The organism is Brevundimonas sp. KH_060 (genome assembly GCF_057838275.1).
This window is the reverse complement of record NZ_CM174463.1, coordinates 2,590,344-2,644,819: the sequence shown is the minus strand read 5'-3', so window position 1 is coordinate 2,644,819 and position 54,476 is coordinate 2,590,344. Positions and strand designations below refer to the sequence as shown.

General features: G+C 67.7%; 54 protein-coding genes (2 of these 54 cut by a window edge). 30 read left to right on the top strand and 24 right to left on the bottom strand.

The features are described from left to right. The 3 genes from AC3IPP_RS13095 to AC3IPP_RS13085 all read left to right on the top strand — a co-directional run. On the top strand, window positions 1–75 hold the 3' end of the coding sequence (locus AC3IPP_RS13095; protein ID WP_087140980.1) for a hypothetical protein. The gene continues 333 nt to the left of window position 1, outside the view; 75 of the gene's 408 nt are visible here — the last part of the coding sequence; its start codon lies beyond the left edge, outside the window; it ends in the stop codon at window positions 73–75. Continuing rightward, the gene (locus AC3IPP_RS13090; RefSeq protein WP_003163619.1) at window positions 75–272 is read left to right on the top strand and encodes a helix-turn-helix transcriptional regulator; all 198 of its coding nucleotides are present in this window, start codon (window positions 75–77) and stop codon (window positions 270–272) included. The genes AC3IPP_RS13095 and AC3IPP_RS13090 overlap by 1 nt, the downstream gene beginning before the upstream one ends. A gap of 126 nt (window positions 273–398) precedes the next feature. Then, window positions 399–1,328: an alpha/beta fold hydrolase gene (locus AC3IPP_RS13085; RefSeq protein ID WP_489149275.1), complete on the top strand. Its 930-nt coding sequence runs from the start codon at window positions 399–401 to the stop codon at window positions 1,326–1,328. Window positions 1,329–1,335: 7 nt separating this feature from the next. On the opposite strand, the gene AC3IPP_RS13080 is transcribed toward AC3IPP_RS13085, so the two are convergent. After that, window positions 1,336–2,178, bottom strand: coding sequence for a polysaccharide deacetylase family protein (locus AC3IPP_RS13080; RefSeq protein ID WP_489149274.1), 843 nt, complete (start codon window positions 2,176–2,178; stop codon window positions 1,336–1,338). 25 nt (window positions 2,179–2,203) lie between these two features. Then, window positions 2,204–3,223 (bottom strand): UbiA family prenyltransferase, encoded by a 1,020-nt coding sequence (locus AC3IPP_RS13075; RefSeq protein ID WP_489149273.1) that lies wholly within the window; start codon window positions 3,221–3,223, stop codon window positions 2,204–2,206. 126 nt (window positions 3,224–3,349) lie between these two features. On the opposite strand from AC3IPP_RS13075, the gene AC3IPP_RS13070 reads away from it, so the two are divergent. Continuing rightward, window positions 3,350–3,565 (top strand): DUF4287 domain-containing protein, encoded by a 216-nt coding sequence (locus AC3IPP_RS13070; RefSeq protein ID WP_087140976.1) that lies wholly within the window; start codon window positions 3,350–3,352, stop codon window positions 3,563–3,565. A gap of 95 nt (window positions 3,566–3,660) precedes the next feature. After that, a complete protein-coding gene (locus AC3IPP_RS13065; protein ID WP_489149272.1) occupies window positions 3,661–4,857 on the top strand; it encodes an MFS transporter in 1,197 nt (398 codons plus the stop codon). Here the strand turns inward: AC3IPP_RS13065 and AC3IPP_RS13060 are convergent. Then, complete coding sequence (locus AC3IPP_RS13060; protein ID WP_489149271.1) at window positions 4,821–5,747, bottom strand: LytTR family DNA-binding domain-containing protein; 927 nt, start codon at window positions 5,745–5,747, stop codon at window positions 4,821–4,823. The two genes, AC3IPP_RS13065 and AC3IPP_RS13060, sit on opposite strands and share 37 nt — an antisense overlap. Window positions 5,748–5,759: 12 nt before the next feature. Between AC3IPP_RS13060 and AC3IPP_RS13055 the strand changes: the two genes are divergently transcribed. Further along, window positions 5,760–6,995 carry an acyltransferase family protein gene (locus tag AC3IPP_RS13055; protein WP_489149270.1) on the top strand — a complete coding sequence of 412 codons (1,236 nt, stop codon included), beginning with the start codon at window positions 5,760–5,762 and terminating at the stop codon, window positions 6,993–6,995. Window positions 6,996–7,029: 34 nt separating this feature from the next. Continuing rightward, entirely contained in the window at window positions 7,030–7,674 is a 645-nt protein-coding gene (locus AC3IPP_RS13050) for a DUF2238 domain-containing protein (protein ID WP_256968216.1), read from the top strand. Window positions 7,675–7,680: 6 nt separating this feature from the next. Here the strand turns inward: AC3IPP_RS13050 and ppk2 are convergent, their stop codons facing one another. Continuing rightward, window positions 7,681–8,424, bottom strand: coding sequence for a polyphosphate kinase 2 (gene ppk2 / locus AC3IPP_RS13045; RefSeq protein WP_087140972.1), 744 nt, complete (start codon window positions 8,422–8,424; stop codon window positions 7,681–7,683). Between the two features lie 95 nt (window positions 8,425–8,519). On the opposite strand from ppk2, the gene AC3IPP_RS13040 reads away from it, so the two are divergent. Both AC3IPP_RS13040 and AC3IPP_RS13035 read left to right on the top strand, forming a co-directional pair. Continuing rightward, window positions 8,520–9,617, top strand: coding sequence for a serine hydrolase domain-containing protein (locus AC3IPP_RS13040; RefSeq protein ID WP_489149269.1), 1,098 nt, complete (start codon window positions 8,520–8,522; stop codon window positions 9,615–9,617). Window positions 9,618–9,986: 369 nt separating this feature from the next. Next, window positions 9,987–10,190, top strand: a complete 204-nt coding sequence (locus AC3IPP_RS13035) for a cold-shock protein (RefSeq protein ID WP_087140970.1) — start codon at window positions 9,987–9,989, stop codon at window positions 10,188–10,190. A 93-nt stretch (window positions 10,191–10,283) separates the two neighbouring features. On the opposite strand, the gene AC3IPP_RS13030 is transcribed toward AC3IPP_RS13035, so the two are convergent. Then, window positions 10,284–11,255, bottom strand: a complete 972-nt coding sequence (locus AC3IPP_RS13030) for a DUF2268 domain-containing putative Zn-dependent protease (RefSeq protein WP_489149268.1) — start codon at window positions 11,253–11,255, stop codon at window positions 10,284–10,286. 145 nt (window positions 11,256–11,400) lie between these two features. Here AC3IPP_RS13030 and AC3IPP_RS13025 point away from each other — a divergent pair, with 145 nt between their 5' ends. Continuing rightward, on the top strand, window positions 11,401–11,784 hold the full coding sequence (locus AC3IPP_RS13025) for a VOC family protein (RefSeq protein WP_087140968.1): 384 nt from the start codon (window positions 11,401–11,403) through the stop codon (window positions 11,782–11,784). Here AC3IPP_RS13025 and AC3IPP_RS13020 read toward each other — a convergent pair. Continuing rightward, window positions 11,781–12,926, bottom strand: coding sequence for an acyltransferase family protein (locus AC3IPP_RS13020; RefSeq protein WP_489149267.1), 1,146 nt, complete (start codon window positions 12,924–12,926; stop codon window positions 11,781–11,783). The two genes, AC3IPP_RS13025 and AC3IPP_RS13020, sit on opposite strands and share 4 nt — an antisense overlap. A 135-nt stretch (window positions 12,927–13,061) precedes the next feature. Between AC3IPP_RS13020 and AC3IPP_RS13015 the strand changes: the two genes are divergently transcribed. Next, on the top strand, window positions 13,062–13,952 hold the full coding sequence (locus tag AC3IPP_RS13015; protein ID WP_489149266.1) for a tetratricopeptide repeat protein: 891 nt from the start codon (window positions 13,062–13,064) through the stop codon (window positions 13,950–13,952). 24 nt (window positions 13,953–13,976) lie between these two features. Here AC3IPP_RS13015 and folE read toward each other — a convergent pair whose 3' ends face one another. Beyond that, window positions 13,977–14,567, bottom strand: a complete 591-nt coding sequence (gene folE / locus AC3IPP_RS13010; RefSeq protein ID WP_087141053.1) for a GTP cyclohydrolase I FolE — start codon at window positions 14,565–14,567, stop codon at window positions 13,977–13,979. A gap of 87 nt (window positions 14,568–14,654) precedes the next feature. Then, window positions 14,655–15,644: an OmpA family protein gene (locus tag AC3IPP_RS13005; protein WP_489149265.1), complete on the bottom strand. Its 990-nt coding sequence runs from the start codon at window positions 15,642–15,644 to the stop codon at window positions 14,655–14,657. Between the two features lie 191 nt (window positions 15,645–15,835). Here AC3IPP_RS13005 and fliQ point away from each other — a divergent pair, with 191 nt between their 5' ends. From fliQ to cckA, 4 genes are read left to right on the top strand one after another with little or no spacing between them, the layout of a single operon-like run. Continuing rightward, window positions 15,836–16,099, top strand: coding sequence for a flagellar biosynthesis protein FliQ (fliQ, locus tag AC3IPP_RS13000; protein ID WP_003163604.1), 264 nt, complete (start codon window positions 15,836–15,838; stop codon window positions 16,097–16,099). A 22-nt stretch (window positions 16,100–16,121) separates the two neighbouring features. Then, entirely contained in the window at window positions 16,122–16,892 is a 771-nt protein-coding gene (gene fliR / locus AC3IPP_RS12995) for a flagellar biosynthetic protein FliR (RefSeq protein WP_489149264.1), read from the top strand. Continuing rightward, window positions 16,885–17,961 carry a flagellar biosynthesis protein FlhB gene (gene flhB, locus AC3IPP_RS12990; RefSeq protein WP_489149263.1) on the top strand — a complete coding sequence of 359 codons (1,077 nt, stop codon included), beginning with the start codon at window positions 16,885–16,887 and terminating at the stop codon, window positions 17,959–17,961. The genes fliR and flhB overlap by 8 nt, the downstream gene beginning before the upstream one ends. A 59-nt stretch (window positions 17,962–18,020) precedes the next feature. Then, window positions 18,021–20,105, top strand: coding sequence for a cell cycle histidine kinase CckA (cckA, locus tag AC3IPP_RS12985; protein ID WP_489149262.1), 2,085 nt, complete (start codon window positions 18,021–18,023; stop codon window positions 20,103–20,105). Window positions 20,106–20,473: 368 nt separating this feature from the next. Here the strand turns inward: cckA and AC3IPP_RS12980 are convergent, their stop codons facing one another. Further along, window positions 20,474–20,662: a hypothetical protein gene (locus AC3IPP_RS12980; RefSeq protein ID WP_087140963.1), complete on the bottom strand. Its 189-nt coding sequence runs from the start codon at window positions 20,660–20,662 to the stop codon at window positions 20,474–20,476. Window positions 20,663–20,854: 192 nt separating this feature from the next. Between AC3IPP_RS12980 and AC3IPP_RS12975 the strand changes: the two genes are divergently transcribed. Further along, complete coding sequence (locus AC3IPP_RS12975) at window positions 20,855–21,469, top strand: superoxide dismutase (RefSeq protein ID WP_087140962.1); 615 nt, start codon at window positions 20,855–20,857, stop codon at window positions 21,467–21,469. Between the two features lie 76 nt (window positions 21,470–21,545). On the opposite strand, the gene AC3IPP_RS12970 is transcribed toward AC3IPP_RS12975, so the two are convergent. Further along, window positions 21,546–22,367 carry a hypothetical protein gene (locus tag AC3IPP_RS12970; RefSeq protein WP_489149261.1) on the bottom strand — a complete coding sequence of 274 codons (822 nt, stop codon included), beginning with the start codon at window positions 22,365–22,367 and terminating at the stop codon, window positions 21,546–21,548. A 62-nt stretch (window positions 22,368–22,429) separates the two neighbouring features. After that, window positions 22,430–25,036: a TonB-dependent receptor gene (locus AC3IPP_RS12965; protein ID WP_489149260.1), complete on the bottom strand. Its 2,607-nt coding sequence runs from the start codon at window positions 25,034–25,036 to the stop codon at window positions 22,430–22,432. A 313-nt stretch (window positions 25,037–25,349) separates the two neighbouring features. On the opposite strand from AC3IPP_RS12965, the gene rpsD reads away from it, so the two are divergent. The 5 genes from rpsD to AC3IPP_RS12940 all read left to right on the top strand — a co-directional run bounded on the left by rpsD (window position 25,350) and on the right by AC3IPP_RS12940 (window position 29,592). Beyond that, window positions 25,350–25,967 (top strand): 30S ribosomal protein S4, encoded by a 618-nt coding sequence (gene rpsD, locus AC3IPP_RS12960; protein WP_003169687.1) that lies wholly within the window; start codon window positions 25,350–25,352, stop codon window positions 25,965–25,967. Between the two features lie 162 nt (window positions 25,968–26,129). After that, window positions 26,130–26,525, top strand: coding sequence for a hypothetical protein (locus AC3IPP_RS12955; protein WP_489149259.1), 396 nt, complete (start codon window positions 26,130–26,132; stop codon window positions 26,523–26,525). A gap of 115 nt (window positions 26,526–26,640) precedes the next feature. After that, a complete protein-coding gene (locus AC3IPP_RS12950) occupies window positions 26,641–28,995 on the top strand; it encodes a bifunctional diguanylate cyclase/phosphodiesterase (protein ID WP_489149258.1) in 2,355 nt (784 codons plus the stop codon). 88 nt (window positions 28,996–29,083) lie between these two features. Continuing rightward, window positions 29,084–29,212 carry a hypothetical protein gene (locus AC3IPP_RS12945; RefSeq protein WP_003163590.1) on the top strand — a complete coding sequence of 43 codons (129 nt, stop codon included), beginning with the start codon at window positions 29,084–29,086 and terminating at the stop codon, window positions 29,210–29,212. Next, a complete protein-coding gene (locus AC3IPP_RS12940; protein WP_087140957.1) occupies window positions 29,212–29,592 on the top strand; it encodes a hypothetical protein in 381 nt (126 codons plus the stop codon). Before AC3IPP_RS12945 ends, AC3IPP_RS12940 begins: the two co-directional genes overlap by 1 nt. A 101-nt stretch (window positions 29,593–29,693) precedes the next feature. Here AC3IPP_RS12940 and AC3IPP_RS12935 read toward each other — a convergent pair whose 3' ends face one another. The 3 genes from AC3IPP_RS12935 to fliI are packed head-to-tail and all read right to left on the bottom strand — an operon-like array spanning window position 29,694 to window position 32,577. After that, window positions 29,694–30,764 (bottom strand): endo-1,4-beta-xylanase, encoded by a 1,071-nt coding sequence (locus AC3IPP_RS12935; protein ID WP_489151064.1) that lies wholly within the window; start codon window positions 30,762–30,764, stop codon window positions 29,694–29,696. Between the two features lie 45 nt (window positions 30,765–30,809). Then, window positions 30,810–31,217, bottom strand: coding sequence for a flagellar export protein FliJ (locus AC3IPP_RS12930; RefSeq protein WP_489149257.1), 408 nt, complete (start codon window positions 31,215–31,217; stop codon window positions 30,810–30,812). 16 nt (window positions 31,218–31,233) lie between these two features. After that, window positions 31,234–32,577, bottom strand: a complete 1,344-nt coding sequence (gene fliI, locus AC3IPP_RS12925; RefSeq protein WP_489149256.1) for a flagellar protein export ATPase FliI — start codon at window positions 32,575–32,577, stop codon at window positions 31,234–31,236. Window positions 32,578–32,768: 191 nt separating this feature from the next. On the opposite strand from fliI, the gene AC3IPP_RS12920 reads away from it, so the two are divergent. After that, window positions 32,769–34,268 (top strand): methyl-accepting chemotaxis protein, encoded by a 1,500-nt coding sequence (locus AC3IPP_RS12920; protein WP_489149255.1) that lies wholly within the window; start codon window positions 32,769–32,771, stop codon window positions 34,266–34,268. A 134-nt stretch (window positions 34,269–34,402) separates the two neighbouring features. On the opposite strand, the gene AC3IPP_RS12915 is transcribed toward AC3IPP_RS12920, so the two are convergent. Then, entirely contained in the window at window positions 34,403–35,314 is a 912-nt protein-coding gene (locus tag AC3IPP_RS12915) for an EamA family transporter (RefSeq protein WP_489149254.1), read from the bottom strand. Between the two features lie 85 nt (window positions 35,315–35,399). Between AC3IPP_RS12915 and AC3IPP_RS12910 the strand changes: the two genes are divergently transcribed. The 4 genes from AC3IPP_RS12910 to AC3IPP_RS12895 all read left to right on the top strand — a co-directional run bounded on the left by AC3IPP_RS12910 (window position 35,400) and on the right by AC3IPP_RS12895 (window position 38,836). Beyond that, on the top strand, window positions 35,400–35,882 hold the full coding sequence (locus AC3IPP_RS12910; RefSeq protein ID WP_489149253.1) for an Lrp/AsnC family transcriptional regulator: 483 nt from the start codon (window positions 35,400–35,402) through the stop codon (window positions 35,880–35,882). Between the two features lie 101 nt (window positions 35,883–35,983). Beyond that, window positions 35,984–36,973, top strand: a complete 990-nt coding sequence (cysK, locus tag AC3IPP_RS12905) for a cysteine synthase A (protein WP_489149252.1) — start codon at window positions 35,984–35,986, stop codon at window positions 36,971–36,973. Between the two features lie 58 nt (window positions 36,974–37,031). Further along, the gene (locus tag AC3IPP_RS12900; RefSeq protein ID WP_489149251.1) at window positions 37,032–38,249 is read left to right on the top strand and encodes a DUF2336 domain-containing protein; all 1,218 of its coding nucleotides are present in this window, start codon (window positions 37,032–37,034) and stop codon (window positions 38,247–38,249) included. A 164-nt stretch (window positions 38,250–38,413) separates the two neighbouring features. Next, window positions 38,414–38,836: a Ros/MucR family transcriptional regulator gene (locus AC3IPP_RS12895; RefSeq protein ID WP_087141050.1), complete on the top strand. Its 423-nt coding sequence runs from the start codon at window positions 38,414–38,416 to the stop codon at window positions 38,834–38,836. A 96-nt stretch (window positions 38,837–38,932) separates the two neighbouring features. Here AC3IPP_RS12895 and AC3IPP_RS12890 read toward each other — a convergent pair whose 3' ends face one another. Then, a complete protein-coding gene (locus AC3IPP_RS12890; RefSeq protein WP_489149250.1) occupies window positions 38,933–39,385 on the bottom strand; it encodes a surface-adhesin E family protein in 453 nt (150 codons plus the stop codon). A gap of 89 nt (window positions 39,386–39,474) precedes the next feature. On the opposite strand from AC3IPP_RS12890, the gene AC3IPP_RS12885 reads away from it, so the two are divergent. Then, on the top strand, window positions 39,475–40,335 hold the full coding sequence (locus tag AC3IPP_RS12885) for a WecB/TagA/CpsF family glycosyltransferase (RefSeq protein ID WP_489149249.1): 861 nt from the start codon (window positions 39,475–39,477) through the stop codon (window positions 40,333–40,335). 138 nt (window positions 40,336–40,473) lie between these two features. On the opposite strand, the gene smc is transcribed toward AC3IPP_RS12885, so the two are convergent. From smc to AC3IPP_RS12865, 4 genes are all read right to left on the bottom strand, one after another. Continuing rightward, window positions 40,474–43,914 carry a chromosome segregation protein SMC gene (gene smc / locus AC3IPP_RS12880; protein ID WP_489149248.1) on the bottom strand — a complete coding sequence of 1,147 codons (3,441 nt, stop codon included), beginning with the start codon at window positions 43,912–43,914 and terminating at the stop codon, window positions 40,474–40,476. 10 nt (window positions 43,915–43,924) lie between these two features. Further along, entirely contained in the window at window positions 43,925–44,581 is a 657-nt protein-coding gene (locus tag AC3IPP_RS12875; RefSeq protein ID WP_489149247.1) for a DsbA family protein, read from the bottom strand. 4 nt (window positions 44,582–44,585) lie between these two features. Beyond that, the gene (locus AC3IPP_RS12870; RefSeq protein ID WP_087140944.1) at window positions 44,586–45,224 is read right to left on the bottom strand and encodes a thioredoxin domain-containing protein; all 639 of its coding nucleotides are present in this window, start codon (window positions 45,222–45,224) and stop codon (window positions 44,586–44,588) included. Between the two features lie 99 nt (window positions 45,225–45,323). Next, complete coding sequence (locus AC3IPP_RS12865; protein ID WP_087140943.1) at window positions 45,324–45,887, bottom strand: DUF721 domain-containing protein; 564 nt, start codon at window positions 45,885–45,887, stop codon at window positions 45,324–45,326. 21 nt (window positions 45,888–45,908) lie between these two features. On the opposite strand from AC3IPP_RS12865, the gene mutY reads away from it, so the two are divergent. Continuing rightward, complete coding sequence (gene mutY / locus AC3IPP_RS12860; RefSeq protein WP_489149246.1) at window positions 45,909–46,937, top strand: A/G-specific adenine glycosylase; 1,029 nt, start codon at window positions 45,909–45,911, stop codon at window positions 46,935–46,937. Here the strand turns inward: mutY and AC3IPP_RS12855 are convergent. The 3 genes from AC3IPP_RS12855 to AC3IPP_RS12845 form a co-directional block, all read right to left on the bottom strand. Beyond that, complete coding sequence (locus AC3IPP_RS12855; protein ID WP_489149245.1) at window positions 46,934–49,081, bottom strand: amylo-alpha-1,6-glucosidase; 2,148 nt, start codon at window positions 49,079–49,081, stop codon at window positions 46,934–46,936. The two genes, mutY and AC3IPP_RS12855, sit on opposite strands and share 4 nt — an antisense overlap. A 105-nt stretch (window positions 49,082–49,186) precedes the next feature. Continuing rightward, window positions 49,187–50,278, bottom strand: coding sequence for a glycosyltransferase family 4 protein (locus AC3IPP_RS12850; protein ID WP_489149244.1), 1,092 nt, complete (start codon window positions 50,276–50,278; stop codon window positions 49,187–49,189). Window positions 50,279–50,410: 132 nt separating this feature from the next. Next, the gene (locus AC3IPP_RS12845; RefSeq protein ID WP_125901514.1) at window positions 50,411–51,490 is read right to left on the bottom strand and encodes a site-specific DNA-methyltransferase; all 1,080 of its coding nucleotides are present in this window, start codon (window positions 51,488–51,490) and stop codon (window positions 50,411–50,413) included. 306 nt (window positions 51,491–51,796) lie between these two features. Between AC3IPP_RS12845 and catB the strand changes: the two genes are divergently transcribed. Together catB and murC are read left to right on the top strand one after the other, a co-directional pair. Next, window positions 51,797–52,438 carry a type B chloramphenicol O-acetyltransferase gene (gene catB / locus AC3IPP_RS12840; RefSeq protein ID WP_489149243.1) on the top strand — a complete coding sequence of 214 codons (642 nt, stop codon included), beginning with the start codon at window positions 51,797–51,799 and terminating at the stop codon, window positions 52,436–52,438. Window positions 52,439–52,499: 61 nt separating this feature from the next. Further along, window positions 52,500–53,945: a UDP-N-acetylmuramate--L-alanine ligase gene (gene murC, locus AC3IPP_RS12835; protein WP_087138796.1), complete on the top strand. Its 1,446-nt coding sequence runs from the start codon at window positions 52,500–52,502 to the stop codon at window positions 53,943–53,945. Between the two features lie 3 nt (window positions 53,946–53,948). On the opposite strand, the gene AC3IPP_RS12830 is transcribed toward murC, so the two are convergent. Then, a protein-coding gene (locus tag AC3IPP_RS12830) for a hypothetical protein (protein WP_489149242.1) crosses the window boundary here: on the bottom strand, window positions 53,949–54,476 show its 3' portion. It continues 204 nt past the right edge of the window; the window shows 528 of its 732 coding nt (coding positions 205–732); the start codon falls outside the window, past its right edge — the gene reads right to left on this strand; it ends in the stop codon at window positions 53,949–53,951.

Genomic DNA, 54,476 nt, shown 5'->3' with positions numbered 1-54,476 from the left:
CCGGCCTGGCTGATCTACCCCTTGTTCTGGGCCGCCTTCGGTCTGGTTTCGCCCTTCATCCGGTCGTCGAACTGATGAAGAACCGGCTGAAATTGCTGCGGGTCGAGCGCAACTGGACCCAGGAGCAGCTGGGCCAGGCGCTGGGGGTGTCGCGTCAGGCGGTCAACGCCCTGGAGACTGAGAAGCACGACCCTTCGCTCGACCTGGCCTATCGCATCGCCGCCCTGTTCGAGCGGCCGGTCGAGGATATCTTCGAGAACCCGCACGCCTGACGCGTAAAGTCAGGAAAACCTTACTCGCCTGTTTCGCTTCATCGTCGTCATCCTCGGGCCTGATCCGAGGGGCGAACCCTGCTGCGCGCTGAACCGCGGGCAGGTCCAACACGCAAAGGAAACGCCATGACCAAGATCTCCGCACCCGCCAAGACCCTGCGCGCCTTCATCCTGGCCGCCGCCGTCGGTTTCAGCGCCGCCAGCATCGTCTCCCCCGCTCTGGCCGAACCGGCCCGCGCCGAGGCGCCCGCCTTCGTCTCCGACCGCCTGTCGGTCGAGGTAATGGGGCAGGGGCCGGACGTGATCCTAATCCCCGGCTTCGCCTCCTCGCGCGAGGTGTGGCGGCCGCTGGCGCAGCGTCTGTCGACGACGCATCGCGTCCACTTGGTGCAATTGGCGGGCTTTGCGGGCGAAGCGTGGACGCACGGCGATGGCGCCTTCGTTCAGCCTGCCGTCGATGAACTGGCGCGTTATGCCGCGACGTTGAATCGACCCGCCGTCATCGGCCATTCGATGGGCGGGCTCAGCGGTCTTCTGTTGGCGCAGCAGCATCCCGAGGCGGTCAGCCGCGTGATGAGCGTCGACAGCTTACCCTTCTTCAGCGCCATGTTCGGCCCGCAGGTCACGCCGCAGACGGCGCGGCCCTTCGCCGATCAGGCCGCCGCCTCCATCCTGAACGCGGACGAGGCGGCCTTCCGCGTTCAGCAGGAACGCACCGCTGTCGGCATGATGCGCGACGAGGCCGGGCGCGCCGCCATGGTCGACTGGTCGATGGCCTCTGACCGGCAGGCGATGGCCTCGGCCATCCGCGAGGTGATGACCACCGACGCGCGGCCCGGCCTGGCGGCCATGACCACGCCGGTCTGGGCGATCTACGCCTCAGACGCGGACGGCGGCGCGCCTGCCGCCATGGCCGACGCCCTGTGGAGCCGCGAATACGCTGGCTTGCCGGGCGTGACGCTGAAACGCGTCGACGACGCCCGGCACTTCATCATGATCGATCAGCCTGAACGGCTGAACGCCCTGGTCGACGCCTTCCTGACGGGCGCGGACTGATCGCAGATCAGGCGGCCGGCGCCTTCAACCTCAAGTCGTCGGTGACGTCGCCCGCCTTGGTCGGCGCGCCCGCGAACTCGCCCGCATATTCCGGCGCCAGGGCGCTCTGGAAGGCTGTCAGAGGCAGGGTCAGATAATAGGCGCCCTCGACGTAGGGACCGACCGCATAGGCGTCGAGCAGGAAGGTCAGGCCGCCCGCCTTGCCCGGAACCGAACCGGGCGCCAGGGCCACGGCTACGTCCTTCAGTTTGGGGCAGGCCCACATTTCGCCGCTGGTCGAGACCGGCTCGGCGCCGGGGCGCTTGGTCTTGGCGGTGTTCACTGCCTGACACAGGGCGCGCTCCAGATTGGTCGTGTCGGCCTTGTCGGCGAACAGGTCGGCGGCGGCGATGCGGCGGGCCTCGGCCTTGTCCCACAACAGGCCGGTGGCGACCGTATTCGGGTGGGCGCCGCCCGAATAGTCGAAGTCGGTCCGCATCAGGCTGAACAGGCGGCCGGTCTCGATCGGGGCGCCGTAGACGATGGTCTTCTCATAGGGCGGCATCCCCTCGGTCGAACCGGCTTCGGTGCGATCGGCTTGCGCGCCCTCGGCGTATTCCTTCAGCTTGGCCACCTCGTCGCGGTACAGCGGGGTGTAGAGCGCCGGATAGGACAGCACGGCCTCGGGCAGGCTCAGGCTGACCTTGGCGTAGGGCGTGGCGCTGTCGTACTTCAGCGGCCCCTCGACGGCGTGGGCGGAGGCGGCTGGTGCGGCGGGCGTCTCCTTCTTCTCATTGCGCTGGCACGCTGCGAGCGAGGCCGCGACGGCGGCGGTGACGAGAAGGGCGCGAAGGGGGCGCGAAGGGATCATGCCGGGCTCCTTTGGAACGGTTCGATCAGAAAGCTAGGCCGTTGAACGCGATGGCGGCCAGAAGGATCAACCCCGCATCGCGATTTGACTTGAAAAGACGCAGGGACAGTTTCGGGTCGTCCGGCTGCAACCGCCGCACCTGCCAGACGAAATGCAGGGCGTAGAGCGCCAGACCGACATAGAAGAGCGGCCCCAGGCCCGCGACGTAGCCCGCCGCGCCCGCCAGGGCCACGGCCAGGATGTAAAAGACGGCCACGCCTTCCTTGACCTTGCCGCCCAGCGCGCGGGCCGAGGACTTCACCCCGGCCATGACATCGTCCTCGATGTCCTGAAGCGCGTAGATGGTGTCGTAGCCCAGCGTCCAGAAGATCCCGCCCGCATAGAGCAGCCCCGCCGACAGGGCGAGGTTCCCCATGCGGTTCAGACCCTCGGCCATCCAGTAGCTGTCGCCGCTGAGCTTGACCTGCAGCACATAAAGCCAGCCCAGCGCGAACAGCCCGCCCGTCGCGGCGGCAAAGCCCAGCAGGGCGCCCCAGTTGAAGGTCAGGCCTAGCCACGCCTGCGGCCACCAGGTGATGCGCTTCATGAAGGGATAGGCCGCCACCAGCCCCAGCGACAGGGCGCCCAGCAGCACTGACATCAGGTTCATCGTCAGCAGGATGCACAGGCTGATGAGGCTAAGACCGCCGACGAAGGCCCAGGCCTGCTTCACGCTGATCTGGCCGGCCGGAATGGGGCGCATGGCGGTGCGGGCCACCTGGGCGTCGAAGTCGCGGTCGACGATGTCGTTCACCGCACAGCCTGCCCCGCGCATCAGGGCGGCGCCGACGGCGAAGCCGACGATCAGCCACAACTCATAGCCGCCGAACGGCCGATCATACTGGTTCAGCGCCAGCATGATCCCTTGCCAGCCGGGCAGCAGCAGCAGCCACGTCCCGATCGGCCGGTCGAAGCGGCCCAGCTTCAGCCAGGGCTTCAGGCGCTCGGGCGCATGGCGGTCGACCCAGTTCTGGCCGGCGGCGTCGGGAAGCGGGGCTGTGTTCATGCGATGGGTCTTAGACCTTGATGGCGGCGCGGGTGAAGAGGGGGCGTTGAAACGGCGATCTGCAAGGCGTTGCATCGGCGCGTCAGGCCGCCTTTACTGATGCCGAAACAGAGAAGCGAGCCGCCGATGACCGAAGCGCCGATCAAGGGACCCGCGTCCTATTTCCCGTCCATCGAGAAAAAGTATGGCCGCCCCGTCGCCGAGTGGAAGGCGGAGATCCGCGCCCAGTACCCGGCCAAGCACATGGAACTGGTGTCCATGCTGAAGGATGAGCACGACATGGGGCACGGCCATGCCAACGCCCTTGTGGCGCACACCCTGGCGGAAGACGGACTGAAATAGCGCCTCCTCGCCGTTTGACGGGGAGCAAAGTCGCAGATTTATGAAGTTTACGGCCAAGGCTGGACAGCGGGCGCCGTATCCGTCACTGGGCGCGAATGGCTCGCAGCTCCATCCCCCGCAGCGTCTGGATTCTGGGCGTGGTCAGCCTGTTGATGGATGTCTCGTCAGAGATGATCCAGACGCTTCTGCCCATCTATCTGGTGGTCGGACTTGGCGCTTCGGCAGTGATGATCGGTATGGTGGAAGGCTTCTCCGTGGCGGTGGCGACGGCGGTGAAGTTCCTGTCGGGCTTCTGGTCGGATCGTATTTCGCGGCCCAAGTGGCTGGCGGTCGCGGGCTATGGGTTGGCGGCCCTGTCCAAGCCGATCTTCCCTCTGGCGGCCTCGGTCGAGGGAGTTTTGCTGGCCAAGGGCGTGGACCGGATCGGCAAGGGCATCCGCACCGCGCCGCGCGACGCCCTGGTCGCGGCGGTGACGCCGCCGGACATTCGCGGGCGCGCCTTCGGCCTGAGAAAGTCGCTGGATACGGTCGGCGGTTTCGTCGGCCCCCTGCTGGCCATCGGGCTGATGGTGGTGCTGGCGAACGACATCAAGGCGGTGTTCTGGCTGGCCTCTATTCCGGCCTTTCTGGCCGTGGCCCTGCTGGTCGGCGGCGTGTCCGACCCGCCGCGCCCGGACGAGGCCGCCAAGAAGCCGCCCAGCCTGAAGGGGGCCTTACGTCTGGACGCCGCCACCTGGACCATGATCGCCCTGACGGCGGTGATCGGCCTGGCGCGGTTCAGCGAGTCCTTCCTGTTGATGAAGGGGCTGGATGTCGGCGTCCCCGCCGCCTTCGCGCCGGCGGCCATCGTCCTGCTGCACCTGGTGTTCGGCCTGGCCGCCTTCCCGGTGGGGGCGCTGTCGGACCGCATCGGCCGCACCTCCCTGCTGCTGCTCAGCCTGGTCTTCCTGGCCGCCGCCGACGTGGCGCTGGCGCTGGCCGGGAACCAGGTCGTCTTCTACCTGGGCGTAGCCTTGTGGGGCCTGCATATGGGCTTCTCGCAAGGCCTGCTGATGACCTTGATCGCCGATGCGGCGCCCGCCCATCTGCGCGGCTCAGCCTTCGGCCTGTTCGCCCTGATCTCGGGTTTGATCGCCTTGCTGGGCAATGTGGCGGCGGGTCTGCTGTGGGACGGCTTCGGACCACAGGCGACCTTTGCGGTCGGCGCGGTGTTGAGCCTCGTCTGCGCCCTGGGCATCGCGGGCTGGATGCGGCTTCAGGCGGCGCGCAGCCGCTCCAGCGCTTCGGAATAACGGCGCGACAGCGGGGCTTCCAGAACGCCCAGCTCCACCGTCCAGTCGCCTGAGCCTTCGGGCCGCAGTCCGGTCATCCGCGCGGCGTTGACCAGCCAGCCTCGGTGCGTCCGCACGAAGCCGAAGCGCGCCAGCTCGCCCTCGACCGCCGCCAGGGTGACGCGCATCAACGGCCTGCGTCCATCGGCCAGAACGAACTCGACGTAGTTGCCCGCCGAGGTCGCGGCCAGAATGTCGTCCAGCGGCGCCCGGATCAGCCGCGCCCCGTCGCGGATGTCGAAGCTGACGGGCCTCAGCGGCGTTTCGCGGGCCTGCCGCAGGCTGCGCACGCCCCAGAAGACTCCGATGAACAGGGTGTAGCTGAGCAGGTCCTTGCGCAGCTCATAGATGAACTTCTCGACCGGCGGGCCATAGTCATAAACCTCGCCCAACAGGGCGTAGACGCCATGCCGCATCGCCACCATCAGCACGACGTGCAGCAGGCTGTAGAGGCAGGCGGCGCCCAGATGCAGGGCCAGGAAACGTCCCCGCGCGCGCCAGCCCTCCTGCAACAGCGACGCCGGCGCGGCGCCCGCCGCCAGCCACGGCAGCCAGATCACCAGCGCCAGCGCTAGGGCGCTGGACCCCTCCCACACCCACGGCGCCCATGACCGCAGGCTGGGCCAGTCGGCCTGCACCGTGAGGGCGTTGACCACCAGAAATCCCAGGGTGAGGGCGATGATGATCGGCCCGCCGGTCAGCAGGTCGCGCCGGTCCGCTCCGTTCGTCCCGACAGGCGCGCCGTTCGTCACTGACGCTTGCGGTCCGGCCTCTGAGCCTGACCGAACGGCCCCTGCGCCTTGCCGAGCGCGCGGCGTCGGGGGCACGGCGGATGGCGTCGTTTCCGTCATTTCAGGTTGTCCATGTCCTCAGAACCCCTCGCCGTCGCCCGCCGCCATGACCTGGACTGGATCCGGGTCGGGGCCTTCCTGCTGCTGATCCTCTATCACGTCGGCATGTTCTACGTGCCCTGGGACTGGCATGTGAACAGCCCGCAGCCGGTCGAATGGCTGGAGCCGGTGATGCAGTTGACCAACCCCTGGCGGTTGACCCTGCTGTTTCTGGTCTCGGGCGCCGCGACCCGTTTCCTGTTCGACAGCTTCCAGCGAGAAGGGAAGGGCGCCGCGCGGCGTTTCGCCGGATCGCGGACCTGGCGCCTGTTGCCGCCGCTGCTGTTCGCCATGTTCGTGATCGTGCCGCCGCAATCCTACTACGAAGTGGTCGAGGCGGCGCAGGGGCTGGGCGTGGTCGATCCGGCGAACTCGCCCTGGCTGGCCGACTTCTGGGTGAAATACGCCACGGGGACCGGCGGCTGGTGCGACGCCGACGGCTGCCTGACCACGCCGACGTGGAACCACATGTGGTTCGTGGCCTATCTGTTCGTCTACAGCCTTGTGCTGGCGGGGCTGCTGGCGTTCGGACGCGTCTGGCTGCCTGTGATCCAGTCCGGGCTGGAGCGCGCCTTGAAGGGCTGGGGCCTGCTGATCTGGCCGGTGCTGTGGCTGTTCCTGCTGCGCTGGACCCTGGCGCGGATCTTTCCGACGACCCACGCCCTGACCGACGACTGGTACAACCACGCGGTGTCGTTCAGCGCCTTCCTGTTCGGCTTTGTCAGCGTGCGCTCGGCGGTGCTGAAGCAAGTCTATGAGCGGCTGCGGCGACCGGCGTTGATCCTGGCCCTGTGCGCTTGGGCGGGATGGGCGGCCTATGCCTGGACCTATCGCGACAGCGGAACGCCGCCCGAAGGGCTGAGAGCCGCCATGCGCCTCGTCTATGCGCTGGATCAGTGGGCCTTCATCGCCACGGTGCTGGGCTATGGCGCGCGCTATCTGAACCGGGGCGGGCCGTGGCTGCGCTATCTGACCGGCGGCGTCTTCTGCTTCTATATCGTGCACCAGACCGTCACCGTGGTCGCGGCCTATCACCTGTCGAAGCTGGGCCTGCCGCAGGGGCTGGAGGCGGGGCTGCTGATCGCCGTCACCTTCGGCGGCTGCTGGGGCGCCTATGAAGTCGCACGTCGCCTGGGGCCCTTGGGCCTGTTGCTGGGCGTCCGGCCGCGTCGCCCGTCCGCCTTGCTGACAAAGCCGGTCAGGCCGTAGTCTGAGCCGACGCAAGGCGCAGGAGCGACGCGGCATGGACTACAAGCCTCAGGACCGGCGCCCGCCGATCATCCTCTATCTGACCTGGATCATCCTGATCGGGGCGGCGGTCATCGGCTTCATGACCGACGCCTTCAGCGTGACCTTCGTGGCCGTGGGGACCTTGTTGCTGTCGCTGGTTCCCATGTGGCTGGGCGAGAAGATCGGCGTTGCCCTGCCGACCGCCTTCGTCAGCGCCATCGCCGCCTTCCTGTGCGCGACCCTGTTTCTGGGCGAGGTCGGCGATTTCTACGAGCGGTACTGGTGGTGGGACGTGGTCCTGCACGGCGGCTCGGCGATCGGGTTCGGTCTGGTGGGCTCTCTGCTGATGCTCATGCTGGTGCGCGGCGAGCGCCTGACCGCCGCGCCGATCACCGTGGCCTTCTTCGCCTTCTGCTTCGCCGTGACGGTCGGCGCCCTGTGGGAGATCTGGGAGTTCACCCTCGACCAGCTGTTCGGCCTGAACACCCAGAAGTCCGGCCTGGTCGACACCATGTGGGACCTGATCGTCGACGCTGTCGGCGCCCTGATCGGGGCGAGCGCGGGCTGGGCCTACCTGAAGGGACGCGAAGGCGGACCGCTAGTCGGGGCGATCCGCGCCTTCATCGCCAAGAACCGCCGCCTGTTCGGCGACGGTTGAGGACGGCTATTCCGCCAGCCGCCCCTGCGTCTCATCGCCGGGGAAGACCACGTCCGGGTCCTGCTCCCTGCACTCCAGGCCGGGTCGGTTCAGGCGACGCAGGACGTGGCGCAGGATGTTCAGGCGCGCCGTCTTCTTCTTGTCGGTCGCCACCACGGTCCAGGGCGCATAGTCGACATGGGTGCGCTTCAGCATCTCGTCGCGAGCGGCGGAATAGGCGCTCCAGCGGGCCTGGGCCTCGGCGTCCAGGGGCGAGACCTTGAACCGCTTCAGCGGGTGGTCGACGCGCTCCTCCAGGCGGCGGGCCTGTTCGTCGCGGCTGATGTCCAGCCACAGCTTGATCAGGATGACGCCCGACTGGGTCAGCATCCGCTCGAAGTGCGGGGCGTCGTGCAGGAAGCGCTCATGCTGTTCGGGCGTGCAGAAGCCCATGACCGGCTCGACCCCGGCCCGGTTGTACCAAGAGCGGTTGAAGATCACGATTTCGCCCGCCGCCGGCAGATGGGCGGCGTAGCGCTGGAAATACCACTGGCTCGTCTCGCGGTCGGTCGGCTTGGGCAGGGCGACGACCCGCGTCTGGCGCGGCGCCATGTATTCGGTCATGCGCTTGATCGCCCCGTCCTTGCCGGCGGCGTCGCGCCCCTCGAAGACGATGACGACCTTCAGGCCCTGTTCGATGGCCCAGGCTTGGGTCTCGACCATCTGGATCTGCAGGGCTTCCAGGATGTCGGCGTAGTCGTCCTTGGCCATGGGCGTGTCCTTGTGTCGCAATCGGCGAACCTTGCGGCGAATTCACTGGCGTCGCCAGCCTCGCCGTTCAGGGTGCAACGCAAAAGGAGCCGAAAATGATCAATCGTCGTCATGTCCTGGCCGTCGGCGCGGCGGTCGCGGTTGCGCCTTCGGCGGCGCGTGCGCAAGACGAGGCGGCGTTCGACGCCGCCCTGACGACAGCCTTCGAGACGGTCAAGCCGGTCGCCCTGGCGGGCGGGGTGGCGACGGCTCAAGGTCTCGCCTGGTCCGGCGTGCGCGGCGCCCGGCGCGCGGGGCGGGACGATCCGGCGACGACGGACGACCGCTGGCACCTGGGCTCCAACACCAAGGCGATGACGGCGGCGCTTTTCGCCCGTCTGGTCGAGCAGGGACGGGCGCGCTGGGCTATGCCGCTGACCGAGGCCTTTTCCGGCATGACGATCGACGCGGGGTGGGACGGCGCGACCCTGGACGACTTCATGACCCACACGGCGGGGCTGAAGGACGAGGCGGTCATGGGCATGGCCTGGCTGATGACGGCCCGCGCCGATCCTCAATCCCTGGTGGAGCAGCGTCGCGCGATCGTCGAGAAGGCGCTGGCGGCGCCGCCGACGGGTCCGCGCGGGACGTTCGCCTATGGCAACGCCAACTATGTGCTGGTCGGGGCGGCGATCGAGGCCATCACCGGCGGCTCGTGGGAAGAGGCCATGCAGGCCGAGGTGTTTGGGCCGCTGGGCCTGGCCTCGGCGGGGTTCGGCGCTCCGGCCGGAAGCGATAACGCCTGGGGCCACCGCCGCATGGGCGAGACGGCGGCGCCGATGGATCCGGCTGATCCGGGTTCGGATAATCCTCTGGCGCTCGGTCCGGCGGGGACGGTTCATATGACGGCGGCCGACTACGCCCGCTTCCTTCAGGTCTTCCTGACCGAGGGCGGCGGCTGGCTGAAGCCCGAGACGGTGCGGCGTCTGGTCACGGCGGGCCAGGGCCGGAGCTACGCTCATGGCTGGGTCGTCCTGCCGTCTCAGCCCTGGGCCAAGGGGCCGGCCGTCGCGCACGAAGGCTCGAATACCCTGTGGCACGCCATCGTCCTGGTGGATCCGGCGGGCGGACGGGCGGTCTTCGGCCTGGCGAACGACGGCGGGCGCGGCGGCCCGGCCTGTCAGGCCCTGGCTATGGAAATGCTGCGTATCTAAGCGCCGCCCCGGCGCCTTCTGCGTATCAGGAGCGGCGTTTCTTCGGCGTTTGCGCGAGATGGAGCGTCGCCTGTTCGGTCATGTGCAGTCGTCGGACTATAACACTGCGCGCCGGTGCGCAGTCGGCCGGGCGCTGCGGGACGCAAGCTGCGCGTGCTGCGGCGAAATTAACTGTAAAGCTTGTAAGCTCGATTTCGCTTTACAGTTGACCGCTGTGGATAGTCGGGTGACAACATCGCCGCAGCCCGGATTTCACGTGGGGTCCAAACCCGCGTCTTGCTCCTTCGCCTGAACGAGCTTGTCCAGATGGGCTGACGGGCGCTCCTGCTAGGACGTCCGCCTGGAAAAGCGCGTTTACGGAGACGCAATATGGCGACCGGCACGGTCAAGTGGTTCAACCCCACGAAGGGCTTCGGCTTCATTCAACCCGACACGGGCGGCGCGGACGTTTTCGTCCACATCACCGCAGTGCAAAAGGCGGGTCTGGTGGGTCTCGATGACAACGCCAAGGTCGAGTACGAGCTGGAATCCCAGCGCGGCAAGACCTCGGCTGTGGATCTCAAGCTCCTCTAAGGCCTTACGGACCTTCTGGTTCGTGAAAAAGAAGAAGACGCGGAGGGCGACCTCCGCGTCTTTTTTATTGGGCCTCGCCTTTCTGCTGGACGGCTAGTCGGCGAAATAGCCCGAGGCGTCGACGAAGGCCTGGACGGCCGCCGGGTCCGAGTAATCCAGTTCGAGCATGGCCTTCAGCGCCGCCGCCTTGTCCGGCGCGCGATCATGGTAGCCGCGCGTGATCGCATAGCCGACGTAGTAGCCGAGATCGCGAACGCCGAAGGCGTTGTCTGCGCTGTTGTAGAGCCAGCCGCTGAAGTCCTCGCCCGCCATGTCGCGACGGAAGGCCGTCTTGATCGCCTCGTCGTGCGCCGGGCCATAGGCTACATAGGCCAGGTCGGGCGTCCGGCCCGTCACCTGTTCGGCGACGAAGTCGGCCACGCCCTCATAGACGGCCTGGGCCAGCAGGTTCGGCCGCTCGCCCCTTTGCTGGGTGTGGACCACCTCGTGCACCGCCAGCAGGTCCAGGTTCTCCAGCGGCTTGCTGGCGAAGTAGGAGGCGAAGAAGCGCTGAAGCCCGGCCGGCATCTCGGACGTGTCGACGCTCTCGTCGCCGGTGGCCATTTCGACGCCCAGCAGAACCTTGTCGCCCTGCGTCGTCCCGGCGGATCGCAAGGCGCCGACCTCGAAATAGATGCCGGCGGGACGCAGGTCGGGATAGAGGGCGCGGAACCGTTCCAGATGCCCCTCGAGCCGCGTCAGGGCCCCGGCGGCCAGCGCTGTGCGGGGCCGCACCGAGTCCCAATAGGACGGATAGGCGCGGATGGCCTGAAGATAGGTGTCCGCCGTATAGCCCTTGGCCTCCATGAAGGCGGTCAGGCCTGGCGTTCCGGCGTCGATATAGAGCCTTTGGAACGCTGTCTTCTGGGCCTCCGGCGACGTTTCCGCGCGGACGGCGTCGTAGGCCGTCCAGAAACGGGCGACGTCGCTGTCTTCCAACTGGATCGGCGATGATCCCGATTGGGCCGCTGCGCCGGTCGCCAGCAGGCTGAGGCCCAAGGTGATCGTCAAAGCCAGTCGGCGCATGGATTTTCCTTCTCTCACGGGGCCGGAAAAAGAGAACCGACACGACTTCTGTGTCAAATGAAACGCCGGTAATGTTAAGCGCGGGCGACACGGCAGGGATCGACCTCGCCTGCGGTTGGTTGTCTCCCCACAAGGGAGACGCACCATGCTCAAGAACAAGAACTCCTCGGCCATCGTGGCGGTGAAGGATCTGGAGCGGGCCAGGGCCTTCTACTCCGATGTACTGGGTCTGAACCTGGCGGACACCGGCATGGACGGGGTGCTGGGTTATCGCACCGGCGGCACATGGCTGACGGTCTATCGCTCGGACTTTGCCGGGACGAACCAGGCCAACGCTGTGACGTGGGACGTGGGCGTCGAGGTGGACGACATCGTCGCCGACCTGAAAGCCAAGGGCGTCGTCTTTGAACGCTATGACGGCATGGCGCATGACGGCGACGTCCATGTCGCAGGGCCGCTGCGACTGGCCTGGTTCAAGGACCCGGACGGCAACATCCTGCACCTGGTCGGCGGGGCGGGCGGCGCCTAGCCTTCCAGCGACACGACCGGCTGGCTGACGGCGGCGCCCTTGCCGCGCGCCTTCAGCCAGGCTCGGATGCGGTTCTGGATCGGCTGATCGATCAGATAATGCAAGCCGAAGGCGAAGACGAAGGCCGCCAGCACGCCCAGAACCCACAAGCCCCAGCGCCAGGCCTCGCCCAGCGCCAGCTTGTTTGCGAAGGCCTCGGCCAGGCCGAACCAGGCGATGCGCACCACTTCGTTCGAGATGAACATGGAGAAGGAGACCATGGCCGCCGCCTCGACCAGCTTCGACGGCCGCTTGGTCGGCACGGCGCCCGCCGCCAGGATGATGACGGAGATGAAGAACAGCGACAGCAGGGCGTTCTTGTCGAAATACTGGGCCACGGCCAGACCAACGGCGGCCAGCACCCCGGCCCAGCCGGCGATGCGGGCGTTGATCCACACGCCTTGCGCGAACCAGGCCAGTCCCATGCCCAGGATGAACAGGGGCAGGGCGCGCCAGATGCCCAGGTTCAGCGGCATCTGATAGACTGGATACTTCAGGATCGCCCAGCTCAGCTCATTGGCGGCCAGATAGCCGACGACGACCAGGGTCAGCGCCGTCCACGGCCCGATCCGGCTGAGGCCCCGCAGCACGAAGGGGAAGGCGACGTAGCAGCCCAGAAGCGCCGAGATCGACCATGTCGGGGCGTTCCAGCCCAGGCCGCCGTGAACGCCGAACGACTGCACCAGGGCCGCCTGGGCGGGAAGCTGATCCCAGGCGAACCACTCGGGATGGCTGGGCGGCATGCCCGCAGCGGTCGCCGCCAGCACCAGCGCCACCAGCAGACCCAGCACGATCAGGTGCGCCGGATAGACCCTCAAGGCCCGCTTGAGGAAGAAGTCGCTCTTCGACATCCGGCCTGAGCCGACGGCGCGGCCATAGACCCGCATCAGCACATAGCCGCTGTCGATCAGGAAGAAGTTGGTCAGCAGGAAGCCGCCCCGCTCGAACACGGGATGCAGCCCCTCGGCCAGGGGGACGGGCGCCGACATCTGGAAGTGATGCAGGATGATCAGGGCGGCCACGATGAAGCGCAGCGCGTCCAGCCAGCCGCCGCGCATGATCGGCGGCGGCTCATTCCGGGACGAAAACACAGCTTGCAGCATCACGACCCCCTTGTTCGAATGTTGTTACGCAAGAATGGGGCCGGGCCCCCGGCCTCCTGGGTGAATCTGTCGCTGGCGCGGCGCTTTGCATCTGGTATAACGACGAAATCTCGATGGTGGAGCGAGAGGGCGACCGTGAAAAAGGCTTTTGCAATGATCGGCGGCGCGACCGCCCTGGCCTTGATGCTGGCGGCGCCGGGCGGCGTCAGCGCCCAGCAGGCTTCATCGCCCCCGGCAGGGGCGATCAAGGCGGGGACGCTCCAGGAGGCGCGGCCCACGGTGACCGTCAATATCGTGAGCGGGGATCTCGCGGGCCAGGAGAAGCGGGACTTCGATCTGCTGGAGCGGGCGATGCGCGACATGCAGGCGCGCGGCTACGCCGGTATGGATCGCCATTTGCCTGCGCTCCGACGTGCGATGGAGCGCGCGCCCGCGGCCTATCCGCATACGGAGAAGCGAGCGGCGAACGACTGGATCGTGCGCACGCTGGACATCGGCGAAACCATGGTGATGGCGACGGTGCTCCAGGCCTCAGCGGTGGAAGCCGGCGCCTCCAACGTAACCGTGCGGCAGCAGCCCAATGTCTATCCTCTGATCGCCCTGATGCTGGGCAGCGAGGCGGGCGAGCGCGGGCGTCTGGACGAGGCGGTCGCCGTGCTGGATCAGGGCCTGGCCCGCCAACCGGACGACTGGGTGCTGATCAAGGAAAAGGCATCGGCCCTGCAGGCGGCGGGGCGCAATGAAGAGGCCTTAAGCCTGGCGACCGAGGCGCTGGCGTCCGATTCCATCCGTATCACGTTGAACGCCGGAGCTCTGCATCGCAGTCGGGGCTTCAGCTTGATTGAATTGAAGCGACTGCCCGAGGCGCGCGCCGCCTATGACGAGGCGTTGAAGCTGGACCCCGAGGATCGATCCGCCAAGGCGCAACTCGCCTATATCGACGGGCTGGAGGCGGGACAGCCGCCGGTGGCCCCGGTGATCGTGAGGCCGTTGCCCGGCGAGGCGGTGAAGCCGGCGAACCCGTAAGGCTCGCCGGTTTGCGGGTCTGGCCTAGCCCCGCACCAGCCGCAGGAACTCTTCGCGCGTACGCGGGTCTTCGCGGACGACGCCCAGCAGGCAGCTGGTGATCAGGCTGGCGCCGGGGACATCGACGCCGCGCATGGTCATGCAGCTATGTTCGGCCTCGATAACCACGCCGACGCCGTGGGGGCGCAGCACGTCCTGGATGGCGTTGGCGATTTCGGACGTCATCTTCTCCTGGATCTGCAGGCGGCGGGCGTAGCCGCGCACCACGCGGGCCAGCTTGGAGATGCCGACGACCCGGTCGGTCGGCAGATAGGCGACATGCGCCTTGCCCACCACCGGCAGCATGTGGTGCTCGCAGAAGCTGACGAAACGGATGTCCTTCAGGACCACCAGCTCGTCGTAGCCGCCGACTTCCTCGAACGTCTTCTCCAGATAGTCGCGCGGTTCGACCTCATAGCCCTGGAACAGTTCGCGATAGGACTTGGCCACGCGCTTGGGCGTTTCGATCAGGCCTTCGCGCGCAGGATTGTCGCCGGCCCAGCGGATCAGGGTGCGGACGGCGGCTTCGGCTTCTTCCTGGGAAACGGCGGGGGAGGAGGGGGTCTGGTCGCTCATGACAGGCTGCATACCTCCCCCGCGCAGGTTTTGGAAACGGCGCCGCTGTTTAAAACTGCTTCCGTCCCGATCAGGGCAGTCTGCTGATCAGGACAGGCGGACCAGTTCGACGCGGCGGTTGCGGGCGCGGCCCTCGTCGCTGGCGTTGTCGGCCACCGGCTTGTCGGCGCCGAAGCCCTTGGCCTCCAGCCGCTTGGCGTCGATCCCCTGCTGCGTCAGGGCGGCGACCACGGCGCGGGCGCGTTCCTCGGACAGGGGACGGTTGCGGGCCGGGGCACCGGTGTTGTCGGTGTGCCCCTCGACGGACAGGCGCAGACCTGTCTCCTGCTTCAGCAGTTGGGCCACGGCGTCGACCTGAGGGCGCGAGACATCCAGGATGTCGGCCTTGTCCAGTGCGAACTCGACCGGCACGGCGACGCGGCCGTCGGCGGCGATCTTGCGCGCCAGTTCGCTGGCAGGCAGCAGGCCGGCGGTCGGCGCCAGGGCCTTGACCTCGGCCACCGCCATCGCGCCTTGCGCGCTGCCGACATAGAGGTGAACCCAGACGGTGCGGTCAGCCTGTCGGATGATCCAGGTCTGCGACGGGTTGTTGTAGATGTCGCCGATGCCGTTGAGGGCCGCCATCTGCACCGCCTCGGGCAAGGCGTGGGCGGCTTCATTGGGAATCTGGCCGTCGAAGATGCGAACGGCGCCCGCCTCCTTCAGCGCGTGCTCCATGTTCCGCAGCAGCTCCAGCCGCGAGAAGCTCTTGCCGCTGTCGTTGGTGATCTGGGTCTGGTGGACGCGGCCTTCGACCATCTGGAAGCCGGCGCCGGTCCAGAAGGGGAAGTCGGCGAAGTCGTGCGTTTCGCTGTTCTGCGGCTTGTAGCCGTCGGGCAGGCGCAGATAGGGGAAGTCGCCCAGGCTAGCAGTCGACAGCGCCACGCTGTTCACGTCGAAGGCGCCCGCCGCTTCGTTCGCCGCCGCGGGGGCCGCCGCCGTCTCAGCCGGTTCCGGCGCCTTGTTGTCGCACGCGGCGACCAGTGAGGCCGAGGCCGCGACCATCAGGACGGAGGCGAGACGCAGGAACGGTTTCATGAGGCATCCTTCAGGCGTTGATCGGGGGAGGGCGAAAACGTTCGTCTAGTCGCCGCTGTTGTCAATCACGCGAAACCGCATCGACCGGAACATCGGTCTCATTCCATCGTCCTAACGTCGCGTTAACCATCCTGTCGGCATTTTCTGCCCACTGTCCCGCGCGTGTGTTCGGGGCGTCTCGGGGATCGGCGATGAGCGGCGCGGAAGTTCTGGATGTGGGTCGCGACGCCCTGTGGCTGACGATCCAGCTGTGCCTGCCGGCCCTGATCGTGGCCCTGGTCGTCGGCGTGGCGATCGGCCTGTTCCAGGCCCTGACGCAGATCCAGGAGCAGACCCTGGTCTATGCGCCCAAGATCATCGCCATCTTCGTGTCATTGCTGCTGTTCCTGCCGCTGATGGGCGCCCTGCTGGGCGGCTTCATGCGCGAGATCGCCGCTCGCATCGCGGGCATGTAGGGCGGGGTTGTAGGGCAGGAACATGGAGCCTTACGCCACGGCGGAACAGGTCTGGGCCGGTGGGCTGATCTTCGCGCGCGTCGGCGCGATCCTGATGATGCTGCCCGGCTTCGGCGAATCCTATGTGCCGCCGAGGGTCCGCCTGTCGCTGGCCCTGGTGCTGTCGCTGGCGTTGTGGCCCATCGTGGGCGGCGCCCTGCCGGCCCTGCCTGCGACCCTGGGCGCCACCGTCGGCTGGGTGATCCGCGAGGTGCTGACCGGCCTGGCCATCGGCACCATCCTGCGCAGCTTCATGACCGCCCTGACCACGGCGGGCGAGATCGTCTCCCTGCAGACGACGCTGGGCTTCTCCCAGACCGCTAATCCCATGCAGGCCCAGCCGGGCACGACCCTGTCGGCCTTCCTCATGCTGCTGGGGGTGACGCTGGTGTTCGCCACCAACACCCACCACCTGTTCATCGGCGGCATGGTCGGGTCGTATGAGGCCATCGCCCCGGCCAAGCCGTTGATCGTCTCGGACTTCACGACGATGGCGGTGAAGACTCTGAGCCAGAGCTTCATGCTGGGGGTGCAACTGGCGGCGCCTGTGCTGGTGTTCGCCCTGATCTTCAACCTGGCCTCGGGGCTGGTGGCGCGGGTCATGCCCAGCTTCCAGGTCTATTTCGCCGCCGCGCCCTTGAGCGTCATCCTGGGCCTGTCGGTGTTCGCGCTCAGCCTGGGCGTGGTGGGGACCGTCTTCATCGACCGCTACCGTTCGGTGGCGGCCTTCTTCACGGGAGGCGCCGTTGGCTGACGGTCCCGATCCCGAGTCGAAAACAGAAGACGCCACCCCGCGAAAACTCGAAGAGGCGCGGAAAAAGGGCGACGTCGCCAAGTCGCCGGACGTGGCGGCGGCGCTGTCGCTGGCGGGCGCGGCAGGGGTGCTGCTGGCGGGCGGCGGCTGGTTCTCGACCCAGATCGCCGAGGGACTGACCCCCTTTCTGGCCCAACCGCACGCCATGATCGGAGGCCTGGAGGCCGGCGCCGGCGTCGAGATCGGGATGCAGGCTGTCTGGGCCGCCGCGCCCTTTCTGGCGGCCCTGATGTTCGCCGTCATCCTGGGCGGGGTCGGCGGCAATCTGGCTCAGTCGGGCCTCATCTTCACCGCCGATAAGATCAAGCCCAAGTGGTCGAAGGTGAGCCCGCTGGAAGGGATCAAGCGCATCTTCGGCCCGGACGGCCTGGTGCAGTTCCTCAAGACCTTCATCAAACTGGTCGCCATCGGCGCCGTCTGCTGGATGGTGCTGAAGCCGCATACGCGCGAGCTTGAGAATCTGGCGGCCATGAGCCCGGCGATGATCCTACCGTTCGCGCGGGACCTGGCGCTGGCGCTGATGGTGTCGGCCCTGGTCTTCCTGGCGCTGACGGCGGGGGCCGACTACTTGTGGCAGCGGGTACGCTTCGCCAAGCGGATGCGGATGACCAAGGAAGAGCTGAAGGAAGACTTCAAGCAGTCCGACGGCGACCCGCACGTCAAGGCCAGGCTGCGTCAGATCCGTATGCAGCGCGGTCGCCAACGGATGATGCAGGCCGTGCCCGACGCCACCGTCATCATCACCAACCCGACCCACTATTCGGTCGCCCTGCGCTATGAGCCAGACCAGGGCGACGGCGCGCCGGTCTGCGTGGCCAAGGGCGTCGACGCCCTGGCCCTGCGCATCCGCGAGGTGGCCAGGGAGCACAATGTGCCCATTGTCGAGAACGTGCCCCTGGCCCGCGCCCTCTATGCGGCGGTCGAGGTGGACGACATCATCCCGCGCGACCACTTCGAGGCGGCGGCCAAGGTCATCGGCTTCGTCATGCAGCAGAGGAAGCGGCGATGAAGGCGACGGCGGAGGAACGGCGTATGCTGACGAACCCTGATTCGCGCGGGCGAGACGCCATGACCATTTCCCGACCGCAAGACCGCCAGAAGGCCCGCGCCGCGCGCCGTCCGCGCTTCGACCCATGGCTGGTCGTGATGGCGGTCGGCTTCGCCCTGGCGATCGCCGCCATCGCCTATCCGGCGTTCCGCGCCAGCGCCTTCACCGCGCCGGGGCTGATCCTGATCTTCGCGGCGGGGGCGACGGCGCTGATCTGGCTGTCCGCCTTCGGCCGGTCCGAGCGGCGGCCCGCCTCGGGCGATGCGGCGGTCGAGATGCTGGACGCCATGGCCGAGCCCGCCGCCCTGGTGCAGCCGTCGGGTCAGGTGCTCGCCTACAACGCCGCCTGGGCCGAGGAGAACGGCACCGTCACCACCCTGCCCAGAGCCGGCAAGGGAGGCGGCAAGTCGGCGCAAGCCCTCTACATGGCCTTCGCCCAAGCGCGCGGAGGGCATCAGGGCCGCGCCATCGTCCAGATCGGCGCGCGTGAGATCGAGGTGCTGATCGGTCAGGCGGGGGAGGGGCGCTTCCTGGTTCGCGCCGCGCCCGAAGCCGTTCTGCCGCTGGCCCCGAGCGCGCCCGCCGCGCCCCAACCCCTCGCCCCGACGGGCGAGGCGCGCGCCATGGCCGCCGGCGCGCCCTTCGGTTCGGCCGTCATCGGCGGCGAAGACCTGTTCGCGGGCCGGGTCGAGGAGCCCAACGCGGCGCTGGCCTTGCTGACCGGCCCGGCGGCTTCGGGCGACGCCGCCTTCGGCCATCTGTTCGACCCGGCGGGCGTGGACGAGGCCCGCGCCAAGCTGGAGGCCGGATCGTCCGGCCCGATCGAGCTGATCGCCCGCGCCCACCCGGATCGGCAACTGCATCTCTATGTCGCGCTGGAAGGCGACAAGCGCCGCGTCTGGTTGTTCGATGTGGCGGCGCAGAAGTCGATGGAGCTGCAACTGTCGCAGGCCCAGAAGATGCAGGCCGTGGGTCAGCTGGCGGGCGGGGTGGCGCACGACTTCAACAACCTGCTGACGGCCATCCAGTTGCAACTGTCGGGCCTGCTGGAGCGGCACCCGGTCGGCGATCCCTCCTACGAGGGCCTGAACGAGATCCGCCAGACGGCCATCCGCGCGGCCGATCTGGTGCGCAAGCTGCTGGCCTTCTCGCGCAAGTCGACGGTGCGGCGCGAGCGGCTGGACCTGGGCGAACTGGTCGGCGAGTTCGCGGTGCTGCTGCGCCGCCTGCTGCGCGAGGACGTGCGGCTGGAGACCGACTACGGCCGCGACCTGCCGCTGGTGCTGGCCGACAAGAGCCAGTTGGAGACGGCAGTGATGAACCTGGCCGTCAACGCCCGCGACGCCATGCGCGGCGTGGTCGAACCGGGCGCGGGCGTCGTCACCATCCGCACCCGCCGCCTGACGGGCGCACAGGCGCGCGACCTGGGCTGGCGCGAGGCGACGGATGAGGTCGCCCTGATCGAGGTGTCGGACACCGGCCCCGGCGTGCCGACGGCGCTGCTGGACAAGATTTTCGAGCCCTTCTTCACCACCAAGGCGGTGAACGAGGGGACGGGCATGGGCCTGGCCACTGTCTACGGCATCGCTCAGCAGGCGGGCGGCCATATCACGGTCGCCAATCTGGAAAACGCGGGGGCCGCCTTCCGCATCTTTCTGCCCGCCGCCACGGCCGAGGAGCTGGTCGAGGCCCCCGTGGTTGAGAAGGTCGTCAAGGCGCCGCGCGACCTGTCGGGCGCGGGCCGCATCCTGTTCGTTGAGGACGAGGCGGCCGTGCGCGGCATCGCCGCCCGCCTGCTGCGCCAGCGCGGCTATGAGGTGATCGAGGCCGCTGACGGCGAGGAGGCTCTGATCCTGGCCGAGGAATGGGCGGGCCAGATCGACATGCTCATCTCGGACGTCATCATGCCGGGTCTGGACGGGCCGTCGCTGCTGAGGAAGGCGCGGCCCTTCCTCGGCGACGCCCCGGTCATGTTCATTTCGGGTTACGCCGAAAGCGACTTCTCGGACCTGTTGCAGGACGAGGTCGGGGTGTCCTTCCTGCCCAAACCGCTGGACATCAAGACCCTGGCCGAGCGCGTGAAGCAGGAACTGCACGCGGGGTGAGGACTCGAAAGGCGCGTCGCTTGGCTGGGTTAGCGGTCGTCGCCCGTTCGCGTGCGTTGCACTGTTGTGGCGCTTTCCCCGCTTGGCAGGACGGTTGTGGTGGTCGTTGTTGTCGTGGTCCGCTCCCACAGGGTGCAGCCAACGGATGAGCCGCCGTCCGGCTGCGGCGCAGTGCGGCATCGCGTGTCGGCGGAAACGGCGTCTGCGGACCGCACAGGTTCAAGCGGGCCCGTCGAACAGGCTGACAGCGTCAATGCCGCCGTCAGGACGACGCAGCATCGGAACATGACGGATCTCCTCGCAATTTCTCGTTCAGCGACTTTGCCCGACTTCGGGCGCTGCGCAAGCGGAGGCTTTGACGGGTGAGCTTATATTCTAACGTCGAATTGACGCGGCTCGCCCATCCGCCGCTCTCGCGCGGCTTCGTGCAGGGTGTCGGCGAGGTCCAGCAGATGATGGCGTCGAAGGCGCGGGATCACTTCCAGCAATTGCAGGCGCAGACTCTCTGCCTCGGCGTCCGACAGCAGCGCGTTTCGCGAAGAAGCGCGATCAGACATGGCGCATCACCCTGATAAACGACCTGAAAGACGGTCTGGGGCGTGTGGGAAACGGCTGTTTCGCGCTTTGGGTTCCGAAAAGCGCGTTCACTTCGAGAATTGTGAACAAAGGCGACGTTCAAGGCTTGGGTATGGCGCGCGCGGCCCTAGATAGGGTCCAGAGGAATCAAACGCCGTAAAGAGGAGTCTCCCATGGCCTTCACCCTGCCCCCGCTGCCCTACGCCTATGACGCGCTGGAGCCGGCCATCGACAAGGAGACGATGACCTTCCACCACGACAAGCACCATCAGACCTATGTCGATAACCTGAACAAGTTCGTCGACGCCACGCCCGAGGCGCAAGGCAAGTCGCTGGAAGACATCTTCGCGATCATGTCGAAGCTGCCGAAGCCGATCCGCAACAACGGCGGCGGCGTGTGGAACCACAGCCTGTTCTGGGAGCTGCTGGCCCCGGTCGGCACGGGCGGCGAGCCCTCGGCTGAACTGGCCGCCAAGATCGACGCCGAACTGGGCGGCATGGACAAGTTCAAGGCCGACTTCGACGCCGCCGGCGCCGGTCAGTTCGGTTCGGGCTGGGCCTGGCTGATCCTTCAGGACGGCAAGCTGAAGGTCACCTCGACCCCGAACCAGGACAACCCCCTGATGGACGACGCGGCCGAGAAGGGCGCTGTCCTGCTGGCCGCCGACGTGTGGGAGCACGCCTACTACCTCAAGTACCAGAACCGCCGGGTCGACTACCTCAAGGCCTTCTGGTCGGTGGTGAACTGGAACAAGGTCAACGAACTGTACGAAGCCGCCAAGGGCTGAGCCGGTTCTGAACCGAAATGAAGACGGCCCCGGAATCGCTTCCGGGGCCGTTTTTTCTTGAGCCGTCGGCGGCGTTTCAGGGCGCGGTCGACAGGCGCATGGCCAGGATTTCACGCGTGCGGCGGGTGATGCCGTAGAGGACGCCGGGCGTGCTTTCGTCCCAGTCAACGGCCTGACCCTCGGCCTCCATGCCCAGGGTCTCGACGTGATCGAGGACCCCGCCGCCCTGGGCCAGGGCGACGACGTAAAGCTCGGGATGGTCGTGCCCGCTGAGATAGAGCCGCTCGTCCGGCCCCCAGCCGCCGCCGGAGATGCTCATGGGCGCGACCCGCTCAAGGATGGAGGCCGGGATGACCCAGCTTTCGGTGCGCCGCCACTGGTCGTCGAAGCGGACCAGGGTGGTGTGGCGGTGGTCGCGCGGGGCCTCGCCGCCGCGGCCGTCATAGTTGGCGAACATTCCCCACCAGGCGCCGTCGTGACGCTCGATCCAGGTCAGGGAGCCGGTCCCCAGACCGAGGGCGACACTGCGTACATGGTGCAGGTCCTGTGCGTCGAAGACCTCGACCGTGCTGACGTGCGGCGTGCCGGGGAAGTTGGAGCTGGCGCAGACCAGTTCAACGTTGATGAGGGTGCAGGAGTTGATGTGGGGGAAGCGCTTGGGATCGCCGGACCATTGGGCTTGCTTCTCGCCGGTCGCCTTGTCGTAGCGGGTCAGGGACCAGTTGGAGACGGCGTAGACGTCGTGGGGGCCGACGGCGACGCCCTGGCGCGCGTCGGACGGATAGCGGCGGACGGTTTGTAACTGTCCTGAAAGCGCTGGGGCGGGCGGCGGGGCCGCAGACGCGGTCGCTTGTTCGGGGGCGATCAGGGCAAGAGCCGCGAGGGTCGTGATCAGCATGACGGACTTTCAAACAGAAAAGGCCGCCTTCCCGATCGGAAAGGCGGCCTGAGAGGGCAGGATCAGAAGCTGGCGGAGACGCCGAACCAGAAGGTGCGGCCGTATTCGGCGGATTCCTGCAGATAGCCCTGGTTCGGGCCGGTCACTTCGCGGCGGCCGGCGTCGTTCAGGTTCTGGCCCTCGGCGAAGATCGTCACCCCGTTGTCAAAGCGCCAACTGATCGAGGCGTCATAGAGGTGACGGCCCTTCCAGTATTGATCGGCGTTGGGGGTGGTGTCGTTGATCGTCTCCAGGAAGCCGCCGACGTAGTTGTGCGAGATCCGCGCCTCCAACGGCCCGCGCTGATAATAGATCGAGGCGTTGGTGGTGGTGTCCGGCTGCTGGAACAGGCCCGTGTGGCGCTCGCCCGCCGAGGTCAGGAAGGTGAACTCCGTGTCCAGGAAGGTGGCGTTGGCGCTGACGCCGAAGCCGTCGAACGGCGCCGGCAGTATGGTCAGGGCCTGCTGGAAGCCCAGCTCGATCCCGCGGATCTCGGCCGACTGGGCGTTCATCGGCGTGGAGACCAGCACGTCCTCCATGCCCCGGCCTACGTCCATGCGCTGCACCGAGCTGAGGGTGAAGATCTCATTGTCGATCGACTTGGTGAAGACCGCGACCGAGATCAGGCCGTCCGTCGGATAGTATTCGAACGACAGGTCGAAGCCCTCGCTCTCGCGCGGCTCCAGATTGGGGTTGCCTCGCGACAGGGTCGGCTGGGAGCCGTCGAAGCTCAGGTTCTCGCTGGCGGCCAGGGAGCCGAAGTCCGGACGGCCGATGGTGTTGGTCCAGGCGGCGCGCACCACCATGTCCTCGCGCACGTCCCAGCGCAGGTGGACGCTGGGCAGCCAGTTCTCATAGCCGCCTTCGTTGTGCGCCGGGGTCAGGACGCCCCCAGTGTTGCGGATGGCCTGGGACTCCACCTCGGTCTTCTCGTAGCGTAGTCCGCCCAGGACGGTGACGTCGCCCATCCGATAACTGGCCTGGCCATAGGCGGCGTAGACGTCCTCGGTCACGTCATAGTCGCCGACCGGCAGGGCGGTCGTGGCGGTGAAGCGATCGCGGTTGGCGGTGAAGAAGTTCTCGGCCAGACCGGCGTCGATGCGGGCGCCCAGGTCATAGCGGCCCTGGATCAGTTCGCTGGGGCCGGCCACGTCCACCTCGTCGAAGGTGAAGGCGAAGCCGGGCGCGGTCTTATAGTCGGTGCGGGTGCTGGCGTAGGAGCGGTCGCTGGAGCGGATCAGGCCGCCGAACTTCACCTTCAGGTTCCGCTCATGGCCGCCGTCGTCGAAGGCGGCGTTGAAACGGGCCTGCACCGTGTCCTCGTCGCTGGTGGTCAGGGACACCCGGCGTTGCTGCAGGTTGTAGCGCGCGGCGTCGCGGAAGGCGGCCGGATCGGTCGGCGTGAAGACCGGGAAGAAGTCCGAGGTATCGTAGCTGAAGCCGAAGTCAGAATGGGCCGCCGTGCGGAACTCATATGAGGTGTTCGGCGTCTCCAGCTGTGCCTTGGAGTAGGACAGATCGCCGTCCAGCGCCCACTGGCTGGCGGCGTCCCACTGGAAGCCGCTGCGGACCAGACTGATCTCGCGCTGGGTGATCGGCTGGTTCAGGCCGACGATGTTGCGCCCAGCCGCAAAGAGGCCCGAGGTTTGGGTCTGGTTCGAGACGTTGCCGTTCGGCTCGGTGCGGAACTCGATGCGCTCCTCATCGTCCTCCATGCTTGCCCACAGGGCTGAGGCCTCCCAGCGGAAGGTGTTGGACGGACGCCACTCCAGCTTGCCGTTCACGCCTGAGCGCTGCTTGGTGTTATTGTACCAGAACAGGCGATGCTGGGTCGGAACCTGGATGCCGTTGCCGGCCGCCGAGCCGGAGTCCACCGGCTTGCCGTCGGCGTCGTACTCGCGCACCGAGGGGGCGGCGACCTCGACCTGCGGGATGTCGTAGTCTAGCTGTTCGTGCGAAGCGCCGACCACCACGCCCCATTCGTCGTTGGCGCCGAAGCGGCGGCCGGTGGCGAAGCTCAGGCGATAGGAGGGGTCGTCGTTGCGCACGTCGCCGCTGCGCTCATAGGCACCGTAGGAAGCCATACCGTCGAAGAAGGGACCGTTGCGGTCGAAGGCGCTGCGGGTCCGCACATTGATGACGCCGCCGATGGCGTTGCCGTCGTTCTCGGGCGTCACCGTCTTGATGACCTCCAGGCGGCCGGCCATGACCGAGGGGACGATGTCCATCGGCACAGTGCGGGCGCTCTCGTCGACCGAGCCGACGAAGGCGCCGTCGATGGTGGTGCGGTTGTAGGTCGAGGCCAGGCCGCGCAGGATCGGCCAGCGCGGCTCGCCCTGGTCCTCCATGATCGACACGCCGGGGATACGGCGCAGGGCGGCGGCGGTGTTGTGATCTGGCAGCTTGCCGATGTCGTCGGACGAGACGGCGTCCATGATCTCGAACTGGCGGCGCTTGACGGCGATGGCCGCGCGCTGGGCCTCGCGTTGGCCGGTGACGACGATCTCGCTGACTTCGACGGCCGGGTCCTGGCCTTCAGCCTGCGCCGAAATCTGGGCCTGGGCGAGGGTCGGCGCGCATAGGGCCGAGGTGGCGAGCAGCCAGGCGGCGGCGCGGCGAACAGAGGTCATGCTGACGAATCCCCGAAAGCGATACTGATGTCGGGGGCAGCTAGGCTTCAGCGACGACGCTACGGTTTCAGCTCGATGGGGTTTTCATCACTGTTTGGCGCCCTTTAGGCGAAGAATGATCCAGAACCGGAGTCCGCCAGGCCCAACAAGGCCGCCGACATTGACTCCTGGCCTCGCCGCCTTCATAAGCGCGCCCTTCTCGCATCGGGTACTGCCCCAGGCGCGAATTGACTACGGACGATGCGTGAACCGCCGTTGAGATCGCCGCTCCAATCGGGGAGCAGCCGGGCCGCATCATGATGAAGAGTGACACATGTCCAAGCGCCATAGCGCCAAGTACAAACTCGACCGGGCCATGGGTGAAAACCTGTGGGGTCGCGCCAAGTCTCCCGTCAACAAGCGTTCCTACGGCCCCGGCCAGCACGGCCAGCGCCGCAAGTCCAAGGTCTCGGACTTTGGTCTGCAGCTGAAGGCCAAGCAGAAGCTGAAGGGCTACTACGGCAACATCACCGAGAAGCAATTCGCGGCGACCTACGCTGAAGCCGCCCGTCGTAAGGGCAACACCTCGGAAAACCTGATCGGTCTGCTGGAATCGCGTCTGGACGCCATCGTCTACCGCGCCAAGTTCGTGCCGACCGTCTGGGCCGCTCGCCAGTTCGTCTCGCACGGCCACGTGACCGTCGACGGCAAGAAGGTCGACATCGGTTCGTACCGCGTCAAGCCGGGGCAGGTCATCGAGGTCAAGGAAAAGTCGCGCAACATGGCGCTGGTGCTCGAAGCCCAGCAGTCGAGCGAGCGTGACCTGCCTGACTATCTGGAACTGGGCGATCGTGGTTTCTCGGTTCGTTACGGCCGCGTGCCGGAACTGTCCGACGTGCCCTATCCGGTGAAGATGGAGCCGAACCTGGTCGTCGAATACTACTCCTCGTAAGTTCGACGATCCCGCCCGATCCGTCGGGTTGCGGTTCAAGACAAGAAAGAGGCTCCGGCTCGCCGGGGCCTCTTTTTTAATGAGGCACAGCGGCGGTTCCCTTTTGGGCCAAACCAAGGCATGGTGCCTTTTGCTGTCAGGATCGAGCCGCGGGAGGCCGAGATGAGATATCGGATCGCTTTCTGCGCCGTCGTGGCGCTGTCTGTCGCCGCCCTGGCCGGATGCGCCCCGAAGCCGGGCGCTCTGGTGCGGACGGAAGGGATGCCGGGTCAGCTGGAGCCGATTCACGCCGCCGCCTTCACCCGCGACCTGGCCGTGTTCCGCGTCAGCTCGAACGGCTGCACCGACAAGAGCGACGTGAAGCCCTTCATCACCCAGCTCAAGGACTCGGCGGTCATCACCCTGCGCCGTCTGGACGAAGATCGCTGCAGCCGTCCGGTCAAGGGCGGAGTGCAGATGGAGTGGACCTTCCAGGAACTGGGCCTTCCGCCCGGCGCCAACGTTCTGGTCAACAATCCTTACATGATGGACGGCGAGGCCGTGGCCGTCAGCCAGTAAGGGCTTAGACGGCTTAAGGGCCGTTTTTTTCAAACTTCATTATTCATATCGAGACAGCCAGGGTTAACGCCTTGGCTTTTAGGACTGTGGACTCCTTTCCTCCACGGCGTCTTCCATGCGTGTCCTGACCTGTCTGACCGACGAGCACCATCTGGGGCTCGTCGCCCTGGCTGCCCTGATCTGCCTGCTGGGCAGCTTCATCACCACAGGGTTGTTGAGACGGATTAGGGAAAACGGAGGGCTGTCGCGCCTTTCGTGGCTGTTCCTGGGCGCCGTCGCGGGTGGGGCGACGATCTGGTGCACCCATTTCGTGGCCATGATCGCCTATCGACCGGGCGTCGAGACGGCCTATGAGCCGATGTTGACGGGCGTCTCCCTGGCGGTGGCGATCCTGGGCGTCGGCCTGGCCCTGGCGACGGCCTCCATGCGCCGCCGTTTCGCCGTCGAGGCGGGCGGCGCCCTGTTCGGCATGGCTGTGGCCGGGATGCACTTCGTCGGCATGGCCGCCCTGTCGGTCGAGGGCGTGGTCCATTGGTCGGCCGTCTATCTGGCGGTCTCCATCGTCGGTTCGGTGGTTTTCGGCGCCCTGGCCTTCCGTCTGGCGTCGGCTGACGATCGTTTCGCGCGGCTGAAGGGCGGGGCGGCCATGGTGCTGGGCATCGTCTGCCTGCATTTCACGGCCATGGCGGCGATGACCGTCATCCCGCTGGGACCGCTGGATGGGATGCTGACCGGCGAGGACGCGCGCCATGTTCTGGCGCTGGGCGTCGCCGGCGTCGGCCTGCTGGTGCTGGGCGCCGGCGCCGCCAGCCACGCCTTGGATCGGGAAGCCCTGGCGCTGAACCGCGAGCGTCTGCAGTATCTGCTCGAGACCGGCGTCGACGGCATGGCGATCGAGCGCGACGGCGTCATCGTGGCCGTCAACGAAGTCCTGGTCGAGTTGGCCGGAACCGACCGCGACAGCCTGATCGGCGCCGACCTGGGGGACTGGGTGCAGGACGCCCACCGTCTCGACGACGGCGCTGTGACCCAGACCATACTGATAGCCGGCGGCGAAGAGATTCCCGTCGAACTGTCGGCCCGCCGCGACCTGACGGCGCGCGGCCGCACCATGATCTACGCCGTGCGCGACCTGCGCGCCCGCATGGCCCAGGAACGCCGCATCGCGCACCTGGCCCGCAACGACAGCCTGACCGGCCTGCCCAACCGCGCCTCCTTCCTGGAGCGGTTGACGCGCCAGAAGCAGACGGCGGCCGAGGGCGAGACCCTGGCTCTGTTCGCCCTGGACCTGGATCGGTTCAAGGAGGTCAACGACCTGTACGGCCACGCGGTCGGCGACCAGCTTCTGTGCATCATCGCCGAGCGTATGAAGGGCGTTCTGCGAGAAGGCGAATTCATCGCGCGTCAGGGCGGGGACGAATTCCTGGCCCTGGCCTCGGTGGCGACCCGCGACGAAGCCCGCGCGGTGGCGGAGCGCCTGCGTCAGGCCGTTGTTCAGACCGTGACCCTCGACCATGCCGACGTGTCGTGCGGCGCCAGCATCGGCGTGTCGCTGTGGCCGGAAGACGCCCATGACGTGTCGACTCTGATCAACAACGCCGACCTGGCCATGTACCGGGCCAAGGCGTCGCTGACCCAGGACGTCTGCTTCTATGAGGCGGACATGGACCAGGCGGTCCGCGCCCGCCGTCGTGTGACCCAGGCCCTGCGCGAGGCTCTCGAAAACGAGCGGTTCGAGCTTCACTATCAGGTCCAGGCTTCGGTCAGCACCGGCAAGGCCACCGGCTATGAAGTCCTGCTGCGCTGGAAGAACGATGAAGGCCGCTACATCTCGCCGGCCGACTTCATTCCCGTGGCCGAGGAGAACGGCCTGATCCTGCCGATCGGCGAATGGGTTTTGCGTCAGGCCTGCCGCCAGGCCGCCGCCTGGGACGAGCCGCATCGCATCGCGGTCAACCTGTCGCCGGTCCAGTTGAGCCACGTCGACCTGCCCCGTCTGGTGCATCAGATCCTGCTGGAGACCGGCCTGTCGCCGTCACGCCTGGAGCTGGAGATCACCGAGACGGCCATGATCACCGACATGGCGCGCACCACCCATGTGCTGCGTCAGCTGAAGGCGCTGGGCGTGACCATCGCGATGGACGACTTCGGCACGGGCTATTCCTCGCTGTCGACGCTGAAGGCCTTCCCCTTCGACAAGATCAAGCTGGATCGCTCCTTCATGACCGAACTGGACGGCGAGGCGCCGCAGTCGCGGGCCATCATCCGCGCTGTCCTGACCATCGGCGAAAGCCTGTCGATCCCGGTGCTGGCCGAAGGCGTCGAGACCGCAGAGCAGTTGGCCTTCCTGCGCGCTCAGGGCTGCAATGAGGTACAGGGCTACCTGCTGGGTCGGCCTCAGCCTGAGGCCGACGCCTTGACCCACGGCGCGGCCTGGATCGATCTGCAGGAGACGGCGACCGCCGCGTGATGGGCGGCGATCCTTGCTGATTATTCACATGACCCTGCGACCGGGCGCTGGCAGGGTCCGGCCAAGTTAAAGAAAAGGGACGCGTCTCATGCGCCGCATCATCATCGCCCTGGCCTTGGCGGCCGTCGCCGCGCCGGCTCTGTCGGGCTGCATCATCATCGCCACTGAGAAGCCGACCACGCGCGTCATTCATACGCCGCCGGCGGAAGGCGCCTGATGCGCGGCGCTCTGCTGGCCGTCGGCGTCCTGCTGCCCCTGCTGGGCGGGTGCGTCATCTATTCCAATGAGGGCGGCGAGAAGGTCTCGGTCATTACGGATCGTGATACGGTCAAGACCGAAGCCGTGGAGGCGGTGCGCCGCGTCGACTTCGACGGGCAGCGCCTGAATGTCGTTGTCGGGTCCAACGGATGCACCGAGGCGTCGAGCTTCGAAGTGCAGATCAAGGACTCTGATCCGGCTGAGCTGACGCTGGTGCGCCGCACGCCCGACATGTGCCGCGCGCTCGTGCCCGAAGGCGTGACGGTCAGCTGGACCTATGCCGAACTGGGTCTGGAAACGGGCCAGCCGGTCCGGGTGATCAACCCGATCAGCCTGTAGACGACGCCTTCTCCTTAAGGGGAGGGCCGTCCGCCGGTCGAGACAGATAGGGGTTGCGGGACCTGGGTCTCGCGGCCCCTTTTTCTTGTCGCGGGCTGTCGTCAGGCGTCGAAGGCGCCGGACAGGACGCCGAACAGCGGGTTCGGCCGACCCTCATCGTTGAACAGCAGGGGACTGTCCCGGCCGTCGTCGTTCTCGCCGCGACGCAGCCAGGAGTCGCTGTCGCGCACGCCCCAGACGGTGAAGGCGAACCGCTGGGCGGGCGGCAGGTCCATGAAGGCCTCGGCCAGTTCCGCCACGCGCGCCGTCTGCTGCTCGCGCCGCTGGGCGCGCGACCGTAGGTCGGGCAGGCGGCCGCCCCGGACCATGGAGGCGTCCAGCTCAGAGACATGGATGGGCAGGCCGAACTGACGGGCTTCATGCATGAAGCCTGCGATCTGGCCCTTGGGGATTTCGATGTCGAGGTGGGACTGGATGCCGATGCCCTGCACCGGGGCGCCCGCCTTCAGCAGCCGCTCGACCAGGCGCAGGAAGGCCGCGCCTTTCTTGGGCGTGTTTTCGAGGTTGTAGTCGTTCAGGAACAGGGTCGCCTCGGGCGCGGCGATGCGGGCCTGTTCGAAGGCGCGGATGATATAAGCGTCGATCCCGCCTAGACCCCGGCTCCAGACGCAGTCGCGATAGCCACTTCCGTCATCCTCGACCGGCTCGTTGACCACGTCCCAGCCGACGATCTGGCTGCGCCAGCGCCCGGCCACCTCGGCGATATAGCGGTCATGCTCGGCGATGAAGCGCGCCCGGTCGTCGACCAGGGCGGTGAACCACGGGTGGTCCTGCGCATACCAGATCAGGGCGTGACCGAAGAGGCGGACGCCCAGATCACGCGCGAAATAGGCGATGCGGTCGGGCGCGTCGAAGCGCAGGGAGCCGTCGTCCTGGAGGATGTACTCCATCTTCATCTCCCACTCGGGCGTGAGCTGGGAGAAGTGGGTGGAGACCAGCTGGAACCAGGCCTGATCCGACAACTGGCCGGACATGGCGACAGTGCCGACGGGGAAGGGGGCGACGGCTTTCAGCGCGCGGATGGGGCCGGTCGGGGCGGATGGCGGCGCCTCGCCCGCGCCGCATGACGCGAGCGCGAGGGTCGAGGCCAGCAGGGCGCGACGGTCGATTATGACGCCTCTCCCTCCCGTGAAGCGGAGGGACAAGCTGCGGCTGTCTCAGCCACGGCGGCGCAGGCCCATTTCGTCATAGGCGGCGGCCTCGCGCTTGGCGGCGGCCATCAGCTTGTTCAGCCGGGTGGTCTCGGCGACATGCTCGAACTTCTTCAGTTCCTCAAAGGCGCCGGTCAGGGCGTCGCGGGCGCCGTCCTCTTCGGTGGCGACGGCGGCGACCTCGGCCTCGGCGTCGGCGCGGCGCTGTTTCCAGCCGTTGAGATAGGCCTGCAGCATCATGCCGGAGGACGGGTCATGGCGCGCGTTCTCACGTTCGATCTCGGCCTCGGCGTCCAGCACGGCGACGCGCACCTCGGCCTCGGCCTTGCGGGCGCTGATCTCGGCCAGGCGCTTCTGCAGCGTCTCGACCTCATAGTTGGAGATGCGGATCAGGGATTGGGCCCAGGCCGTCATGCGTCGTCTCTCGCGATCATTGGTCCACCATGCCCTGGTTCAGGATGGTTTCAAGTCTGTCGAAACTGTCGGCCAGCCGCGTCACGTCGTCCTTGTCCTGGGTCAAGAAGCCTTCCAGGGCCGGATTCAGGGCGATGGCGCGGTCGACGATGGGGTCGGCCCCGGTGCGATAGGCGCCGATGCGGATCAGCTCTTCCATGTTGGAATAGGCGCTCAGGCACTGGCGCGCGCGGCGGTTCAGTTCGCGCTCGGGCGGGGACTGGTTGCCGGGCATGGTGCGGCTAACGGATTTCAGCACGTCGATGGCGGGGAAGCGGCCGCGCTCCGCGATCTTGCGGTCCATGACGATGTGGCCGTCCAGAATGCCGCGTACGGCGTCGGCGATCGGCTCGTCATGGTCGCCCCCGTCCACCAGCACGGTGAACAGGGCGGTGATCGGCCCCGCCTCGGTCCCGTCCGGCCGGATCGGTCCCGGCCCGGCGCGCTCCAGCAACTTGGGCAACTCGGTGAAGACGGTGGGGGTGTAGCCCTTGGTCGTCGGCGGCTCGCCCGCGGCCAGGCCGATCTCACGCTGGGCCATGGCGAAGCGGGTGACGCTGTCCATCAGGCACAGCACCTCCAGACCCTGATCGCGGAAGAACTCGGCCACGGCCATGGTCATATAGGCCGCCTGACGCCGCTTCAGCGCGGGCTCGTCACTGGTGGCGACCACGACGACGGCGCGTTTCAGGCCTTCTTCGCCCAGAGTCTCTTCGATGAACTCGCGGACCTCGCGGCCCCGCTCGCCGATCAGGCCGACCACCACGACATCACAGGTCGCCTGGCGCGCCAGCATGGACAGCAGCACCGACTTGCCCACGCCCGAACCGGCGAAGATGCCCAGGCGCTGGCCCCGGCTGGTGGTGGTGAAGACATCCATCGCCCGCACGCCCAGATCCAGCCGTTCGCCCACCCGGCCGCGCGAATGGGCGGGCGGCGGCGGCGCGCGCAGGGGATAGGGGACGAGGCCCGGCGTCAGCGGCCCCAGGCCGTCGATCGGCTCGCCGAAGGAATCGATGATGCGGCCGAGCCAGGCGGTCGTCGGGCGCACGCTGGCGGCGGCGTTGATGATGCGGATGTCGGCGCCGGGCGCCACGCCCTCGACCGGGCCGAAGGGCATCAGCAGGGCCTTGGCCTCGCGGAAGCCGACGACCTCGGCGGGCAGGGGCGGTTGGCCGCGCCGCTCGATCTCGGCGCGGGCGCCGACAGCCAGACGGGACAGGCCGCCGCGTGACTCGATCAGCAAACCGCTGACGCCCGCCACCTTGCCGGTGACGACCAGCGGGTCGATCGCTTCGACGGCGGCGACAAGATTGCGCAAAGAAGACCCCTGGGCCGCCGGATGTGCAGCCGTTCCCCGCGAACATGCCTCATCATGGTTAATGGGCGGTGAAGTCAGGCATAATTTTTCAACTTATGATTGTAGGTAATAAAGATGAAACCTTTGAAGCGCCGTTGTTATCCGCAGACGTAGCTAATCCATCGCCGTTATTCTGAAGGGGAGCGGTTCGGATGTTCAGTGGAAGTCGTCGGCAAAAACAGGCTGCTGATCTGCAGCGGCTCGAGGAACTGGATCGCCGGATGGCGGCGATCGGTCGGTCCCAGGCGGTGATCGAGTTCGATCTGGACGGCACGATCCGTGACGCCAACGATAATCTGCTTCAGACCATGGGCTATGGCATGGATGAGATCCGGGGCCAGCATCACCGGATGTTCATGGACCCGATCGAGGCGGCGACGTCTGACTACGCCGCCTTCTGGCGCGAATTGAACGAGGGCCGCTTCGTCGCCCGCAAGTTCCGCCGCATGGCCAAGGGCGGGCGCGAGGTCTGGCTGGAGGCTTCCTACAATCCGGTGCTGGATGAGACGGGGCGGCCGCTGAAGGTGGTCAAGCTGGCCGTCGACATCACCCAGGCCGAACAGGCTTCGCAGCGGGCGGAGCAGGCGCGCATGGCGGCCGAGACGGCGCAGGCCCGTCTGGTCGGCGCCCTGGCCGAACAGCTTTCACGCCTGTCGGACGGCGATCTGCGCGCCGCCATCGAACAGGAGATGGAAGGCGCCCACCAAGCCGTGAGGGCGGACTTCAACGGCGCGGTGTCCAGCCTCAGGGCGGCGCTGGAGCAGGTGTTGGCGGCGGTGACGACGCTGCGCGGCGGCTCGGACGAGATCAGCCAGGCGTCGGACGACCTGTCGCGCCGCACCGAACAGCAGGCGGCTTCGCTGGAAGAGACGGCGGCGGCGCTGGATCAGATCACAGCCACCGTTCAGCGCAGCGCCGAAGGGGCTCGTCAGGCGGCGTCGGTCGCGTCCAGAGCGCATGCCGAAGCAGGCCGCTCGGGCGAGGTGATGCGCCGCGCGGTGGCCGCCATGGATGGCATCAGCCGCCGCTCGGCCGAGATCAGCGACATCGTCGGCGTGATCGACGAGATCGCCTTCCAGACCAATCTTCTGGCCCTCAATGCGGGGGTCGAAGCGGCGCGGGCGGGCGACAGCGGGCGCGGCTTCGCCGTGGTCGCTTCCGAGGTGCGGGCCCTGGCCCAGCGTTCGGCCGAGGCCGCCAAGGAGATCAAGACCCTGATCGCCGCCTCGGGCGCCGAGGTGGCGCAAGGAGTGGAACTGGTCGCCGAGACCGGCCGCGCCCTGCAGACGATTGCGGAACAGGTCAATGAGATGGACGGTCTGGTCGCTGAAATCGCCGCCTCGGCTCAGGAGCAAGCCTCGGGTCTGGGTCAGGTCAATCAGGCGGTGAACCAGATGGATCAGGTCACGCAGCAGAACGCGGCCATGGTCGAGCAGACGACGGCGGCGGCCGCCAATCTGAAGACCGAGGCTGAGCATCTGGCCGAACTGGTCGGCCGGTTCCGTACGGGCGCGAACGACGGCGTGGTGCGTGAACTGAAGCGGCCGGAGCCGGCGGGACGCGGCGGCCCGCCGCCGGCGCTGGAGGCGCAGCGCGCCCGCCTGCGCGCCGTGGTCAACGGTCCGGAGACGGAGGAGTGGACCGAGTTCTAAGGGGTTAAAACAACAGCTTCACGGTCGCCCGCATCAGCAGGGCCAGAACGGCGCCGAAGACCAGACAGGCGATCAGGTTCGGGATCGGCCGTTGCAGCCGGGACAGCAGGAACTTCATCGAAACGCGTCTGTCGTCAGGCGGGGGCGGCCGGATCTTGCAGCGGCTGCGCCTCATCAGAAGGCGAGGTCAGCACGGCGCCGACCGAGGCGGTGATGATGGCGGCGATGGCCAGCCATTGCAGGGTGCTGAGGTGCTCGCCCAGGACGAACAGACCCGCCAGGGCGCCGATGGCCGGATCGCCGCTGACGGCCACGCCGAAGGTGCGCTTGGGAATGTGGCGCAGGGCGATCATGTCCAGCGTATAGGGCAGGGCGCTGGACACCAGGGCGACCACCAGGCCGAGGACCAGGATCTTCGGATCGAACAGGGCCAGACCCGCGCCGGCGATGCCGAACGGCACGACCGTCATGGCCGCCACCGACATGCCGATGGCGACCGTGGCGCCGCTGGGCAGATGGCTGACGCGCTTGCCGAAGACGATGTAGCCCGCCCAGAACACCGCCGCCGCCGCCGCATAGGCGCAGCCGACCGGGTCCAGCGTCGCCACGCCGCCGTCCAGCGGCAACAGCAGGCCCAGGCCGAGAACCGCCAGGCCGACCCAGATGAAATGGATCAGGCGGCGCGAGTTGAACAGGGCGACCGACAGCGGCCCCATGAACTCGATCGCCAGCGCGACGCCCAGCGGAATGGTGTTCAGCGCCATGTAGAAGCTTAGGTTCATCAACCCCATGACCCCGCCGTAGATGGCCAGGGCGCGCAGGTCGCTGCGGGTGAAGGCGCTGCGCCAGGGGCGGAAGACCATCAGGAGGAATATGGCCGACAGGCCCACGCGCAGGGCCGCCGTCCCGGCCGGTCCGACCATGGGATACAGCGTCTTGGCGAAGGAGGTGCCGGCCGAAAGGGACACCATCCCGCCGATCAGGGCGAGATAGGGCAAAATGGCCGCGATGCGCGGTGTGCGAAGGGCGAGCGTCAGGGAGGACATGGCGCGGAACCTAGCCAAAACCCGCCTGCATTTCTCGCTGATTTCGCCTGCCATGATGCAAGAAACAGGCGTATGTTTACATCAAATGCAAGAAAACATCGATCTCGATTCCTTTGATCGTCGACTGCTGGCCCTGGTGCGGCGCGACAATCTTCAGCCCGCGCGGGTGCTGGCGGAAAAGGTCGGCCTGTCGGAATCGGCGGTGTCCCGACGGCTGCGGCGCTTGCGTGACGAAGGGGTCATCATCGCCGACGTCTCCGTGATCGATCCGGCCCGGCTGGGCCGCGCCCTGACCATGCACGTCCTGGTCGAGATGGAGCGCGAGGGGACGGCCGTCCTGGACGCCCTGATCGACAAGCTGACCGCCCGGCCCGAGGTTCAGGCCGCCTGGTATGTGACCGGCGACACCGACCTGATCCTCTATGTCGTGGTGCCGACGATGGAGGCCTATGAGGTCTTCACGCGCGAGATGCTAAACGACGACGCGCGCGTGCGGGCCTTCAAGACCCTGATCTCGATCCGCGAAGTCTTGCCCTTCGATCCCGCCCGCCGCGCCCTGGCGCGATGAGATCGTCTAAAGCCTGCGTCAGAATTCCTGCGCGGGCCTGCTTTGCTCACGGCGTATAAGACTTATCTGTTGAGCCGACACCGCCGCACGGAGACCTTCCCATGTCCGACGCTTCTCAAGCCGCCTATGACGCCAGCCGCCACAAGAAGGCGGGCCGAGGCCGCGTCTATGACAGCATCGTCGACACCATCGGCGACACCCCCCTGGTGCGGCTGCCCAACCTGACGGCGGCGTTTGAACCCAAGGCCACGGTGCTGGCCAAGCTGGAGTTCTTCAACCCGATCGCCTCGGTTAAGGACCGTATCGGCGTGGCTATGGTCGAGGCGCTGGAGCAACTGGGCAAGATCCAGCCGGGCGCGACCCTGATCGAGCCGACCAGCGGCAACACCGGCATCGCACTGGCCTTCGTCGCGGCGTCCAAGGGCTACAAGCTGATCCTGGTCATGCCTGAGAGCATGTCGATCGAACGTCGCAAGATGCTGGCCCTGCTGGGCGCGCGGCTGGAGCTGACGCCCGCCGAAAAGGGCATGAAGGGCGCCATCGCCCGCGCCGAGGAACTGCTGGCGGAAATCCCCGGCTCGGTCAGTCCGGCCCAGTTCGAGAACCTGGCCAACCCCGCCATCCATGAAGCCACGACTGCCGAGGAGATCTGGAACGACACGGCGGGCGCCGTGGACGTGGTGGTGTCCGGCGTCGGCACCGGGGGCACGATCACCGGCGTCGGCCATGCGTTGAAGGCGAAGAAGCCCTCGGTGAAGATGATCGCGGTCGAGCCGACGGCCTCGCCCGTGCTGTCGGGCGGCGCGCCCGGCCCGCACAAGATTCAGGGCATCGGCGCGGGCTTCGTTCCGGCGGTGGTGGATCGCGCCGTCATCGACGGGGTGGAGCAGGTCACGAACGAGGACGCCTTCGACATGGCCCGCCGCGCCGCGCGCGAGGAAGGCATCCCGGTCGGCATCAGCTCGGGCGCGGCCCTGACGGCGGCCTTCCGTCTGGCGGCGCAGGATGAGTATGCGGGTCAGACCATTGTGGCCATCATCCCCAGCTTCGCCGAGCGCTATCTGTCGACGGCCCTGTTCGAAGGGCTGTAACGGCGCTTCCGGCTGCAACTGCACTGCTGGTTAACCGCTGACGCTCTAGGTTGCCGGCATGGGCGAGATCCAGGCCAGTTTGGAAGAGGCGCATGCGCCTCGCAGTCGCACGGCGCGGCAGGTGCTGCTGCGCCGGTTAGCCGATGTCGTCAGCCTGCCGGCCAGCCGGATCAATGCGTTCGAGCGGGCGGTGGCCGGCGATCTTCTGGTCGATGTCCTGCGTCCGGCGCCGCTGGAGGAGCGCCGCCGCGTGTCCCTGCGGCTGGCGCCTCTGGGCGAGTTGCCGGATGCGCTGAAACGCCTGCTTATTCGTGACGAGCCTCAGGTGGCGGCGCCCTTGCTGGAAGATTGCGCCGCTTTGTCGGACGCGGATCTGATCGGCTGCGCGCGAGACGCCACGACCCAGCATCGCATGATGATGGCCGCGCGGCGCGACCTGTCCGAGGCTGTGACGGACACTCTTCTGAGCTGGGGCGAGGAAGCGGTCATCGCCGCCGTCCTGGCCAATCCTTCCGCGCGTCTGACCCAGACCAGCCTCGAGGGCGTGATCGCCCTCAGCCGTTCGTCGCGCGACCTGTGCGCGGCTCTGCTGAAGCGGCCCGAGATGCGGCCCTCCGGCGCCTATGTCATGTTCTGGTGGTGCGGGCCGGCCGACCGACGTCTCATCCTGCAACGCTTCGCCGTCTCGCGCGAAGTGATGCAGACCAGCGTCGAGGATGTCTTCGCCATGGCCGCCGCCGAGGGCTGGAACGATCCTGTGGCGCGCAAGGCCCTTCAGTTCATCGAGCGGCGCCAGAGAAACCGCGCAGCGATCGAGAAGAGTCCCTTTACTGATCTTGAAGCCGCCGTGACGGCCGCCGCGACACAGGGTCTGTCGCGCGAACTGGTCAGTGAGATCGGGTATCTGTCCGGCGTCAAACCGCTGACCGCCGCCAAGATCATGGGCGATCCTGGTGGAGAACCCGTGGCTATACTTTGCAAGGCGACGGGGCTGACGCGGCCTAATCTTCTGGCCTTGTGGCGATCCATGCGCCGACCCGAGACGACCGCTGACGGCGCGGTGCATCCCGACTGGGACCGGGTTCAGCTGACCTATGAAATGTTGGCGGTCGACCGTGCTCAGACAGTGCTGCGTTACTGGAACTGGTCGCTGTCATCGGCCCTGACCCCGGCCTTGTTGCGTGCGATCCGGGATGGGGAAGACCAGACGATCGACGAATACTCGGCGCCTGAGCGTGCGGCGGCTCTCGCCCTGGCGGATAACTTCGGTCGTTGAAATGGCCGTGCCTGTAGAGGCTGAATTCAGACGTTGATTTCGCCTCATGAGCGAGCAACGAGCGTTGCATTGCTTTCAATGTAAAACATAAGTATGAAACTGATCGACGGCAGGTCGATTCAGATCAGTCGATTGAAATTGGGGCATGCAAGAGGCTGATGCAGATGGAAGAAAAACCCGAACTGCTCGAGATGACCGCTGACATCGTGTCGGCCTATGTCAGCAACAACACCGTTTCGGCTGACGCCGTGCCGGGCCTGATCGCTCAGATCCACGCCGCTCTGTCGGGTGTTTCGGTTGCTCCCGTCGAGCCCGAGCCCGAGCCCCAGGAACCGGCGGTCCCGGTTCGCAAGTCGATTACGCCTGACTTCTTGATCTGCCTGGAAGACGGCCGCAAGTTCAAGTCGCTGAAGCGTCACCTGCGCACTAAATACAACATGAGCCCCGAAGAATACCGCGCCAAATGGGGTCTGCCGAAAGACTATCCCATGGTCGCCCCGAACTACGCCAAGGCGCGTTCGGAACTGGCCAAGCAGATGGGCCTGGGCCAGGGCGGCCGCAAGCCGGCCCGCACTTCGCGTAAGTAACGCCTCTACGCGATCAAGACATGAAACGCCCGCTCTTCGATCGAAGGGCGGGCGTTTTGCTGCCAGGCGACCTTCCTGACCCGTAGAGCGAGACGTCTAGTCTTCCAGCATCCGCGCTCGCCCGATGCGCACGGCCTCCGCTGCGCTGCCAACAGTCGGCGATGGCGTGATCGGGCTGCAGGCCGCAGCAGCCAGCTCATCTGCGTCGCCGCCAGGAGCAATAGGATAGGGCGGGGCGGTTTCGGCCGTGCGCGGACCCTCCGTCCCGTCAGCCCGCAAGGAGGCGAAGTCGAGGCGATCCGCCGTGCGCGCGGCGCAATCGAACCGCCACCAGGACCAGCCGCCGACATAGGCGACGCCGCCGATCATCATGTCTTCTTCGCTGACCTGAAGCGATCGCATCCGCACGCCGTCGCCATCGGGCGCGATCGACGCCCGATCCGCGAAGACCGCGAACCGCCCTACGCCGGTCAGGGCCAACTCCATCGTCGGTGTTTCCTGGGCGGACGGGGCGACGAGAGCGGCGGTCAGCATCAGGGCGAGGGGCAAGATGACGTCCTTTTACATGACCGAACGGGCGGCGGCGGTTAACCCTGTCCGCATACCCGCCGTTGAAACGGCTGCGCTAGACAGACGTCATGTATCACGCGCCTCACGGTTTCGATCCTTTCGGCCCTCCGCCTGACCGGCGGCGACAAGCCCGTGCGCCGTTTCGTCAGACGCGCCGTCCCGAGGAACGGATCACCCTGCTGGGCGAGCCGGTCGATCTGGTTCGTCCCGAAGAGGTGCTGCTGCACCTCGAACGCAGCGTGGAGGCGGGCGTGCAGAGCGTCGTCGCCAACCACAACCTGCACAGCCTCTATCTGATCCGGCGCACGCCGGGGATGCGGCGCCTGTACGACGCAGCCGACCTGATCGAGCTGGACTCGACGCCGCTGATCCATTTCGCTCGCCTGCTGGGCCATCCGGCGCGGCCGCAGCACCGCTGTACCTATCTGGACTGGCGAGACCATTTCTGGAGCCTGGCCGACCGCAAGGGCTGGCGTATCCTCTATGTCGGCGGGGCCGACGGCGTGGCCGAAGAGGCGGCGCGGCGGCTGTCCGTCCGCTATCCGGGCGCGATGGTGAAGGGGCTCAGCGGCTATTTCGACGCCACGCCGGGGTCTCTGGGCAATACGGCGGTGTTGGCGGCGATCAAGGACTTCGCCCCGACCGTGCTGTTCGTCGGCATGGGGATGCCGCGTCAGGAGTTGTGGATCGCGGACAATCTGGCCTCCCTGCCGCCGGTCCCTATCCTGCCGGTCGGCGCCGCCTTCGACTATGAGGCCGGGGTGCAGAAGGCCGCGCCCCGCTGGATGGGGCGTCTGGGCGTCGAATGGCTGTTCCGCCTGTTCGCCGATCCGAAGCGGCTGTTCACCCGCTACTGCGTCGAGCCGTGGTTCCTGATCGGCCCGGCGCTGGGCGACGTGCGCACAGCCATGCGGCGCAGGAAGCACTGACTTTTTCCTCCCCATTTCATGGGGAGGGGGACCGCGAAGCAGTGGAGGGGCTTACGGCAGCAGAACCAAGTAGCCCCTCTGTCTCGTCCGCCTCGCGTCCGATCCACCTCCCCATTTCATGGGGAGGAGAGACGTCGGTCACGCCGTGACGATCTCTTCGGCCTGATCCAGATCGACGCTGACCAGCTGGCTCATGCCGCGTTCGGGCATGGTGACGCCGTAGAGGCGGTCCATCCGGCTCATGGTCACCGGATTGTGCGTGATGACGATGAAGCGGGTGTCGGTGCGCGACCGCATCTCGTGCAGCATTCGGCAGAAGCGGTCGACGTTGGCGTCGTCCAGCGGGGCGTCCACCTCGTCCAGCACGCAGACCGGCGCCGGATTGGCCAGGAAGACGCCGAAGATCAGCGCCGCGGCCGTCAGGGCCTGCTCGCCGCCGCTCATCAGGCTCATCACCGACAGCCGCTTGCCGGGCGGGCAGGCGTAGATCTCCAGCCCCGCCTCCAGCGGATCGTCGCTCTCGACCAGCTTCAGCTCGGCCTGACCGCCGCCGAACAGGGCCTCGAACAGGGTCTTGAAGTTGGTGTTGATGACGTCGAAGGCGGCGATCAGCCGCTCGCGCCCCTCGGCGTTCAGTTCGTCGATGCCGTCCCTGAGTTTCGCGATCGCCTGCGTCAGGTCGATGCGCTCGGTCTTCATGGCGCTGAGCCGGTCGCCGTATTCGGCCGCCTCTTCCTCGGCGCGCAGGTTGACGGCGCCCAGCGCCTCGCGCTCGCGCTCAAGGCCGTAGAGCAAGTTCTCTGCGCCCGCTGCGTCGGGCGGGCGGGCGATGGCGTCGTCGGTCAGTTTCTTGCCCAGCTCCTCGGGCGACATCTGCGCCGTCTCGCGGATGTTGGCGGCGCTCTCGGCCAGCTTCTCGGCGGCGGCCTCGGCGCGGGCGGACAGGCCCGCCCGGCTCTCGCGGGCCTGAGAGGCGGCGGTTTCGGCGGCGCGCGCGGCGCGGTCGGCCTCCTGCGCGTCCGCTTCGGTCACGGCCACGGCGTCGGTCGCGGCCTGCTTGCGCTTCTCGGCCTCGGCCAGAGTGTCCATCAGGGCGTTGCGCTGCTCGGTAAAACCGGCGGGTGCGGCCTGCGCCTTGGTCAGTGCGGCTAGCGCCTTCTCCGCATCACGCTCCAGCGTCTTGAGGCGGGCCGCGCTGTCGCCGGATCGCGCAACCCAGCCCTCGCGTGCGCGGGTCAGACTGCCCAGCCGTTGCTCGCGCATGGCGCGGTCGCGGGCCTCCTCGTCGCGGGTCGAGCGGGCGGCCTGCGCCGCCAGCCGGGCGCGGTCGGCGCCGCCGCGCGCCTCGGTCAGTTCCTGTCGCAGGCCGACGACGACGTCGGAGGACGACTCCACCGAACTGGCTTCGGCGAAGGCGGCCTCGGCCTCCTGAACCTCGCCGTCCAGCCGGGCGACGGTCTCGTCCAGCGACTGGGCGCGGGCCTCTTTGCGGGCCTGATCGCGCATCAGGGATTCCAGTCGGTCGCGGGCCGAGACGACCTGCTTGTCCAGCGTGAAGGGGCGCAGCCGCGCGGCCTTCACCGCTTCCTCGGCGGCGCGGAAAGCTTCGCCCGCCGCCTTCAGCGCGCCTTGCACGGTCTCCAGCGCGGGCTTGCCGAGGTCGATCTCGGCTTCCAGCTCCGACAGGCGGGTGCGCTGGGCCAGACGCACGGCGGCGGGGCGGGGCGCCTCGGCGCGGCTGATGAAGCCGTCCCAGCGATAGAGGTCGCCCTCGAGCGTGGTCAGGCGCGCGCCGCGCGGCAGGGCGCGGGCCAGTTCGGCGATCCGCTCGCGCGGGGCCACGCCGCAGAAGGCCAGCCGCGCCGCCAGTTGATCCGGCGCCGTCACATGGGCCGACAGGGGCTCGACCCCTTGCGGCCAGTCCGGCGGCGTAGCCTCGGCGCCTGCCCAGTGCGCCGGCGCGCGGGCGTCTAGCGCGGCGTCCAGATCATCGCCCAGCGCCGCCGCCAGCGCGGCCTCATACCCCTTGGCCGCCGACACCCTGTCCAGCGCCGGAGGGTGCTCGCGCTTGCCCGTGACCAACAGTTGCGCCAGCCCGCGCGCCTCGGTTTGCAGACGGCCCAGCCGGTCCTCGGCGGCGCGGGCGGCGGTGCGCGCCTCCTGCTCGGCGCGGGCAATGTCGCTGCGGTTCGTCTCGGCGGCCTCGACGGCCTCGCGCGCGGCGGCCAGTTCGGTCTGGGCGGTTTCCAGCGTGGCCTTGGCCGTCTCGATTTCGGGCGTCTCCAGCGGGCCGAGGGCCTCGCGTTCGCGCCGGGCCTGTTCGTGCTGGCCCTTCACCCGCGCCAACCGGGCCTCGGCGTCGCGCTTCCTCGCGCTTTCGGCGTTGGCGCGGGCCTCGACGGCGGCCAGCGTCCCGGCCAACCGCTCGACCTCGGCGTCGGCGGCCTTGCGGGCGTCCTCGGCTTCCAGCAGGGCGCGTTCCAGTTCGGGGCCGCGCTCGGGAGCGGCGGCGATCTCGGCCTTCAGCTTTTCCAGTTCGCGGTCCAGCCGTTCCAGCTCGCGCCCGGCGTCGGCGGCCATGCCGTCTTCGCGCACGCGGTCGGCCTCGATGCGGGCGACCTCGGCCTTCAGGCGGTCGACCTCGGCGCGGGCGGCCTGTTCGGCCATGTCCAGCCGGTCGCGTTCGATGATGGCGCGGTTCAGCAGGGCGGTGGCGACCGCATCTTCCTCGCGCGCGGGTTTCAGGCTCTCCTGAGCGTTCAGGGCCGCCGTCTGGGCCGCCGCCGCCGCCGTGGTCGTTTCGGCGACCAGTCGGTCCGCTTCGCGCAGTTCGGCCGTCGCCGTCTCGGCCGCCGTCTTGGCGTCGGTCCAGCGGACGTAGAGCAACGCGGCCTGAAGCGCGCGGATCTCGGCCGAGATCTTCTTGTACTTCTCCGCCTGACGCGCCTCGCGCTTCAGCTTGTTCAGCGTCGACTCCAGCTCCTTGCCGATGTCGTCCAGCCGGTCGAGGTTGGTTTCAGCCGCCCTTAGCCGCAGCTCCGCCTCATGGCGCCGGGTGTGCAGGCCCGCCACGCCCCCGGCTTCTTCGAGGATGCGGCGGCGGTTCTGGGGCTTGGCGGCGATCAGTTCCGAGATCTGGCCCTGACGCACCAGGGCCGGGCTGTTGGCGCCGGTCGAGGCGTCGGCGAACAGCAACTGCACGTCGCGCGCCCGCACCTCCTTGCCGTTGATGCGATAGGTCGAGCCGCGCCCGCGCTCGATCCGGCGCGAGACCTCCAGCATGGGGCTGTCGGTAAAGGGCTGGGGCGCGCGCTTCTGGGCGTTGTCGATGGTCAGCTGGACTTCGGCGTGGTTGCGCGGCGGGCGGCCCGCGGCGCCGGCGAAGATCACATCCTCCATGCCCTGACCGCGCATGGCCTTGGCCGAGTTGGCGCCCATGACCCAGCGCAGGCTTTCCAGCACGTTCGACTTGCCGCAGCCGTTCGGCCCGACAATGCCGGTCAGTCCGGCCTCGATCTGCACCTCGGCCGGGTCGACGAAGGATTTGAAGCCGACGAGCCGGAGGCGCTGGAACTGCATCGCGTCCCGATCAGCGCGCCCGGATCAGCGGGTCGATGGCCGCTGACAGGGCCTCCAGCGAGGAATCGGTCACCCGCCTGCCGTTTACGAAGAAGGAGGGCGTGCCCGTCACGCCCGCCGCCACGGCGCCGTCGACCTCGGCCTGAAGAGCCTGGCTGGTCGCGGGGTTCTTCATGCAGGCTTCGATCTGCTCCTGACTACGGCCGCTGGCGGCGATGGCGGCGGCGAACCAGTCGCGCGCGTCGCCTTTTTCAAAGGCGGCGGCCTGGCCGCTCATCAGGCTGTGAGCCACGTCGAAGAAGCGGTTCGGGGCGGCGCAGCGGGCGATGCCCGCCGCCGTCGCCGCGATCTGGGCCGGGGGCGTGGGCATGTCGCGGAACACCAGGCGCACCTTGCCCGTGTCGATGTAGCGCGCCTTGAACTGCGGCAGGACTTCATTGGTCCAATGCGCACAGTGGTTGCAGGTGAAGGAGGCGTACTCGATCACCGTCACCGGGGCGTCGGCCCGGCCGAGCACGCGGTCGGCCGCCGTGACGGCGGGCACGGCCGCCGTCGCAGAGGCGCGCGTTACGGCCGGATCGAGCGCCGCCGAAGGGCTGGCGACGGCGACCGCCGCCAGGGCGGCTGCGCCTAACAGGGCTTTGAGAGTCAGGCGCGACCGCAGCATCGGCTTACTTCGCCAGCTCGGCGTCGATGGCTTCGGACAGGCCCGAGAGCGAGCTGTCGGCCACCTTCACGCCGTTGACGGTGAAGTAGGGCGTGCCGGTCACGCCGGCGCTGATGCCGGCCTGGATGCGCTTCTCCATGGCCTCGATGGCGGCCTTGTCGCGGATGCAGTCGTTGATCTGCTGCTCGCTGAGGCCCGCCGCCTGGCCGGCGCGGAACAGGGTCGTGCGGGGCTGGACGCCCGCCAGCCATTCCTTCTGGCTGGCCATGATGTCGTGGACCACGTCGAAATACTTGTCCGGCCCGGCGCAGCGGGCGATCAGGAAGCCGGCGACGGCGATGTCCTGCGGCGGGGTCGGGAATTCGCGGAAGACGAAGCGGACCTTGTTGTTGTCGACATACTTCGTCTTGAACTCGGGCCAGACTTCCTCATTCCAGGTGGCGCAGTGGCCGCAGGTGACGGAGGCGTATTCCACGACCGTGACCTTGGCGCCCTCGGGCGCGCCCTTGGCCATGTCGCCCGCGACCTCGCCGCTGCCGGCGCCGCCGCCCGAGCAGCCCGCCAGCACGGCCATCGAGGCCAGGGCGGCGGCGGACAGGGCCGCACGGCGGCTCATGGCGGCGTATTTGTAGATCGGGGCCATCGGCTGGTCCTTGTCAGAAATGAGATTCAGAAACGTCGCGCGATTCGCGCGCCCAGGCGAAATCGTCTGACTGTCGAGAACGCTGATGGCGAAGGTTTGTCAACGCCCCTCGTCGCGCGGCGGCTGCGACAGCACGGCGCGGCCCAGCTTGTTCAGCGCCGCCTTCAGTCCGTCCGGCGCCGCCTCGACCGAGGCCTTCAGTTCGGCTTCCGTCGCAGCGGGCAGGGGCGGCAGGACCGCGCGACCACGCGGGCGGGACTTGGCACCGGCGACAGGCAGGGGCTTCACCGGCCCCTGGGCGATGCGCAGCTTCTCGACCGAGCCTGCGCCCAGGAATAGGTTCACGCGCTGGATGATGTCGGCCGACTGATGCTGGACCAGCAGGGCGGCGGGACCGGCGACGCGCAGCTCCAGCGTTCCGCCTGCATTGCCGCGCCCCTTGGTCAGCTTCTGCGGACGGGTGACGCGGGCCAGACGCTCGCCCACGATCTCGACCCAGCGCGGCTCCAGCGCCGAGGCGCCGCGCCCGAACTGGGCGTCCAGCTTCTTGATCAGCGGCGCCAGCGACCGCCCCGCCGGGGGCGGCGGGCGCAGCTGCGGGCGCGTCCGGCGTCGGGCCAGGATTTCGCGCGCTTCGCTTTCGGTGGGCAGGGGACGACGCATTCATCCTATATAGCCTGACCCATGCCCGACGTCCCCTCTCTCCGCGCCGCCCTGCTCGATTGGTATGACGCCCATGCGCGCAGCCTGCCGTGGCGCGCGCCGCCGGGGGCGAAGGCGAAGACCGACCCCTATCGCGTCTGGCTGTCGGAGGTGATGCTGCAGCAGACGACGGTGCCGCACGCGGCGCCCTATTTCGAACGGTTCACCACGCGCTGGCCGACGGTCGGCGACCTGGCGGCGGTTGAGGACGCCGAGCTGATGGCCGCCTGGGCGGGGCTGGGCTACTACGCCAGGGCGCGCAATCTGCTGGCCTGCGCCCGCGCTGTGGCGGCCGAGCACGGCGGGGTCTTCCCGCAGACCGAGGCCGAGCTGCTGGCCCTGCCGGGGGTGGGCGCCTATACCGCCGCCGCCGTCGCCGCCATCGCCTTCGACCGGCCGGCCAACGTCGTCGACGGCAATGTCGAGCGGGTGATGAGCCGCCTGTTCGCGGTCGAAACGCCTCTGCCCGCCGCCCGGCCTGAACTGCGCCGCCTGGCCGCCCTGTTCGTCGACGACCACAGGCCCGGCGACTGGGCGCAGGCGCTGATGGACCTCGGCTCTGGCGTCTGTCGGCCCCGGTCGCCGCTGTGCGACCAGTGCCCGCTGACCTTCGGCTGCGAGGCGTTGAAGACGGGGGCGCCTGAACGCTATCCGTTGAAGACGAAGAAGGCCGAGCGGCCGCATCGGCGCGGCCACGCCTATGTGCTGACCGATGAGGCGGGGCGCGTCGCCCTGGTGCGGCGGCCGGACAAGGGGCTGCTGGGCGGCATGGCGGGCCTGCCGACCTCGGACTGGGGCGCATCGCCTGAGTTCGCTCCGCCGATGGAAGGCGACTGGCGAGCGGCCGGATCCGTCGAGCACGTCTTCACCCACTTCAGCCTGACGCTGGAGGTGCATGTAGCGGAGGGGCAGGGCGGCGACTTCCTCTGGACCTCGGTCGATGAGGCGGCGAAGGCCCTGCCGACCGTTTTCAGGAAAGCGCTGGAGCGGGGGCTGGGGACGACTGCCTAGCCTGTCGCTCTCAGGTTCACCGCGCCGCTGCGCTCGCGCGGCATGACCACGACATGGCCGTTCAGGCGCTGGAAGTGCAGGTCGATCACCCCGTCGCCGACCTTCAGCCGCGTGATCGACAGCCGGTCCAGCCCGGCGGGCAGGGCGGGATTGTTGACCTCGACCAGGCCCTCGGCGGCGTCGATGCTCAGGCCCAGGACCGATTGCATCATCAGGAAGACCGAACCCGCCGCCCAGGCTTGGGGCAGGCAGGCGACCGGATAGGCGATCGGCGGCTCGCCCGTCTCGCGCACGAAGCCGCAGAACAATTCGGGCAGGCGCATCTGGAAATGGGCGGCCGAGCCGTAGATCTCGCCCAGCAGCATGGCGACCGCCCGCCGCTCGCCGTAGCGGGCCATGCCCGCCGCCGCCAGGGCCGTGTCGTGCGGCCAGACCGAGCCGTTGTGATAACTCATCGGATTGTAGCGGGCCTGTCCCTTGGCCAGGGTCCGCAGGCCCCAACCGGAACGGAACTCGGCCGTCAGCATCCGCCGCGTCACCCGTCGCGCCCGCTCATGCGAGGGCAGGCCGGTGAACAGCAGGTGCCCGGCGTTGGAGGCGACGGCGCGGCACTGTTCCCCGTCGCCGTCCAGGGCGATGGCGTAGAAACCCTCGTCCTCCATCCAGTAGCGGTCCTCGACCAGGGCGCGCAGCGCCTCGGCCCGTGCCGCCCATTCGAGGGCGCGGCCGTCGCCCAGCACTGCGCCCATCTCGGCCAGGGCCTTCCAGGCGGCGAAGGCGTAGCCCTGGACCTCCAGCAGGGCGACCGGCCCCTTGGGAAAGCGGCCGTCGGCGTGGAAGATGGAGTCTTCGGAATCCTTCCAGCCCTGGTTCGACAGGCCCGTGTCCGCCGCGCGGGCGTAGTCGATCAGGCCGTCGCCGTTGCTGTCGCCGTAGTCGCTCATCCAGCCCGCCGCCGCGATCAGGTGGGGCCACAGGGCGCGGATGGTCCCATAGTCATTGGTGCGTTTGGCGTAGGCGCCGGCCAGGGCGATGAACAGGCAGGTGGTGTCGACCCCGCCGTAGTAGAGACCGAAGGGCACCTCGCCCAGGACGCTCATCTCGCCGCCGCGCGTCTCGTGCATGATCTTGCCGGGGGCGGAGTCCATGAAGGCGTTGCTTTCGGTCGCCTGACGCGAGGCCAGATAGGTCAGCACCCCCTTGGCCAGGCCGGGGTCGATCCACAGCATCTGCCAGGCGGTGATGATCCCATCGCGCCCGAACGGGGTCGAGAACCAAGGCGTCCCGGCGTAAGGGTAGGGGCCGGTCGGCAGATCAGTGACGAGCAGTGCGATGTCGGCTCGCGACTGTCGTAGCCAGTCGTTGAAGCCCTGGTTGCGTCCGCCCTCGACGATGGCGCCGCGCCGCAGCCTTCGCCGCATGGCCAGCCGCGCCAGGATGGCGTGCCAGCGCCAGCGCGCCTCGTCCGGCTGCTCGCAGGCGTCCAGGCCGCACTCGACGAACAGGTCCAGGCTGCGGCCGCGCGGCAGGCTGAACATGAACTCGGCCCGGTTGGCGCTGAGACGGGCGGGCGGTTCGGAAAAGGCCAGGCAACTGGTGCGCGTCACCCCGTCCAGCCCGGTGTAGCTGAAGGTCACGCGCCGCCCGTCGATCACCGGCGGATGGATTTCGCCGTGCTGGAGCCGCGCCGTGCCGCGCACCTGGAAGATGTCGGCGAAGTCCGCATCGAACTCGAACGTCAGCGGCAGCAGGATGTCCTCGACGCCGTGATTGACCATCCGCACGCGCTCGAACAGCCGCCGGTCCCATAGGAAGCGCCGCCGCTCCAGATGCAGCACGCCCGCCGGGGCCGAGCGCCCGCCCATCGGCGGCAAGGGCCGGTTGGTCGAGTGACAGGTGAAGAAGACGTTGTCCTTGGTCACGCCCGAGCTGAGCCGCGACGGTCGCGCCCGCCCGACCGCCAAGACGAAACGGGACAGCAGTCGCGTGTCCCGCTCGAACAGGCCGTCGGCGCCCGCCTTCACGTCTCCCCAGTGATCGGCGACCAGGAAGGCGTCGCCGTCTTTCAGCGCCATCAGGGTTTCGAGCCCGTCCTGGTCATTGGTGTCGGCGGCCGTGGCCTGGACCGAATAGGCGTCGTCCATAAGCGTCTCCGCTTGCGGTTCGTCCCCCCGGCTAGGTTCAGAAGCCAACGGCCGGGGCGCGGTTCAGTTCAGATGAAAACGGTGTTCGTCGTCGGGTCGGGAGGGTCAGACTAGGGCGGCGAAGCTGCGCTCCTCCTCGATCGTCCGCATGGGCGCCGCGAACGGCCGCTGCGCCAGAAGATCGGCGTAGACGTCCAGGTATCGCCGCGCCATCGCCGTGGCCGAGAAGCGCAGATCGAACCGCGCGCGGATCGCTTCCCGGTCCAGCCGGTGCGCCTGCGCGGCGGCGGCGACCGCCTCGTCCATGGTCGAGACCAGGAAGCCGGTGGCCCCGTCCTCGATGATTTCGGGCGTCGAGCCGCAGGCGAAGGCCACGACGGGCGTGCCGCAGGCCATGGCCTCGATCATCACCAGGCCGAACGGCTCGGGCCAGTCGATGGGGAACAGGAGGGCCTCGGCCCCGCCCAGGAAGGCGGATTTCTGATCGTCGCCGATCTCGCCGACGAACTCGACCAGGGGATTGCCGCGCACCAGGGGTTCGATTTCCGTCTCCCAATAGGTGCGGTCGGCGGCGTCGATCTTGGCCGCGATCTTCAGGGGCTTGTTCAGCCGGGTCGCGATCTCGATGGCGCGGTCGGGCCGCTTCTCGGGCGAGATGCGGCCCAGGAAGGCGAGATAGCCCTGCGACAGGGGCGAGAAGCGGTAAAGATCGCCCGGCATGCCGTGATGGACGGTCGCCCGCCAGTTGGCGTGGGGCAGGGGGCGGCGCTGATCGTCCGAGATCGACACGAGGCCGTATTCGGTCCAGCGGTCGTAGATCGGGGCGAGATCCTTCAGGTCCAGCCGCCCATGCAGGGTCGTCACCGTCTTGTCCGCCCATCCCTCGAAGAAGGGGAAGTGGATCATGTCGGTGTGGAAGTGGATGACGTCGAAGCGATCGGCGCGGTCCAGCACTTCCGCCAACTGGTTCATATGGGCGGCCAGATCGGACTTTAGGGCGGCGGGGTCCAGACGGATGGCCTGGTCTCTGACCGGGATCAGACGGGCGCGCGTGCGCGCGTCGGCGCTGGCGAACAGGGTGACCTCGTGCCCCAGTTCGACCAGGGCGTCGGTCAGGTGGGCGACCACGCGCTCCGTGCCGCCGTAAAGCCGGGGCGGCACGGCCTCGTACAAGGGCGTGACTTGGGCGATCTTCATGGCAGGCTCCTGCGTCGCGTGAAGACGCGGCGCCAAAACCTCAATCCGCGCAGGATCGCCGGGTTCCAGCGTTGCTGGAACGATATTCTTCAACGCCGCCTGTAGGTTATGCGGCGGTCGGAAGCAGCCGCCTTACTGCATTCCCGCCCGGATTTCGGCGCGCAGGGCGTCGATGGGGCGCAGGCCCGTGTCCGTCTTGAAGCGCCAGTAGGTCCAGCCGTTGCACGCCGGGGCGTTCTCCAGCAGGGCGCCCAGCTTGTGGATCGAGCCGGTCAGGGCGCCGGACACCAGCGAACCGTCGGCCCGCACCCGCGCCTCGCGCTCGCCCTTGGGGCAATACAGTTTGTCGCCCGGCGCCAGTAGCCCCGCCTCGACCAGGGCGCCGAACGGCACCTTGGGCTCGGCCTTCTTGGAGCCGGTGACGACCAGGTCCTCCGGCGCGGCGGGGATGACCGCCTTGATGCGCTTCTCGGCCAGTTTGGCGTAGGTCTCGTCGCGTTCGATGCCGATGAAGTGGCGGCCCAGACGCTTGGCCGCCGCGCCCGTCGTGCCGGTGCCGAAGAAGGGGTCCAGCACCACGTCGCCGACGCGGCTGGCCGACAGCAGCACGCGGTGCAGCAGGGCTTCGGGCTTCTGGGTCGGGTGAGCCTTGTCGCCGTTCTCATCCTTCAGCCGCTCGCCGCCGGTGCACAGGGCCAGGGTCCAGTCCGAGCGCATCTGGGTGTCTTCGTTGAAGGCCTTCAGCGCGTCGTAGTTGAAGGTGTAGCGCTTCTGCTCGCGCGACTTGGCGGCCCAGATCAGGGTCTCATGGGCGTTGGTGAAGCGCGTGCCCTTGAAGTTCGGCATGGGGTTGGACTTGCGCCAGATGATGTCGTTCAGCACCCAGAAGCCCAGGTCCTGCATCGCCGCGCCCAGGCGGAAGATGTTGTGATAGCTGCCGATGACCCAGAGCGAGCCCTCATCCTTCAGCACCCGGCGGCACTCGCCCAGCCAGGCGCGGGTGAAGGCGTCATAGGCGGCGAAGCTGTCGAACTTGTCCCAGTCGTCGTCGACGGCGTCGACCTTGGAGTTGTCCGGACGCAGCAGGTCGCCGCCCAGTTGCAGATTGTAGGGCGGGTCGGCGAAGACCATGTCCACCGACTTGTCCGGCAGGCCTTTCAGCACCTCGATGCAGTCGCCACGCAGGATGACGTCGGTCTTCAACTCGGACATGGAAAGGCGGCCCCTAGACGGATTAGGCGCTTATGGTGAATCCTTACGGTTAAGGCGGAGTAACCAAGATTCACGCGTCGGCGATTGCGTTGATTGCGTTGCGGCGAAACGGGGCCATAATCGCCGCATGGAAATGGCGGTCAGACCTTTCTGATAGCGTCCGTGCGGGCCTGACGCCCCCGAGCGGCGCACCCTGTGCGAGCCGGTTTCGCCCGGCGTATTCAGGCTGCGCGCTTCATACTCTTCGATAAAAATTCCAAGGCCGCCCGGCGCTGACCGGCTGCGGCCGCGCACATAGAGATTTCCATGACTCAGGTTTTCGAAAGCCCGTTCAAGGGGCGACTGCTGTCCGATCTGGCGACCAATCCGAACATCATCGTCGGACGCTACAGCTATTATTCCGGCTGGTATCACGGCCACGGCTTTGACGACTGCGCCCGCTATCTGATGACAGAGCCGGGCGTGGATCGGCTGATCATCGGCGCGTTCTGCTCGATCGGCAGCGGCGCCGCCTTCATCATGGCCGGCAATCAGGGGCACCGGAACGACTGGGCCAGTTCCTTCCCCTTCTTCTACATGCCCGAGGTTCCGCACTTCGCCGGCGCGGTCGACGCCTTCCAACCGGCGGGCGACACGGTCATCGGCAACGACGTCTGGATCGGCAGCGAGGCGATCATCATGCCGGGCGTGAAGGTTGGCGACGGCGCCGTGATCGGCACGCGGGCGCTGGTGACGCGCGACGTCGAGCCCTACGCCATCGTCGGCGGCAATCCGGCCAAGGTCATCCGCAAGCGGTTCGACGACGACAACATCGCCATGCTGTTGGAGATGAAGTGGTGGGACTGGGACGACGCCCGGCTGGGCGAGGCCATGCCCCTGCTGTGCAGCGGCGACATCGCGGCCCTGCACGCCTTCTGGCGCGAATGGACTGAGGTCCAGGCGGCATAAACCCACTCACCTCGGCGAAGGCATGGTGCAAATCGCATCCTGTTTGAGCTATGGGGCGAAGATGATCCGTCGTCTTCGCCCCGTTCCGTTCGCCCTCGGGCCTGTCCACTTCGTCGGCATCGGCGGCATCGGCATGAGCGGCATCGCCGAGATCATGCTGAAGATCGGCTATCAGGTGCAGGGCTCGGACGCCAAGGCCAGCGCCAACACCGAGCGGCTGGAGAAGCTGGGCGCCCGTATCTATATCGGCCACGACGCCGCCCATGTGACCGAGGGCGTCTCGGCGGTGGTCTATTCCACGGCGGTCAAGGCGACTAACCCCGAGCTGACGGTGGCCCGAGAACGCCGCATCCCTCTGGTGCGTCGGGCCGAGATGCTGGCCGAGCTGATGCGGCTGCAGTTCTCGATCGGCGTCGGCGGCACTCACGGCAAGACGACGACGACCTCCATGGTCGCGGCCCTGCTGGACGCTGGATCGCTGGACCCGACGGTGGTCAACGGCGGCATCATCAACGCCTACGGCACCAACGCCAAGGTCGGCGAGGGCGACTGGATGGTCGTCGAGGCGGACGAGAGCGACGGCTCCTTCCTGCGCCTGAAGTGCACGGTCGCGATCATCACCAACATCGACCCGGAGCATCTGGACCACTACGGCGACTTCGACGCGGTGAAGAAGGCGTTCGGCGACTTCATCGAAGACATTCCCTTCTACGGCTTCGGCGTGGTCTGTCTGGATCACCCTGAGGTGCAGAAGCTGGCGGCCCAGATCGATAACCGCCGTCTGGTCACCTATGGTCTCAATCCGCAGGCCATGGTCCGCGCCGACAATGTGCGCATGGACCCGGACGGATCACGCTTCGACGTGGTGATCCAGGGGCAGGGCATGGCCGCCCTGGGCGAGCCCGCGCGCATCGAGAACCTGCACCTGCCGATGGCGGGCTGGCATAACGTCTCCAACGCCCTGGCCGCCATCGCCGTGGCGCGCGAAATCGGCGTGGACGACGACGCCATCCGCACGGGCCTGGCCGGCTTCGGCGGGGTCAAGCGCCGCTTCACCACCACGGGCGTGGCCCACGGCGTGCGCGTCATCGACGACTATGGCCACCATCCGGTCGAGATCGCCGCCGTGCTGAAGGCCGCCCGCCAGGTGGTCCAGAACGCGGACAACACCGGCCGCGTCATCGCCGTGGTCCAGCCGCACCGCTACACCCGACTGCGCGATCTGATGGAGGACTTCTCCACCTGCTTCTCGGACGCGGACAGCGTGCTGGTCGCCGACGTCTATCCGGCGGGCGAGCAACCGATCGAGGGCGTCGACAAGCACGCCCTGGTCGAGGGCGTCCGCCGCTACGGCCACCGCCACGTCGCCGCGCTGGAGAACGCGGCCGTCCTGCCGCGCGTCATCAAGGACGAGGCCAAGCCGGGCGACCTGGTGGTTCTTCTGGGCGCCGGCGACATCACCAGCTGGGCCTACGCCCTGCCGGCGCAGCTGGAGGCGCTTGGCTGAGGATCAGCCCAGGTAGCGGCCGATCATGCTGCCGATGAAGAAGCAGAACAGGCTGGTCATGGCGAAGGCCGTGACAAAGGCGCCGAGCCATTCGACGCGGGCCTGAAGCCTCAGGGTTTCGGTCGGGTCCAGCAGGCCTGCGCGAATCTTCTTCATGTCGCCTTCCAGGAGCAGCATGACGACCGCTATGCCGCCCAGCAGCGGCAGCCAGGCCGTCAGCAGGGCCGCCAGCGACCCGGCCGAGGCTCGCCCCGCGCTATACCGGCTGATGAACTCCTGTATCATCGCCTGATGGCCGAGCGGCAGGTAGACGAAGAGCAGAAGGCCGATCGCGACCAGATAGAGCAGGACGTAAAAGGCTCGCTGTTTAAGGCTGACCGGCGCGACGGGCGGCGGTTCGGTCGGTTCTGAAAAGGCGTCAGGGATCGCCGCGCCGCGCATGAAGTCGCCCGCCATGCGTCGTTTTTCGATGTGCCAGAACCAGCGATAGTTCCCGGCGTGGGCCAGCGGCAAAAAGACCAGGGCCATCAG

Excerpts from the sequence above, each read along its gene's own strand:
- murC (WP_087138796.1), top strand. The coding sequence starts at position 52,500 with ATGATCCGTCGTCTTCGCCCCGTTCCGTTCGCCCTCGGGCCTGTCCAC.
- AC3IPP_RS12940 (WP_087140957.1), top strand. The coding sequence starts at position 29,212 with ATGCGCGGCGCTCTGCTGGCCGTCGGCGTCCTGCTGCCCCTGCTGGGC.
- AC3IPP_RS12885 (WP_489149249.1), top strand. The coding sequence starts at position 39,475 with ATGTATCACGCGCCTCACGGTTTCGATCCTTTCGGCCCTCCGCCTGAC.
- AC3IPP_RS12870 (WP_087140944.1), bottom strand. The coding sequence starts at position 45,224 with ATGGCCCCGATCTACAAATACGCCGCCATGAGCCGCCGTGCGGCCCTG.
- AC3IPP_RS13040 (WP_489149269.1), top strand. The coding sequence starts at position 8,520 with ATGATCAATCGTCGTCATGTCCTGGCCGTCGGCGCGGCGGTCGCGGTT.
- AC3IPP_RS12845 (WP_125901514.1), bottom strand. The coding sequence starts at position 51,490 with ATGTCCGAGTTGAAGACCGACGTCATCCTGCGTGGCGACTGCATCGAG.
- catB (WP_489149243.1), top strand. The coding sequence starts at position 51,797 with ATGACTCAGGTTTTCGAAAGCCCGTTCAAGGGGCGACTGCTGTCCGAT.
- AC3IPP_RS13050 (WP_256968216.1), top strand. The coding sequence starts at position 7,030 with ATGGACTACAAGCCTCAGGACCGGCGCCCGCCGATCATCCTCTATCTG.
- AC3IPP_RS12965 (WP_489149260.1), bottom strand. The coding sequence starts at position 25,036 with ATGACCTCTGTTCGCCGCGCCGCCGCCTGGCTGCTCGCCACCTCGGCC.
- AC3IPP_RS12980 (WP_087140963.1), bottom strand. The coding sequence starts at position 20,662 with ATGTCTGATCGCGCTTCTTCGCGAAACGCGCTGCTGTCGGACGCCGAG.
- AC3IPP_RS13090 (WP_003163619.1), top strand. The coding sequence starts at position 75 with ATGAAGAACCGGCTGAAATTGCTGCGGGTCGAGCGCAACTGGACCCAG.
- AC3IPP_RS12970 (WP_489149261.1), bottom strand. The coding sequence starts at position 22,367 with ATGCTGATCACGACCCTCGCGGCTCTTGCCCTGATCGCCCCCGAACAA.
- AC3IPP_RS12865 (WP_087140943.1), bottom strand. The coding sequence starts at position 45,887 with ATGCGTCGTCCCCTGCCCACCGAAAGCGAAGCGCGCGAAATCCTGGCC.
- AC3IPP_RS13055 (WP_489149270.1), top strand. The coding sequence starts at position 5,760 with ATGTCCTCAGAACCCCTCGCCGTCGCCCGCCGCCATGACCTGGACTGG.
- AC3IPP_RS12975 (WP_087140962.1), top strand. The coding sequence starts at position 20,855 with ATGGCCTTCACCCTGCCCCCGCTGCCCTACGCCTATGACGCGCTGGAG.
- AC3IPP_RS13035 (WP_087140970.1), top strand. The coding sequence starts at position 9,987 with ATGGCGACCGGCACGGTCAAGTGGTTCAACCCCACGAAGGGCTTCGGC.
- AC3IPP_RS12875 (WP_489149247.1), bottom strand. The coding sequence starts at position 44,581 with ATGCTGCGGTCGCGCCTGACTCTCAAAGCCCTGTTAGGCGCAGCCGCC.
- AC3IPP_RS12950 (WP_489149258.1), top strand. The coding sequence starts at position 26,641 with ATGCGTGTCCTGACCTGTCTGACCGACGAGCACCATCTGGGGCTCGTC.
- AC3IPP_RS12955 (WP_489149259.1), top strand. The coding sequence starts at position 26,130 with ATGAGATATCGGATCGCTTTCTGCGCCGTCGTGGCGCTGTCTGTCGCC.
- AC3IPP_RS13065 (WP_489149272.1), top strand. The coding sequence starts at position 3,661 with ATGGCTCGCAGCTCCATCCCCCGCAGCGTCTGGATTCTGGGCGTGGTC.
- fliR (WP_489149264.1), top strand. The coding sequence starts at position 16,122 with ATGGAGCCTTACGCCACGGCGGAACAGGTCTGGGCCGGTGGGCTGATC.
- AC3IPP_RS12910 (WP_489149253.1), top strand. The coding sequence starts at position 35,400 with ATGCAAGAAAACATCGATCTCGATTCCTTTGATCGTCGACTGCTGGCC.
- AC3IPP_RS12895 (WP_087141050.1), top strand. The coding sequence starts at position 38,414 with ATGGAAGAAAAACCCGAACTGCTCGAGATGACCGCTGACATCGTGTCG.
- AC3IPP_RS13080 (WP_489149274.1), bottom strand. The coding sequence starts at position 2,178 with ATGATCCCTTCGCGCCCCCTTCGCGCCCTTCTCGTCACCGCCGCCGTC.
- AC3IPP_RS12900 (WP_489149251.1), top strand. The coding sequence starts at position 37,032 with ATGGGCGAGATCCAGGCCAGTTTGGAAGAGGCGCATGCGCCTCGCAGT.
- AC3IPP_RS13005 (WP_489149265.1), bottom strand. The coding sequence starts at position 15,644 with ATGAAACCGTTCCTGCGTCTCGCCTCCGTCCTGATGGTCGCGGCCTCG.
- AC3IPP_RS12945 (WP_003163590.1), top strand. The coding sequence starts at position 29,084 with ATGCGCCGCATCATCATCGCCCTGGCCTTGGCGGCCGTCGCCGCGCCG.
- AC3IPP_RS12915 (WP_489149254.1), bottom strand. The coding sequence starts at position 35,314 with ATGTCCTCCCTGACGCTCGCCCTTCGCACACCGCGCATCGCGGCCATT.
- AC3IPP_RS12850 (WP_489149244.1), bottom strand. The coding sequence starts at position 50,278 with ATGAAGATCGCCCAAGTCACGCCCTTGTACGAGGCCGTGCCGCCCCGG.
- smc (WP_489149248.1), bottom strand. The coding sequence starts at position 43,914 with ATGCAGTTCCAGCGCCTCCGGCTCGTCGGCTTCAAATCCTTCGTCGAC.
- AC3IPP_RS12930 (WP_489149257.1), bottom strand. The coding sequence starts at position 31,217 with ATGACGGCCTGGGCCCAATCCCTGATCCGCATCTCCAACTATGAGGTC.
- AC3IPP_RS13060 (WP_489149271.1), bottom strand. The coding sequence starts at position 5,747 with ATGACGGAAACGACGCCATCCGCCGTGCCCCCGACGCCGCGCGCTCGG.
- AC3IPP_RS13085 (WP_489149275.1), top strand. The coding sequence starts at position 399 with ATGACCAAGATCTCCGCACCCGCCAAGACCCTGCGCGCCTTCATCCTG.
- AC3IPP_RS13030 (WP_489149268.1), bottom strand. The coding sequence starts at position 11,255 with ATGCGCCGACTGGCTTTGACGATCACCTTGGGCCTCAGCCTGCTGGCG.
- AC3IPP_RS13075 (WP_489149273.1), bottom strand. The coding sequence starts at position 3,223 with ATGAACACAGCCCCGCTTCCCGACGCCGCCGGCCAGAACTGGGTCGAC.
- AC3IPP_RS13070 (WP_087140976.1), top strand. The coding sequence starts at position 3,350 with ATGACCGAAGCGCCGATCAAGGGACCCGCGTCCTATTTCCCGTCCATC.
- cysK (WP_489149252.1), top strand. The coding sequence starts at position 35,984 with ATGTCCGACGCTTCTCAAGCCGCCTATGACGCCAGCCGCCACAAGAAG.
- cckA (WP_489149262.1), top strand. The coding sequence starts at position 18,021 with ATGACCATTTCCCGACCGCAAGACCGCCAGAAGGCCCGCGCCGCGCGC.
- AC3IPP_RS12920 (WP_489149255.1), top strand. The coding sequence starts at position 32,769 with ATGTTCAGTGGAAGTCGTCGGCAAAAACAGGCTGCTGATCTGCAGCGG.
- AC3IPP_RS13020 (WP_489149267.1), bottom strand. The coding sequence starts at position 12,926 with ATGCTGCAAGCTGTGTTTTCGTCCCGGAATGAGCCGCCGCCGATCATG.
- ppk2 (WP_087140972.1), bottom strand. The coding sequence starts at position 8,424 with ATGGCCAAGGACGACTACGCCGACATCCTGGAAGCCCTGCAGATCCAG.
- rpsD (WP_003169687.1), top strand. The coding sequence starts at position 25,350 with ATGTCCAAGCGCCATAGCGCCAAGTACAAACTCGACCGGGCCATGGGT.
- AC3IPP_RS12855 (WP_489149245.1), bottom strand. The coding sequence starts at position 49,081 with ATGGACGACGCCTATTCGGTCCAGGCCACGGCCGCCGACACCAATGAC.
- mutY (WP_489149246.1), top strand. The coding sequence starts at position 45,909 with ATGCCCGACGTCCCCTCTCTCCGCGCCGCCCTGCTCGATTGGTATGAC.
- folE (WP_087141053.1), bottom strand. The coding sequence starts at position 14,567 with ATGAGCGACCAGACCCCCTCCTCCCCCGCCGTTTCCCAGGAAGAAGCC.
- fliQ (WP_003163604.1), top strand. The coding sequence starts at position 15,836 with ATGAGCGGCGCGGAAGTTCTGGATGTGGGTCGCGACGCCCTGTGGCTG.
- AC3IPP_RS13025 (WP_087140968.1), top strand. The coding sequence starts at position 11,401 with ATGCTCAAGAACAAGAACTCCTCGGCCATCGTGGCGGTGAAGGATCTG.